Annotated in this window: 28 protein-coding genes; 6 read left to right on the top strand and 22 right to left on the bottom strand. The window is 70.8% G+C overall.

The window, feature by feature from the left end; all coding sequences use genetic code 11:
• Positions 1 to 52 precede the first annotated feature (52 nt).
• The 3 genes from pyk to pta form a co-directional block, all read right to left on the bottom strand.
• Positions 53 to 1,480, bottom strand: a complete 1,428-nt coding sequence (gene pyk, locus ACWGI6_RS34390) for a pyruvate kinase (RefSeq protein ID WP_453271135.1) — start codon at positions 1,478 to 1,480, stop codon at positions 53 to 55.
• Between the two features lie 61 nt (positions 1,481 to 1,541).
• Positions 1,542 to 2,753, bottom strand: coding sequence for an acetate kinase (locus ACWGI6_RS34385; protein WP_453271134.1), 1,212 nt, complete (start codon positions 2,751 to 2,753; stop codon positions 1,542 to 1,544).
• 43 nt (positions 2,754 to 2,796) lie between these two features.
• Complete coding sequence (gene pta / locus ACWGI6_RS34380; protein ID WP_453271133.1) at positions 2,797 to 4,893, bottom strand: phosphate acetyltransferase; 2,097 nt, start codon at positions 4,891 to 4,893, stop codon at positions 2,797 to 2,799.
• Positions 4,894 to 5,125: 232 nt separating this feature from the next.
• Here pta and ACWGI6_RS34375 point away from each other — a divergent pair, with 232 nt between their 5' ends.
• Entirely contained in the window at positions 5,126 to 6,151 is a 1,026-nt protein-coding gene (locus ACWGI6_RS34375; protein ID WP_453271132.1) for an ATP-dependent 6-phosphofructokinase, read from the top strand.
• Positions 6,152 to 6,243: 92 nt separating this feature from the next.
• Here the strand turns inward: ACWGI6_RS34375 and ACWGI6_RS34370 are convergent, their stop codons facing one another.
• The 8 genes from ACWGI6_RS34370 to ACWGI6_RS34335 form a co-directional block, all read right to left on the bottom strand.
• The gene (locus ACWGI6_RS34370) at positions 6,244 to 8,796 is read right to left on the bottom strand and encodes an ABC transporter permease (RefSeq protein ID WP_453271131.1); all 2,553 of its coding nucleotides are present in this window, start codon (positions 8,794 to 8,796) and stop codon (positions 6,244 to 6,246) included.
• A gap of 73 nt (positions 8,797 to 8,869) precedes the next feature.
• Positions 8,870 to 9,664 (bottom strand): ABC transporter ATP-binding protein, encoded by a 795-nt coding sequence (locus tag ACWGI6_RS34365; RefSeq protein ID WP_393910228.1) that lies wholly within the window; start codon positions 9,662 to 9,664, stop codon positions 8,870 to 8,872.
• A 193-nt stretch (positions 9,665 to 9,857) separates the two neighbouring features.
• Positions 9,858 to 10,568, bottom strand: a complete 711-nt coding sequence (locus ACWGI6_RS34360) for a helix-turn-helix domain-containing protein (protein ID WP_453271130.1) — start codon at positions 10,566 to 10,568, stop codon at positions 9,858 to 9,860.
• A gap of 122 nt (positions 10,569 to 10,690) precedes the next feature.
• Entirely contained in the window at positions 10,691 to 11,491 is an 801-nt protein-coding gene (locus ACWGI6_RS34355) for a carbohydrate ABC transporter permease (RefSeq protein WP_453271129.1), read from the bottom strand.
• Between the two features lie 72 nt (positions 11,492 to 11,563).
• On the bottom strand, positions 11,564 to 12,481 hold the full coding sequence (locus ACWGI6_RS34350; protein WP_453271128.1) for a carbohydrate ABC transporter permease: 918 nt from the start codon (positions 12,479 to 12,481) through the stop codon (positions 11,564 to 11,566).
• A complete protein-coding gene (locus ACWGI6_RS34345) occupies positions 12,478 to 13,842 on the bottom strand; it encodes an extracellular solute-binding protein (RefSeq protein ID WP_453271127.1) in 1,365 nt (454 codons plus the stop codon). Before ACWGI6_RS34345 ends, ACWGI6_RS34350 begins: the two co-directional genes overlap by 4 nt.
• A 63-nt stretch (positions 13,843 to 13,905) precedes the next feature.
• Positions 13,906 to 14,595 carry a response regulator gene (locus ACWGI6_RS34340; protein WP_453271126.1) on the bottom strand — a complete coding sequence of 230 codons (690 nt, stop codon included), beginning with the start codon at positions 14,593 to 14,595 and terminating at the stop codon, positions 13,906 to 13,908.
• A gap of 37 nt (positions 14,596 to 14,632) precedes the next feature.
• Positions 14,633 to 16,294: a sensor histidine kinase gene (locus ACWGI6_RS34335; RefSeq protein WP_453271125.1), complete on the bottom strand. Its 1,662-nt coding sequence runs from the start codon at positions 16,292 to 16,294 to the stop codon at positions 14,633 to 14,635.
• Between the two features lie 166 nt (positions 16,295 to 16,460).
• On the opposite strand from ACWGI6_RS34335, the gene ACWGI6_RS34330 reads away from it, so the two are divergent.
• A complete protein-coding gene (locus ACWGI6_RS34330; protein ID WP_453271124.1) occupies positions 16,461 to 17,867 on the top strand; it encodes a cation:dicarboxylate symporter family transporter in 1,407 nt (468 codons plus the stop codon).
• A gap of 320 nt (positions 17,868 to 18,187) precedes the next feature.
• Here the strand turns inward: ACWGI6_RS34330 and glgB are convergent, their stop codons facing one another.
• From glgB to ACWGI6_RS34290, 8 genes are all read right to left on the bottom strand, one after another.
• Positions 18,188 to 20,656, bottom strand: a complete 2,469-nt coding sequence (gene glgB, locus ACWGI6_RS34325) for a 1,4-alpha-glucan branching enzyme (RefSeq protein WP_453271123.1) — start codon at positions 20,654 to 20,656, stop codon at positions 18,188 to 18,190.
• Between the two features lie 81 nt (positions 20,657 to 20,737).
• Positions 20,738 to 22,246 (bottom strand): maltokinase N-terminal cap-like domain-containing protein, encoded by a 1,509-nt coding sequence (locus ACWGI6_RS34320; RefSeq protein ID WP_453271122.1) that lies wholly within the window; start codon positions 22,244 to 22,246, stop codon positions 20,738 to 20,740.
• A 355-nt stretch (positions 22,247 to 22,601) separates the two neighbouring features.
• Entirely contained in the window at positions 22,602 to 24,320 is a 1,719-nt protein-coding gene (gene treS, locus ACWGI6_RS34315) for a maltose alpha-D-glucosyltransferase (RefSeq protein WP_453271121.1), read from the bottom strand.
• Positions 24,317 to 26,320: a maltotransferase domain-containing protein gene (locus ACWGI6_RS34310; RefSeq protein WP_453271120.1), complete on the bottom strand. Its 2,004-nt coding sequence runs from the start codon at positions 26,318 to 26,320 to the stop codon at positions 24,317 to 24,319. The genes treS and ACWGI6_RS34310 overlap by 4 nt, the downstream gene beginning before the upstream one ends.
• Before the next feature lie 784 nt (positions 26,321 to 27,104).
• On the bottom strand, positions 27,105 to 28,736 hold the full coding sequence (locus ACWGI6_RS34305) for a M4 family metallopeptidase (protein ID WP_453271119.1): 1,632 nt from the start codon (positions 28,734 to 28,736) through the stop codon (positions 27,105 to 27,107).
• 288 nt (positions 28,737 to 29,024) lie between these two features.
• Positions 29,025 to 31,304 carry a M4 family metallopeptidase gene (locus ACWGI6_RS34300; protein ID WP_453271118.1) on the bottom strand — a complete coding sequence of 760 codons (2,280 nt, stop codon included), beginning with the start codon at positions 31,302 to 31,304 and terminating at the stop codon, positions 29,025 to 29,027.
• A 512-nt stretch (positions 31,305 to 31,816) separates the two neighbouring features.
• On the bottom strand, positions 31,817 to 33,697 hold the full coding sequence (locus tag ACWGI6_RS34295; protein WP_453271117.1) for an ABC transporter ATP-binding protein: 1,881 nt from the start codon (positions 33,695 to 33,697) through the stop codon (positions 31,817 to 31,819).
• The gene (locus ACWGI6_RS34290; RefSeq protein ID WP_453271116.1) at positions 33,694 to 35,628 is read right to left on the bottom strand and encodes an ABC transporter transmembrane domain-containing protein; all 1,935 of its coding nucleotides are present in this window, start codon (positions 35,626 to 35,628) and stop codon (positions 33,694 to 33,696) included. The genes ACWGI6_RS34295 and ACWGI6_RS34290 overlap by 4 nt, the downstream gene beginning before the upstream one ends.
• A gap of 398 nt (positions 35,629 to 36,026) precedes the next feature.
• Here ACWGI6_RS34290 and ACWGI6_RS34285 point away from each other — a divergent pair, with 398 nt between their 5' ends.
• The 3 genes from ACWGI6_RS34285 (at position 36,027) to ACWGI6_RS34275 (ending at position 39,163) form a co-directional block, all read left to right on the top strand.
• The gene (locus ACWGI6_RS34285) at positions 36,027 to 36,197 is read left to right on the top strand and encodes a hypothetical protein (RefSeq protein ID WP_453271115.1); all 171 of its coding nucleotides are present in this window, start codon (positions 36,027 to 36,029) and stop codon (positions 36,195 to 36,197) included.
• Positions 36,181 to 38,607, top strand: a complete 2,427-nt coding sequence (locus ACWGI6_RS34280; protein ID WP_453271114.1) for an NACHT domain-containing protein — start codon at positions 36,181 to 36,183, stop codon at positions 38,605 to 38,607. The genes ACWGI6_RS34285 and ACWGI6_RS34280 overlap by 17 nt, the downstream gene beginning before the upstream one ends.
• Positions 38,608 to 38,764: 157 nt before the next feature.
• A complete protein-coding gene (locus ACWGI6_RS34275) occupies positions 38,765 to 39,163 on the top strand; it encodes a VOC family protein (protein ID WP_453271113.1) in 399 nt (132 codons plus the stop codon).
• Between the two features lie 206 nt (positions 39,164 to 39,369).
• On the opposite strand, the gene ACWGI6_RS34270 is transcribed toward ACWGI6_RS34275, so the two are convergent.
• The 3 genes from ACWGI6_RS34270 to glgX form a co-directional block, all read right to left on the bottom strand.
• Positions 39,370 to 41,271 (bottom strand): ABC transporter ATP-binding protein, encoded by a 1,902-nt coding sequence (locus ACWGI6_RS34270; RefSeq protein ID WP_453271112.1) that lies wholly within the window; start codon positions 41,269 to 41,271, stop codon positions 39,370 to 39,372.
• Entirely contained in the window at positions 41,268 to 43,250 is a 1,983-nt protein-coding gene (locus ACWGI6_RS34265) for an ABC transporter ATP-binding protein (protein ID WP_453271111.1), read from the bottom strand. The genes ACWGI6_RS34270 and ACWGI6_RS34265 overlap by 4 nt, the downstream gene beginning before the upstream one ends.
• Before the next feature lie 187 nt (positions 43,251 to 43,437).
• The gene (gene glgX, locus ACWGI6_RS34260; RefSeq protein WP_453271110.1) at positions 43,438 to 45,693 is read right to left on the bottom strand and encodes a glycogen debranching protein GlgX; all 2,256 of its coding nucleotides are present in this window, start codon (positions 45,691 to 45,693) and stop codon (positions 43,438 to 43,440) included.
• Between the two features lie 305 nt (positions 45,694 to 45,998).
• Here glgX and ACWGI6_RS34255 point away from each other — a divergent pair.
• The coding region (locus ACWGI6_RS34255; RefSeq protein WP_453271109.1) for an Ig-like domain-containing protein at positions 45,999 to 46,659 on the top strand (661 nt) is incomplete at its 3' end.

Raw genomic sequence — 46,659 nt, 5'->3', positions numbered from 1 at the left:
GCCGTCCCCCTTCCGGGGGGCGGCCCACCGCCGTTTTCGGGTGCCCGGGGCGTCAGGCCTGCTCGCCGCCGAGGTGGTGCACGCGGACCATGTTGGTGGTGCCGGGGACGCCGGGGGGCGAACCGGCGGTGATGAGCATGGTGTCGCCCTCGCTGTAGCGCTTGAGCTTGAGCAGCTCGGCGTCCACCAGGTCGACCATCGCGTCGGTGTTGTCGACGTGCTCCACGACGAAGCTGTCCACGCCCCAGCTCAGCGTGAGCTGGTTGCGGGTGGCGGCTTCGGTGGTGAAGGCCAGGATCGGCTGGGCCGCGCGGTAGCGGGAGAGCCGGCGGGCGGTGTCACCGGACTTGGTGAAGGCCACCAGCGCCTTGCCGTCCAGGAAGTCGGCCATCTCGCAGGCCGCGCGGGCCACCGCGCCGCCCTGCGTACGCGGCTTCTTGCCGGGCACCAGCGGCTGCAGACCCTTGGAGAGCAGCTCCTCCTCGGCCGCCTCGACGATCTTCGACATCGTCTTGACGGTCTCGATCGGATAGGCGCCGACGGACGACTCGGCGGAGAGCATGACCGCGTCGGCGCCGTCGAGGATGGCGTTGGCGACGTCGGACGCCTCGGCGCGGGTCGGCCGGGAGTTGGTGATCATGGACTCCATCATCTGGGTCGCGACGATCACCGGCTTGGCGTTCCGGCGGCACAGCTCCACCAGGCGCTTCTGCACCATCGGGACCTTCTCCAGCGGGTACTCCACCGCCAGGTCACCACGGGCGACCATGACGGCGTCGAAGGCCATCACGACCTCCTGCATGTTGGCGACCGCCTGCGGCTTCTCGACCTTGGCGATGACCGGGACCCGGCGGCCGACCTGGTCCATGACGCGGTGCACGTCCTGGACGTCCTTGGCGTCCCGTACGAAGGACAGCGCGACCATGTCGCAGCCCATCTTCAGGGCGAACTTGAGGTCCTCGATGTCCTTCTCGGACAGCGCGGGGACGTTCACCGCGGCGCCGGGAAGGTTGATGCCCTTGTGGTCGGAGATGACCCCGCCCTCGATGACGATGGTGCGCACCCGCGGGCCGTCGATCTCGACGACCTGGAGCGCGACGTTGCCGTCGTTGATCAGGATCGGGTCGCCCTTGAAGACATCGCCGGGCAGGCCCTTGTAGGTCGTGCCGCAGATGGTGCGGTCACCGGGGACGTCCTCGGTGGTGATGACGAACTCGTCGCCGCGCACCAGCTCCACCGGGCCGTCGGCGAAGGTCTCCAGGCGGATCTTGGGGCCCTGAAGGTCGGCCAGCACGCCGACGGCGCGGCCGGTCTCCTCGGAGGCCTTGCGGAGGCGGTGATACCGCTCCTCGTGCTCCGGCTGTGTCCCGTGGCTCATGTTGAATCGGGCCACGTTCATGCCGGCCTCGATCAGCGTCTTCAGCTGGTCGTAGGAGTCGACGGCGGGGCCCAGGGTGCAGACGATTTTGGAACGGCGCATGGGCGGAATCCTATCGGTTTGTTTCGGAGCGGAATATTTCGGTAGGCGGAAACACCGAGTACTAGCCGCTGACCAGGGCGTATGTCTGCTGGGCGATCTCCAGCTCCTCATCCGTCGGCACGACGGCGACCGCGACCCGGGAGTGCTCCGGGGAGATCAGCCGGGGCTCGTCGGACCGTACGGCGTTGCGTGCGGCGTCCACGGCCATCCCCATCTCCTCCAGACCCGCGAGGGCGGCCTCGCGGACCGGGGCGGCGTTCTCGCCGACGCCCGCGGTGAACGTCACCGCGTCGACCCGGCCGAGCACCGCGCTGTAGGCGCCGATGTACTTCTTCAGCCGGTGGATGTAGATGTCGAAGGCGAGCTCGGCGCGCTCGTCACCCTCGTCGATCCGGCGCCGGATCTCCCGCATGTCGTTGTCGCCGCACAGCCCGATCAGACCGCTCTTCTTGTTGAGCAGGCCGTCGATCTCGTCCGTCGACATCCCCGCCACCCGCTTGAGGTGGAAGGTGACCGCCGGGTCGATATCGCCGGAGCGGGTGCCCATGACCAGGCCCTCCAGCGGGGTCAGTCCCATCGAGGTGTCCACACAGCGGCCGCCGGCCACCGCCGAGGCGGAGGCGCCGTTGCCCAGGTGGAGCACGATGACATTGACCTCGGAGGGGTCCTTGCCCAGCAGCGCCGCCGTCTTGCGGGAGACATAGGCGTGCGAGGTGCCGTGGAAGCCGTAGCGGCGGATGCGGTGCGCGTCGGCGGTCGCCACGTCGATGGCGTAGCGGGCCGCGTACTCCGGCATCGTGGTGTGGAAGGCGGTGTCGAAGACCGCGACCTGCGGCAGGTCGGGGCGCAGCGCCCGGGCGGTGCGGATGCCGGTGATGTTGGCCGGGTTGTGCAGCGGGGCGACCGGCACCAGCCGCTCGATCTCCTTGAGCACCGCGTCGTCGATCACGGTCGGATCGGTGAACTTCAGCCCGCCGTGCACCACCCGGTGCCCGATCGCGGCCAGCTCCGGGGAGTCGAGGCCGAGCCCGTCGGCGGCCAGCTCCGCGGCGACGGCCTTCAGCGCGGCCTCGTGATCGGCTATCGCGTCCTCGGTCTCGCGCTTGCCGCCCCCGGAGGCCAGCGGGGTGTGGACCAGGCGCGAGCTCTCTTCGCCGATCCGCTCGACCAGGCCGGTGGCCAGCCGGGTGCCGTCGTGCATGTCGAGCAGCTGGTACTTCACCGACGAGGAGCCGGAATTGAGGACGAGGACGCGGGTGGCGGTGGCAGTCATGTAGCGCTTTCCGATGAGGTGCGGGGACGGGGGAGCGGCCGGGTCAGACGGTGTGGCCGGCGCCGGGCCGGGCGCCCTGCGCCTGGATGGCGGTGATGGCCACGGTGTTGACGATGTCCTGGACCAGGGCGCCGCGCGAGAGGTCGTTGACCGGCTTGCGCAGGCCCTGGAGGACCGGGCCGACGGCGACCGCACCGGCCGAGCGCTGCACGGCCTTGTAGGTGTTGTTGCCGGTGTTGAGGTCGGGGAAGATCAGCACGGTGGCCTTGCCGGCCACGTCGGACTCGGGGAGCTTGGTCTGCGCGACCGCCGCGTCCACCGCCGCGTCGTACTGGATCGGGCCCTCGACCAGCAGATCGGGGCGCAGCTCGCGGACGATCTCGGTGGCCTTGCGGACCTTGTCGACGTCCGCGCCGGAGCCGGAGGTGCCCGTGGAGTACGACAGCATCGCGATCCGTGGCTCGACGCCGAACTGGGCGGCGGTGGCGGCCGCCTGGATGGCGATGTCCGCCAGCTGTTCGGCGTTCGGGTCCGGGTTGACCGCGCAGTCGCCGTAGACCAGGACACGGTCGGCCAGGCACATGAAGAACACCGAGGACACGATCTGGGCGCCCGGCTTGGTCTTGATGATCTCGAAGGCGGGCCGGATGGTGGCCGCGGTGGAGTGCACCGCGCCGGAGACCATGCCGTCGGCCAGACCCTCCTGGACCATCAGGGTGCCGAAGTAGGAGACGTCCGCGACCACGTCGAAGGCCAGCTCGATGCTGACGCCCTTGTGGGCGCGCAGCTCGGCGTACCGCTCGGCGAACCGCTCGCGCAGCTCGGAGGTCTGCGGGTCGATGATCTGGGCGCCCGCCAAGTCGATGGCCAGGTCGGCGGCGCGCTTGCGGATCGCCTCCTCCTCGCCCAGCAGCGTCAGATCGCAGACATCGCGGCGCAGCAGCACATCGGCGGCCCGCAGCACCCGCTCCTCGCTCCCCTCGGGGAGGACGACCCGGCGGCGGCCGGAGCGGGAGCGCTCGATCAGCTCGTGCTCGAACATCATCGGCGTGACCCGGCCGGAGCGGGCGACGGAGATGCGGTTCGTCAGCTCCACGGTGTCCACATGCCGCTCGAACAGGCCGAGCGCGGTCTCCGCCTTCCGCGGCGAGGCGGCGTTGAGCTTGCCCTCGACCGCGAACAGCTCGGCCGCGGTCGGGAAGGAGCCGCCGGGTACGGAGACCACCGGGGTGCCGGGCGCGAGCCGGGCGGCCAGCGCCATGATGTCGGGGCCGGGCCGCTCGTCGAGGGTGAGCAGCACACCGGCGATCGGCGGGGCGCCGGCGCTGTGTGCGGCGAGCGAGCCGATGACCAGGTCCGCCCGGTCGCCGGGGGTCACCACGAGAGCGCCGGGGGTCAGCGCCTTGAGGAAGGTCGGCAGCATGGCGCCGCCGAAGACGAAGTCCCGGGCGTCCCTGGCCAGCCCCGACTCGTCGCCGAGCAGTACCTCGGCGCCCAGGGTGTGCACGATCTGGCCGACGGTCGGCGCGGAGAGCGAGCCGTCCTCGGGGAGCGCGTAGCAGGGCACGGGGAGCCGGGCGGCGAGCCGCTCGACGACCGCCTCGCGATGCTCGGGCGCCACCCGGTTGACGACCATGGCCACGACATCGCAGCCCAGCGAGTGGTAGGCGCGGTAGGCGTTGCGGGCCTCGGCGCGTACGGACTCGGCCTCCTGGCCCTGGCCGCCGACGACGGCGAGCACGGCGGCGCCGCATTCATTGGCGAGCCGGGCGTTGAGGTTCAGCTCGTCCGGGAGGTTGGTGCCCGCGAAGTCCGAGCCGAGGATCAGGACGAACTCATAGTTCCTGGCCACGGCGTGAAAGCGGTCGACGAGCCGGGAGACCAGCTCGTCGGTGCCGCGTTCGGCCTGGAGGGCGGCGGCCTCCTCGTAGCTGAGGCCGTACACCGCGTCGGGGGACTGGGTGAGCCGGTAGCGTGCCCGCAGCAGGTCGAAGAGCCGGTCGGGGCCGTCGCTGTGGGTCAGTGGGCGGAATACCCCCACCCGGTCGACATGGCGGGTCAGCAGCTCCATGACCCCCAGCTCGACGACCTGGCGGCCGTCGCCGCGGTCGATACCGGTCACGTACACGCTGCGCGTCACGCGTGCTCTCCGATCCGTTCGGTGGCCGCAAGGTCGAAATCAGCCGATAAGGTGGGCTTGCCCCTCTTGACAATACCTGCGTGTGTGGCTACGTCGCTCTCCCAGTTTCCCTTGCCCGGCCCGTGCGAGGACAGTAGGGGTGGGGTCTGTGTATGAGGGGAGGGCCGGTCGGCCCGTGAAACAATCGGACCGGCTCACACGAACCAACAGCGAGCACAGGAGACACAGCACGATGCGTATCGGAGTCCTCACCGCAGGCGGCGACTGTCCCGGCCTGAATGCTGTGATCCGGTCTGTTGTCCACCGCGCCCTCACCGGGCACGACGACGAGGTCATAGGTTTCGAGGACGGCTTCAAGGGACTGCTCGAAGGACGCTTCCGCAAGCTCGACCTCGACGCGGTCAGCGGCATCCTCGCCCGTGGCGGCACCATCCTCGGATCGTCCCGGCTGGAGCGCAACCGGCTCCGCGAGGCCTGCGACAAGTCCAAGGACCTCTCCAAGGACTACGGCATCGACGTCCTGATCCCGATCGGCGGCGAGGGCACCCTCACCGCCGCCCGGATGCTGGCGGACGCCGGGATGCCGGTCGTCGGCGTCCCCAAGACCATCGACAACGACATCTCCTCCACCGACCGCACCTTCGGCTTCGACACCGCCGTCGGCGTCGCGACGGAGGCGATCGACCGCCTCAAGACCACCGCGGAGTCGCACCAGCGGGTCATGGTCGTCGAGGTGATGGGACGGCACGCGGGCTGGATCGCGCTGGAGTCCGGGATGGCCGGCGGCGCCCACGGCATCTGTCTTCCCGAGCGCCCCTTCGATGTGAACGACCTGGTCAAGATGGTCGAGGAGCGATTCGCCCGGGGCAAGAAGTTCGCGGTCGTCTGTGTCGCCGAGGGAGCCCACCCGGCCGAGGAGACCATGGACTACAAGAAGGGCGCGATCGACCAGTTCGGCCATGAGCGGTTCACCGGCATCGGCAACCACCTCGCCGTCGAGCTGGAGAAGCGCCTCGGCAAGGAGGCCCGCCCGGTCATCCTCGGCCATGTCCAGCGCGGCGGCACCCCCACCGCGTACGACCGGGTGCTCGCCACCCGCTTCGGCTGGCACGCCGTCGAGGCCGCGCACCGCGGCGACTTCGGCAGGATGACCGCGCTGCGCGGCACCGACATCACGATGGTGCCGCTGCACGAGGCGGTCACCGAGCTCAAGACGGTGCCCGCGTGGCGGATGGACGAGGCCGAGTCGGTCTTCTGAGCCCCGGCACTTCCCCGCACCACCAACGGCGGCGCGCCTCCCCTCGGTTGAGGGCAGGCGCGCCGCCTTTGTGGGGGGTGGCTGTCAGACGGTCACTGGGCGCCGATGGCCTCCAGCATGTTCAGCCGGGCCGCCCGGCGGGCCGGCCACAGCGCGGCCAGCACCCCGACGACGAGCGCGATCAGCAGGAACAGCCCGAGCCTGCCCCAGGGCAGCAGCAGTTCGTACGTCGGGAGCCCCTGGCTGACCAGGTTGCCGCCGGCCCAGGAGAGGAAGATCCCCACGCCGATCCCCAGGACCGCGCCGAACAGTGAGATGACCACCGACTCCAGCCGGACCATCTGCTTGATGCCGCTGCGGGCCAGTCCGATCGCCCGCAGCATCCCGATCTCGCGGGTCCGCTCGAAGACCGACATGGCGAGGGTGTTGACGACGCCCACCACCGCGATGATGACGGCCATGCCCAGCAGTCCGTAGACGATGTAGAGCACGGTCTCGATCTGCCCGGCGGTCTCCTTGCGCAGGTCGGCGTGGTCCTGGACCGTCAGCAGCGGGCTGTCGCCGAGAGCGTGCCGGATCTGCTTCTCCAGCTCGTCCGTCGGGCCGTTCTCGGTCTTCACCAGCAGCTGTTCGTTCTTCAGCTCGGACATGTGCGGATCGACCAGGGAGGTGGCGCCGATCGCGTTGCCGATCACCGGGTTGTCCGCGTAGACGCCGGTGATCTTCAGCTTCGCCTTCTTCTTGTCGCCGAACGTCGCGTCAAGGGTGTCGCCGGTGTGCCAGCCCTTCTCCTTGGCCGAGGACTGGGAGATCGCGATGCCGTCGGCTCCGGCGTCCGCCAAGGAGCCGCTCTTGAAGTCCAGTTGGGCGACCTTGCCGACCGCCGAGAGGTCGGTGCCGGTGAGGTCCGCATAGTGCCCACCGGCCTCGAAGCCCGAGTTGCGCAGCGGGGCCGCCGTCTCGACGCCCGGGAGGTCCGCCACCTTCTTCGACAGCTCGGTGTCCAGGCCGATGAACGTCGAGGTCGCGACCTTGTAGTCGGCCTTCAGCCCGTTGGCCGTCATCTTGTCCATGGCCTGCTGTGCCGAGTTCCCGACGACCGTCATTCCGGTGATCAGGGTGAGACCGATCATCAGCGCAGAAGCGGTCGCCGCCGTACGGCGCGGGTTGCGCAGCGCGTTCTGCTTGGCGAGCTTGCCGCCGATGCCGAAGAGCCGGGTGGTGAGGAGGCCCGCCAGCGAGACCAGGGGCCGCGACAGCAGCGGCGCGAGGATGATGACGCCGGTCAGCGTCAGCATCGACCCCGCCATCGCGATCGGCATGTCGTCGGAGGACTTCAGCGTGGAGACGTAGAACATGACCGCCACACCGAGGCCGGTGATGACCGCGCCGAGGGAGTTGCGGATCACCAGGCTGCGCAGCGCCGGCGGCGCCTCGACGGTGTTGAGCGCCTCGACCGGGGCGATCTTCGCCGCCTTGCGGGACGGCAGCCAGGCCGCCAGTACGGTCACCACGACACCCACCGCGAGCGAGGAGAGCACCGCGGCCGGGCTGATGATGACCGGTCCGTCCGGGAAGCCCGCGCCATTGGCGTCGAGCACCGCCCGCAGGCCCACCGCGATCCCGGCGCCCAGCCCGAACCCGATGACGGACGAGAGCAGGCCCAGCAGGCCCGCCTCGGCGAGTACCGAGCGGACCACCTGCCGGCGGGAGGCGCCGACCGCGCGCATCAGGGCGATCTCCCGGCTGCGCTGGGAGATCAGCATGGTGAAGGTGTTGGCGATGATGAAGATGCCGACGAACAGCGCGATACCGGCGAAGACCAGCAGCGTCTGGCTCAGGGACTTGTTCTCGGCGGCGATCATCCGGGACTGCTCGGCGGCGAGTTCGGCGCCGCTGGCCGCCTCGGCCCGGTTCTTGGGCAGGACCTCGCGGACCTTGCCGGTCAGCGCCTGCTGATCGGTGCCGGGAGCGGCGCCCACCACCAGCTCGTCGAACTGACCGGGGTGCAGATACATCTTCTGTGCGGTGGCGGTGTCGAAGAGCGCGAGGCTGCCGCCCGCGGTCACCTGCGGGTCCTCGGTGGTGACGATGCCGACCAGCTTCTTCGTCAGCACCGGGCCGTCGGTGGCGAACCGCACGGCGTCGCCGATCTTGTGGCCGGCCGCCTCCGCGGTGGCCTCGTCCAGCGCGATCTCGTCCCCGGCGGCCGGTCCGCGGCCCTGCATCAGCGGGTAGCGGGCGTCATAGCCGTCCTTGTCCGGCTGGAAGTTGGCGGCGATGTTCTGCCAGCCGTTGCCGATCGGGATGCCGTCCGGGCCGGCGAGGGTCGCCGTGCCGGTGACGTTGCGCCGGACGGACTGCACGCCGGGCAGCGCGCGGACGGTGTCCACCAGCTTGTCGTCGAGGACGGTGGTGCGCTTGCCGTCCTTGCCGGTCTCCGGGGTGTTGTCGTCGGCGACGGCCTTGACGGAGACGGCCACCCCCGAGAGGTTCCTGGCGGAGGCCTTCTTGATGGCCTCGCCGACGGTGTCACTGAAGATGAGGGTGCCGGCGACGAAGGCGACGCCGAGCAGCACCGCGAGCGCGGTCATCATCAATCGGGCTTTGTGCGCAAGGACATTGCGCAGGGCAGTACGCAGCATGGTGGTGTCAGTCCTGGGTCCGGTGGCTCGGGAGAGGGGCAGTGCCCCGGGGGCGGCGCGTGGTGCGCCGGCGTCAGCGCGTACGGCCCTTGGCGTCGAACAGCCGCATCCGGTCCAGGACGGTGTCCGCGGTCGGGTCGTGGAGCTCCTCGACGATCCGGCCGTCCGCGAGGAAGACCACCCGGTCCGCATAGCCCGCGGCGACCGGGTCATGGGTGACCATCACGACCGTCTGCTCCATCGCCCGCACCGACTCCCGCAGGAAGCCCAGTACTTCGGCGCCCGAGCGGGAGTCGAGGTTGCCGGTCGGCTCGTCCGCGAAGATGATCTCCGGCTGGGCGGCCAGCGCCCGAGCGACCGCGACCCGCTGCTGCTGGCCGCCGGAGAGCTGGGCCGGCCGGTGCGCGAGCCGCCCGGACAGGCCGACGGTCTCGATGACGGCGTTGAGCCACTCCCGGTCGGGCTTACGGCCGGCGATGTCCATCGGCAGCGTGATGTTCTCCAGCGCGGTCAGCGTCGGCAGCAGGTTGAACGCCTGGAAGATGAAGCCGATCTTGTCCCGGCGCAGCCGCGTCAGCTGCTTGTCGTTCAGCGACGCCAGCTCCACGTCGCCGATCCGGGCCGAGCCGGCGGAGATCGCGTCCAGGCCCGCCATGCAGTGCATCAGCGTGGACTTGCCGGAGCCGGACGGGCCCATGATCGCGGTGAACCGGGCCTTGCCGAACTCGACCGACACGGAGTCCAGCGCGACCACACGGGTCTCCCCCTGGCCGTAGACCTTGCTCAGATCCGTGGCGCGGGCGGCGACGGCGGCGCGAGTGGGGGCGGGGGAACCGGGAAAACCCGGAAGGGCAGCCGCGTGGGACACGGGGGACTCCTGGAGAGGGGACGGAAGATTTCGACATCCCCATTCTTGAATGCGCAGGTCGGCGCGGACCTCAGCCGCAAGGACCGAAAGCCGCACCGGCCGGAAGTGCCACCACGGCGCCCGGCGTCATTCTCTGGACGGACGGCCGTCCGACCTGCGGCCGACGGGGCGTCTCAGGGGTGCGGGAGGGTTCTCAGGGCTGCTGCGCGCCGACCCTCGTCCAGAATTCCGCCAGGATGCCGTCGAGAAAGGCCCGTCCCGCCCTGCCGGACGCCTCGGCGCTGTCCGAGCCGCCCCAGTTGAGCGTAGCGGTCATGGTCGCCTGATACTCGCCGTGCAGCTCCTGCAGGACGTGCTGGAGCTGCTGCTTGGACAGCGGTACGACCTTGCCGACCGGCCGGACGTAGGCCTGCCAGCGGGTGGTGGCGGCGCTGGTCAGCAGGTCGGTCAGCTTCTCGTCCCGGCCGGTGAAGCGGATCAGGGCGGGCAGCGGCAGATCCATCACCTCGGCGAGCGCCGCGGCCTGCCGGTCGTTGCCGCTCCACTTCCCGCCGTCCTCCAGACGTTCGTACGCGGCCCGGTCCATGCCGATGCGCAGCGCGAGGTCCGCCGGGGCGAGGCCGAGCGTCAGACGGTATTCGCGCAGGGTGCCCGGTGCGTCGAGCAGCTCGCCCGGTGCGCACCACAGGGCGCCGGCCAGCGCGGTCAGTTCGGCCTCCGAGGGGACGCTCTCCCCCCATTCCCAGGACACCACCGTCCCCGGCGCCAGCTGTATTCCGAAGGCGGACCACATTCCGTAGGCGACATGCGCAGGGGTCATCCCGAGGGCCTCGCGGAGCCGGCGGGCGGCCTCGGCGTTGAAAGGGGGTCTACGGGGCTCCCCGGCTTGCGTATTCACCGGCACACGGTAAGTGACGGCCGGGCTTCGCAACTATCGTGTGGATACCCAAGCCGGAAAGTCGTAGGAAGCTACTAGTCGGCCGGTTTTCCGGTGCGACCTTGCAGTTTTCCGGACATGAGCCTCGCTCAGCCCTTCACCGCACCGCCGAGCGCAAAGCCGCCGCCGAGCCGTCGGGAGATAAGGATGTACAACACGAGGACCGGTGTCGAGTACAGGATCGAGAATGCCGCCAGTTCACCGAAGGCAATGGCGCCGTAATTGCCGAAGAAATTGAAAATGCTGACCGAAGCGGGCAGTTGCTCCGGTGAGAGCAGCAGCATGAAGGGCACGAAGAAATTGCCCCACATCATGATGAAGGTGTAGATCGCGACGACGGCGACGCCGGGGCCCATCAGCGGCAGAATCACCCGCAGCAGCGTCTGCGGCCAGGAGGCGCCGTCCGTCCAGGCCGCCTCCTCCAGCACCTTCGGCACCCCGTCCATGAAGTTCTTCATCAGCCAGATGGCGAACGGGAGTTGGGCGGCGGCCAGGAACAGCGCGGTGCCGTACCGGGTGTCGATCAGATTGACCTGCACGAACAGCCCGTAGACCGGGACCATGACCGCGGTGATCGGCAGACAGGTGGAGAACAGGATCGTCAGCAGGTACGGGCGGGAGAAGCGCGAGCGGAAGCGGGACAGCGGGTAGGCGGCGAGCGCCGCGCAGACGACCGTGAGCACGGTCGCGCCACCACAGATCAGCAGGCTGTTGAGCATCGGGGTGAAGGTGATCTCGTCGGTCAGCACCGCCGAGAAGTTGTGCAGCGACGGGGACTTCGGCAGCCGCACCCGCAGCGTCGCCTCCGTGTCCAGCGACGACAGCACCAGCCAGACCAGCGGAATCGCGAACGCCACCGCGACGGCCAGCAGCCCGGCGTCGGCGGCCAACCGATGGCGGCTCTCCCTGCCCGGAGTGTGTCGGAGCGCGTGGGGGAGACGGCGGCGGAGCTGCGGCACGGCTCAGACCTCCTCGCGCATCAGGCGCAGATAGACCGCCGAGAACAGCGCGCCCACCAGCAGCAACAGCAGCGCCACCGCGGTGCCGTAGCCGATCAGGGACTTCAGGAACGCCTGGTCGTACATGAACACCGGCAGGGTCTGGCTGCGATTGCCCGGACCGCCCCGCGTCATCGCCCAGATCAGCCCGAAGACGGAGAGGGTCTGCAGGGTGTTGAGCATCAGGTTGGTGCCGATGGAGCGGCGGATCATCGGCAGCGTGATGTGCCACAGCCGCCGCAGCACGCCCGCCCCGTCGACCTCCGCCGACTCGGTGACCTCCTGGGGGATCTCGGAGAGCGCCGCCGAGTAGATGAGCATCGAGAACGCCGTACCGCGCCAGACGTTGGCGAACGACACGGCCAGGATGGGGAGGGTGAACAGCCAGTTCTGGGCGGGCAGACGGAGCCACTCCAGGAGGGCGTTGAGGGTGCCGCGCCGCTCGAAGAAGGTGTAGAGCAGAAAGCCCGCGACGATCTCCGGGAGCACCCAGGCGCAGATCACCGTCGCGCCGGTCAGCGACCGTACGGGCCGCGAGGCGCGGCGCATCAGGACGGCCAGCGCAAGGCCCAGGGTGTTCTGCCCGAGGATCGAGGAGATCACGGTGAACACCAGGGTCAGCACCACGGCGTTGCGGAAGGCCGGATCGCCGAAGGCGTGCCGGAAGTTGGCCAGGCCGACGAAGGACGCGGACTCCTGGCCGGTGAGCTGGGTGTCGGTGAAGGCGATGAAGACGCAGTAGCCGATGGGGCCGACGAGAAAGAGCAGCAGCAGGACGGTGGCCGGGACGAGCGGGGACCAGCGCAGCAGACGGGTGCGGACGCGGCCGGCCGCGGCGGCGCCGGGCCTTTGGACCCGGGCCGCGGTTCCGGCGACGGTCATGGCTTGGCGACGGTCCGGCCGCCGACGAGGGACGTCAGCGCCGTGTCGTAGTCCTTGGCCGCGTCGGCCGGTGCGGAGTCACCGGAGGTGACCGCCTCCATCGCCTCGCCGATCGCCGAGGCGACCCTGGGGTATTCGGGCAGTGCGGGCCGGTACTGGCTGATCTTGACCAGCCCGGTGAAGAAGCCGATGCCGGGCACCGAGGTCCGGTAGCGCGGGTCGGCCGCGACGTCCTTGCGCACCGCGATCTGGGCGCCCCGTACGCACCATTCCAGGGCGTTCGGCTTCGACTGGAAGGTCTTGATCAGCTTCCAGGCCAGCTCGGGCTGCTGGGCCCGCTGCGGTACCGACCAGGTCCAGCCGCCGGCCAGGCTGACCCTGCCGGGCGGGGTGCCGTGCTGAGTGGGGAACGGTGCCTGGCCGAGCGTGGTCGACCAGGCGGGCCAGGGGTTGCCGCCGCCCGTCTTCTGCCACTGCTGGCCCAGCCACGAGCCGTCGAGGTCGATGGCGAGCTTCTCCTCGGGCAGCAGCTCGGCGGCCACATTGGTCTGGATGTTGGGGCTGAGCGCATCGGAGACGTCGGGCCCGAGCTTCTCCTTGTAGACCGTGTCGAGGAAGCTCAGGCTGTCCTTGAAGCCCTTGGTGCCGGTGACCCACTTCTTGGCCGACGGGTCGTAGAGCTGGTGCGCGCCGGTGCCGTACAACAGCATCTCGAAGCCCTGCATCACGGCGGCCTCGCCCGCTCCCTTGCCGGTGAAGACATTCAGCGGGATGACGCCGGGGACCTTGCGCTTGACGGTCCGGGCCGCGTCCAGCACCTCGGCCCAGTTCTTCGGCCGCCAGTCGGCCGGCAGCCCGGCCTTCTTGAAGATCTTCTTGTTGAACCACAGCCCGCGGGTGTCCGTGCCGTCCGGGACGCCGTAGGTCTTGCCGTCCTGCCCCTTGGCCGCGGTCTTCGCGGCCGGCTCGAACTGCCGCCAGTCGTCCCAGGTGCCGAGGTAGGCATCCAGCGGACGCAACAGGCCCGCCTTGATGTCGGAGTTGACCAGGAAGGTGTCCTCGTAGACCACGTCCGGTGCGGTCCGCGGGGAGCGCATCATCTGCTGGATCTTGGTGTAGTAGTCGTTCTCCGACGCCTGGATCGGGATCAGCCGGACCTTCTTGCCGGGATGGCTCTTCTCGAACTGCCGGGCCACCAGGCGGACATAGTCGTCCCGGACGGTGACCTTGCCGTTGGTGTCCTTGATGAAGGCGACCTTGACGGTGTTCTTGTCGCTGCCGGACCCGCTGCCGCAGGCGGTGAGCGTGCCGGCGGCCACGACGGCGGCGGCGAGAAGGATCAGCGGGGCGGTGGGGCGCACGGCACGACCTCCAACTAACCACGGCGGGCTGCCCGCTGAAAGTAGGTCACCGATCACCACCGGTCAATGGCCCGACCATCGATAACGCAATTCGGGGCGGCCGACCTGGCCGTACTGGGGGGCGCGGGCGGCCCGGCCGCTCTCCACGAGATGTTCGAGGTAGCGGCGGGCGGTGATCCGGGAGATGCCCACGTCGGCGGCCGCCTCGGCCGCCGTCAGCCCGCTCCCGGCGGACCGCAGCACATCGGTCACCGCCCGCAGGGTGGCCGCGGTCAGCCCCTTGGGCAGCGCGGCCGGACGGGGTGCGCGCAGTGCGGCGATCGCCCGGTCCACCTCGTCCTGCCCGCTGGCCTCGCCCGTGGTGGCGCGGAACTCCGCATAGCGGGTGAGCCGGTCGCGCAGGGTGGCGAAGGTGAACGGCTTCAGCACGTACTGCACCACGCCGAGCGAGACACCCTCGCGCACCATCGCGAGATCCCGGGCGGAGGTGACCGCGATGATGTCGGCGGTGTGGCCGGCCGCGCGCAGCGTCCGCACCAGCTGCAGCCCGTGGCCGTCGGGCAGATAGAGATCGAGCAGCAGCAGATCGACGGCGTGCGTTTCGAGATGGCGGCGGGCGTCGCCGCCGGAGTGCACGGTGCCGGAGACCGTGAAGCCGGGCACCCGCCCCACGTACAGGGCGTGTGCGTCGGCGGCGACCGGATCGTCCTCGACGACGAGGACCCGGATGTCGGAGGGGGTCACCGGGCGCATCCTCTCGTGCCCGGCCGGGCCGCGCCGGTCGCCCCGCTCATCTCCTGGCCTCCGTCCGCAGCGGCAGCCGTACGGTGAACTGCGCGCCGCCGCCGGGCGCCCGGTCCAGGGTGACGGCGCCGCCGTTGCGGCGTACCGCCTGCTGGACCAGGGCCAGGCCCAGACCGCGCCCCGGGGCGGGCGCGGTCGCGCTCCGCTTGGTGCTCCAGCCCCGCCGGAAGATCTCCTCGGCGGCGTCCGCGGACACCCCGGGGCCGTTGTCCGCCACCCGCAACAGCAGCTCGTCGCCGTCCGCCCGCGCGGTGACGTGCACCCGTGGCGGCTCGGCGGCGGTGTGCTCCTGGGTGGGTGCGGCGGCGTCGAGGGCGTTGTCGAGGAGATTGCCCAGCACCGTCACCAGGTCGCGGGGCGCCAGACCGGGCGGCAGCAGCCCGTCGTCGATCCGGCTGTCGGGGGTCAGGGTCAGTTCGACGCCGCGCTCATTGGCCTGCGCGGCCTTGCCGAGCAGCAGCGCGGCGAGCACCGGCTCGGCAACCGCGCCGACCACCTGATCGGTCAGCGCCTGGGCCAGCTCCAGCTCCGCGGTCGCGAACTCCACGGCCTCCTCGGCCCGGCCCAGCTCGATCAGCGAGACCACGGTGTGCAGCCGGTTGGCGGCCTCGTGGGCCTGGGAGCGCAGCGCCTCGGTGAAGCCGCGTACCGAGTCCAACTCCCCTGAGAGCGCCTGGAGTTCGGTGTGGTCGCGAAGGGTGACGACACTGCCGCGCTGCTCCCCGCCGGAGACCGGCGCGGAGTTGACGACCAGCACCCGCTCACGGGTCAGCTGCAGCTCGTCGACCCGTGGGCCGGGCGCCAGCAGCACCTCGGTCAGCGGCTCCGGCAGCCCCAGCTCCGTGACGAGGCGGCCCACCGCGTCCTCCGACAGCCCCAGCAGCTCCCGCCCGCCGTCGTTGATCAGGGCGACCCGGCGCTGCCCGTCGAGCATCAGGAGCCCCTCGCGTACGGCATGCAGTGCGGCCTGGTGGTACTCGTGCATCCGGCCGAGCTCCGCCGCGTTCATCCCGTGGGTGTGCCGCCGCAGCCGGGCGTTGATCACATACGTCCCCAGGCCGCCGAGCGCCAGCGCCGCAGCGGCCACGCCGAGCAGCGCGAGGACCTGGTCACGCAGCTGCTCACTGATCGTCTCGATGGTGATCCCGGAGCTGACCAGTGCCGTGATCCGGCCGCCGCGCTGCGGATCACGGACCGGTGCGACGACCCGAACGGACGGCCCGAGCACGCCCAGGTGCGTCTCGGGGAAGACCTTGCCGTGCAGCGCCGGGCCGATGTGCCCCAGGTACTTCTTGCCGATCGCGGACGGCTCGGGGTGCGTCCAGCGGGTCCCGTCCGGGGCCATCACCACCACGAAGTCGACACCGGCATCGCGCCGCAGCCGCTCGCTGTACGGCTGGAGCGTGGCCGTCGGGTCCTTGGTGCGCGCCGCCGCCACCACCGCCGGGGAGTCGGCAACGGCGGTGGCCGCCGCGGTCGCCTGCCGCCGTGCGGTCTTCTCCGCCTGCCGGCCGGCGCTGGCGTACGCGAAGAGCGCGCAGCCCACGACGACCACGGCCACCAGCACGACCTGCATGGCGAAGAGCTGCCCGGCGAGGCTGCGGGGACCGCGCAGCCGCCGGGACGGCCGGGGTCGGGGGAGTCGCATACAGAACAGTCTGCACGGTCACTTTCGGAACCGTCCCTGCGGTCACTTTTACGTGAACGAAATGTACGTAAGGGTGACGGGCGCCACAGCGGCGTGCATAGTCGCCGGGACTTGTTGTGTGACAGAGCCGCAGATCAGCGCACAGCCGTAGACCGAGGAGACAGCCGTGGCTGCACAGACCCCGCCGTCCGGGGGCACCACCCAGGAGACCGCGCCGGTGAAGCGGGACCGGACGCACTTCCTCTACATCGCCGTGATCGGGGCGGTGCTGCTCGGCATCATCGTGGGCTTCGCCGCCCCCGGTGTCGCCGTCCAGCTCAAGCCGCTCGGCACCGGGTTCGTGAACCTGATCAAGATGATGATTTCGCCGGTCATCTTCTGCACCATCGTGCTGGGCGTCGGCTCGGTGCGGAAGGCCGCCAAGGTCGGCGCGGTCGGCGGGCTGGCCCTCGGCTACTTCATGGTGATGTCCACCGTCGCGCTGGCCATCGGCCTGGTCGTCGGCAACCTGCTGGACCCCGGGTCCGGCCTCCATCTGACCGAGACCGTCCGGCAGGCGGGCCATGCCCAGACCGCGGGCGGCGGGGAGTCGCTGCCCGACTTCCTGCTCGGCATGATCCCCACCACGCTGGTCTCCGCCTTCACCCAGGGTGAGGTGCTCCAGACGCTGCTGGTGGCGCTGCTGGTCGGCTTCGGGCTGCAGGCGCTGGGCTCGGCGGGCGAGCCGGTGCTGCGCGGTGTCGGGCACCTCCAGAAGCTGGTCTTCCGGGTGCTGTCCATGATCATGTGGGCGGCGCCGGTGGGTGCGTTCGGCGCCATCGCGGCGGTGGTCGGCGAGACCGGCCTGGACGCGCTGAAGTCGCTGGCCGTCATCATGGTCGGCTTCTACACCACCTGTCTGCTGTTCGTGCTCGTGGTGCTCGGCGCGCTGCTCCGGCTGGTCGCCGGGGTCAACATCTTCCAGCTGCTGAAGTACCTCGCCCGCGAACTCCTGCTGATCCTGTCCACCTCCTCCTCCGAGTCGGCGCTGCCCCGGCTGATCGCGAAGATGGAGCACCTGGGCGTCAGCAGGCCGGTGGTCGGCATCACCGTCCCCACCGGCTACAGCTTCAACCTCGACGGCACCGCCATCTATCTGACGATGTCCTCGCTGTTCGTGGCCGAGGCGATGGGCAAGCCGCTGCCGCTCGGCCAGCAGATCTCGCTGCTGGTGTTCATGGTCATCGCGTCGAAGGGCGCGGCGGGCGTCACCGGCGCCGGCCTGGCGACATTGGCCGGCGGCCTGCAGTCGCACCGTCCCGAACTGGTCGACGGCGTCGGCCTGATCGTCGGCATCGACCGCTTCATGAGCGAGGCGCGGGCCCTGACCAACTTCGCCGGCAACGCGGTGGCCACCGTCCTGATCGGCACCTGGACCAAGGAGATCGATAAGGCCCGGGCGACGGAGGTGCTGGCCGGCCGGTTGCCGTTCGACGAGAAGACGCTGGTCGACGACGCCTCAGCGGAGCCGGTCGCCGCGACGGTCATCGAGCCGCGGGACGGCGAGGCGGAGAAGACGTCCGCCAAGGTCTGATCCCGGACCGTAGGAGGAGAGAAGGGGCGGGTGCCGGATGCGGCACCCGCCCCTTCGGCGTGACCGCGCGGCGGGCTACCGCGCGACCGGCGCCGCACGTCCCTCCCAGACCCTTCTGACCTGCGGTTTTCTTGGACCGGACCGATTGTCAGTGCCTCCTGACACCATGTGAGGGACAGGGAGAACGCGGTCGGCCGCGGCCGGTTGCGTGGGGGCACGAACAAGGAGGAACCGGCCATAGCGACGTGGGGGACGGGTCTGTTCGGCGGGGGTGCCGCAGTTGCGGGAGAAGGGTCCGACAACCATCAGCCGTGAGGTGGTCAGGACGGTCGTAGCCAGAGGGTGGCCAGCGGGGGGAGGACGGGGGAGACGGAAGCGGAGCGGCCGTTCCAGGGGGTCGGTTCGGCCTTGAGCGGGTCGGGGTTGCTGATGCCGCTGCCGCCGTAGCGCGGGTCGTCGGTGTTCAGGACCTCCCGCCAGGCGGGGACCGTGTCGGGGACACCGAGCCGGTAGGCATGGCGGACGACGGGGGAGAAGTTGGTGACCGAGATCAGCGGAGAGCCGTCGGCGGCGAAGCGCAGGAAGGAGAAGACGTTGTCCTCGCTCGCGTCGCCGTCGATCCAGGAGAAGCCGGCCGGGTCGGTGTCGCGCTCCCACAGCGCGGGTGTGGCGGCGTACCGGCGGTTCAGTTCGCGGACGAGATCGCGTACGCCCCGGTGGTCCGGCTCGGCCTCGTACGACGGGTCGAGCAGCCACCAGTCCGGGCCATGACTCTCCGCCCACTCCGCGCCCTGGGCGAACTCCTGCCCCATGAAGAGGAGTTGCTTGCCCGGGTGGGCCCACATGAACCCGAGGTAGGCCCGGTGGTTGGCGCGCTGCTGCCACCAGTCACCGGGCATCTTCGACACCAGTGCGCGCTTGCCGTGCACCACCTCGTCGTGGGAGATCGGCAGCACATAGTTCTCGGAGTAGGCGTAGATCATGGAGAAGGTCATCTCGCCGTGGTGGTACTTGCGGTGCACCGGCTCCTTGGAGACATAGCCGAGGGAGTCGTGCATCCAGCCCATGTTCCACTTCAGCCCGAAGCCCAGACCGCCGAAGCCGCCGGGGCCGATGTGGTGTGTGGCGCGGGTGACGCCGTCCCAGGCCGTGGACTCCTCGGCGATGGTGACGACGCCGGGGCAGCGGCGGTAGACCGTCGCATTCATCTCCTGGAGGAAGGCGACCGCATCGAGGTTCTCCCGGCCGCCGTGGATGTTCGGGGTCCAGCCGCCGTCCTCGCGCGAGTAGTCGAGGTAGAGCATCGAGGCGACGGCGTCCACACGCAGGCCGTCGATATGGAACTCCTCGCACCAGTAGACGGCGTTGGCGACCAGGAAGTTACGGACCTCGGTGCGGCCGTAGTCGAATTCCAGGGTGCCCCAGTCCGGGTGCGCGGCCCGTGCCGGGTCCTGCGGCTCGTAGAGCGGCCGGCCGTCGAACTCCGCCAGCGCCCAGTCGTCCCGCGGGAAGTGCGCCGGCACCCAGTCCATCAGCACGCCGATCCCGGCCCGGTGCAGTGCGTCGATCAGGAACTTGAAGTCGTCCGGGGTGCCCATCCTGGCGGTGGGCGCATAGAACCCGGTCACCTGGTAGCCCCAGGAGCCGCCGAAGGGGTGCTCGGGGACCGGCATGAACTCGACGTGGGTGAAGCCCAGGTCCTTGACGTATGCGGGGAGTTGGACCGCGAGCTGGCGGTAGGTGAGGCCGGGGCGCCAGGAGGCGAGGTGCATCTCGTAGACGGAGAGCGGCGCCTCGTGCACGGGCCGTTCGCCGCGCCGGGCCATCCAGTCGGCGTCCGTCCAGCGGTGGTGCGAGGCGTCCACGACCGAGGCATTGGCAGGCGGGCACTCGGTCCGCCGGGCCATCGGGTCGGCGCGCAGGGTCCGCGAGCCGTCCGGCCGGGTGATCTCGAACTTGTAGAGCTCGCCCTCGCCGATGCCCGGGACGAAGAGCTCCCAGACGCCCGAGGAGCCCAGCGAGCGCATCGGGTGGCCGGTGCCGTCCCAGTAGTTGAAGTCGCCGACGACCCGGACGCCCTGGGCGTTGGGCGCCCAGACCGTGAAGCGGGTGCCGGTCACGCCCTGGTGGTCCATGATCCGCGCACCGAGCGCCTGCCACAGCTGCTCGTGCCGGCCCTCGCCGAGCAGATGCAGATCCAGCTCGCCGAGCGCGGGCAGAAAGCGGTAGGGGTCCTGCACGGTCCAGGCGTTGTCGCCGTAGTCGACGAGCAGCTCGTAGTCCGGGACGGTGCGCAGCGGCAGCACCCCGGCGAACAGCCCGTCGCCCTCGCAGGGCAGGTCGGCGCGCAGCCCCTTCGCCAGGACGGTGACTCCCTTGGCGTACGGCCGCAGGACCCGGATGAGCAGCCCGCTGCGCACGGGGTGGGCGCCGAGCAGCCCGTGCGGGTCGTGATGGGTGCCGTCCAGGAGCCGGCCGCGGTCCTCGTCGGACAGCGGGGCGGCGGACCGGACCCCATGGCTGCCGGCCCCCGACTGCGTTGCCCGCGCCGGGCCCGCGGGCGCGGCGGCCCGGCCGGGCGCCGCCACCTCCCGGGGGGCGGACGGCCGGATGGGGGAGGCGCCGGCCGTGGGGCCGGCGAAGGTGCCCCTCGCGGCCACCGCGGATTCGCCGGCCGGCGGCCGGGGCGTCGCCGGGTGGCCGGACCGCCCCGCCGCGCTGTCGCCGGTCGCGCCCGGAGCGGGTGCGGTGTCGGGAGTGGTGGGACGGGACGGCGGGCGGGCGGTCACGAGAAGGCCTCCTCGGGGCGGGGCGTCGGTCGGACATCAGAGGGCGTACGGGCGGCGGATCGGCGGTTCGTCTGCGGCCCCTCACCCCCGGCCGTTGTCGGACCCGGCGGAGCCGGACGGGCCGGTCCCGTCCGCCCCCACGGCCGGTTCCCCGCAGGCCGCCAGCCGCCGGATGGCGGCCATCGGGACGGACAGCCAGTCGGGCCGGTGCCGGGCCTCGTAGAGCACCTCGTAGACCGCCTTGTCGGTCTCGTAGGCGCGCATCAGTTCGGGTGCCGAGCGCGGATCGAGCCCGCCCGCCTCCGCGTAGCCCAGGCAGTAGGCGTCACGGGTCCGCCGCGCCCACTCCAGCGACCAGGGGTCCCCGCCCGCCGGGCCGCTGCGCGCGGCGTAGTCGAAGGACCGCAGCATGGCCGCGATATCACGCACCGCCGGCTGCGGCCGGCGCCGCTCGGCCAGCGGGCGGGCCGGTTCGCCCTCGAAGTCGATCAGCGACCAGCGGCCCTCGTCGGCGGAGCGCAGCGTCTGGCCCAGGTGCAGATCGCCGTGGATGCGCTGGGCCGCCCAGCTGCGGCCGTCGTGGCCGATCGTGGTCAGCGCGTCGAAGGCGGTGCGCAGCCGGGCACGGTAGGGCTGCAGTACGGGCACGGCGCGGGCGGTGGCCTCCAGCCGTTCGTTCATCTGGGCGGCGATCACAGCGAGCTGCGCGCGGCGCAGCTCGGTGGTCGGCAGCGTCTGGGCGAGCGCGGTGTGCACCTCTGCGGTGGCGTGGCCGAGGGCACGCGCCGAGCCGGTGAAGTCGGCGCGGACGGCCAGCGCATGGAGCGCCAGCTGCCAGCCGTCCGCCGAGCCGGGCAGGAACGGCTGCAGCACGCCCAGCGTCGTCGCCTCGCCGCCCTCCTCGGCGGCCGCCGACTCGTACCATGCGGCGGGCGCGGGCACCCGCGCGCACTTGGCGTCGGCCAGCGCCCGCGGCAGCTCCAGATCCGGATTGATGCCCGGCTCGATCCGCCGGAAGACCTTCAGGATGAAGGAATCCCCGTAGACGATCGAGGAGTTGGACTGTTCGACGGCGATCGGCCGGCCCGCCAGCCCGGAGGGGATGTCGGCATCGGGCTCCCGGCAGAAGCGCAGCGCACCGAGCCGGCCCGGCACCCGCAGCCGTTCCAGCAGCAGCCCGCACAGCCGGTTGTCGAGCAGCGCGTCATAGACCGTGCGACCGCGCAGCGGGCCGCCGCCCGGACGGCCGATCACCGCGGGCGCCAGCTGCGGCGGCAGCGCCGGATGCACCCCCAGCAGGAGTTGGTAGCAGTCGTCGCCGGCCGGCGTACGGCTCGGTGGTGCGGCTTGCTGGGCGCGGACGAGCAGGAGCAGCAGGCCGGGTGCGCTGCCGTCGGTGCACGGCAGCAGCTCGGTCGCCGAGAGCAGCGTGAAGCCGGTGATCAGCCGTCCCTTGCCGGCGAACCAGCGCTGGCGTGGTACCCATTCGGCGAGCAGGGGCGCCAGCGAGGAGAGCAGATCGGGTGCGGCGACGAGCGGGCGGTGATCAGGGGTGTTTCGGGTGGCACGGGTCGAGGCGGTGTCCGACATGGCGTCGCGTCCTTTCCCCGGGCACACGACATATAGGGCAAAGTGTCCCGGAATACGGCCTTGACTGTGCGATGGCGCGGTGGGGGTACCCCCAGACGGAGGCTGGCGGTGGTGCCCCCGGACGGAGTACGGGAGCGGGCACCGGGCGAGCTCGTCCGTACGGCAGCGGCGAATCCGGCGTGCCTGTCCGCTGCGCGGCGGTGCCTCTCCCGAACCGGGGGACCGACGGTGGCTCACCCGGCCCGAGCGGTAATAGGGAGGCTGCCCGAGCGAAAGGTCAAAAAACGCCCGTACGCGCCATGCGGCCGCGTACGGGCGTGTTTCCGGCACCCGTGCCCGGTCAGGGCGCCGGACGCTAGCCGGAGTTTCTGCGCAGCCGGAACCAGTAGAAGCCGTGGCCCGCGAGGGTCAGCAGATACGGCAGCTCCCCGATGGCCGGGAAGCGGACGCCGCCGATGAGTTCCACCGGATGGCGCCCGCTGAACGACCGCAGGTCCAGCTCCGTGGGCTGGGCGAAGCGCGAGAAGTTGTGCACGCACAGCACCAGGTCGTCGTCCGCTGCACCGGCGCCCGGCGACTCCCGCAGGAAGGCCAGCACCGCCGGGTTGGTGGAGGACAGCTCGGTATAGCTGCCGAGCCCGAACGCCGGGTTCTGCTTCCGGATCTCGATCATCCGGCGGGTCCAGTGCAGCAGCGAGGAGGGCGAACTCATCGCCGCCTCGACATTGGTGACCTGGTATCCGTAGACCGGGTCCATGATCGTCGGCAGGGAGAGCCGGCCCGGGTCGCAGGAGGAGAATCCGGCGTTGCGGTCCGGTGTCCACTGCATCGGGGTACGCACCGCGTCGCGGTCCCCGAGCCAGATGTTGTCGCCCATGCCGATCTCGTCGCCGTAATAGAGAATCGGCGAACCCGGCAGCGACAGCAGCAGGGCCGTGAAGAGCTCGATCTGATTGCGGTCGTTGTCGAGCAGCGGGGCCAGCCGCCGGCGAATGCCGATATTGGCGCGCATCCGCGGGTCCTTGGCGTACTCCGCGTACATGTAGTCGCGCTCTTCGTCCGTGACCATTTCGAGGGTGAGCTCGTCGTGGTTACGCAGGAAAACGCCCCATTGGCAGCCGGACGGAATCGCCGGGGTCTTGGCGAGAATTTCCGAGACCGGATAGCGCGATTCGCGCCGCACCGCCATGAAGATGCGCGGCATGACCGGGAAGTGGAAGGCCATATGGCATTCGTCGCCGCCGACCCCGTAATCGCCGAAGTAGTCGACGACGTCCTCCGGCCATTGATTGGCCTCGGCCAGCAGCACGGTGTCCGGATAGTGCGCATCGATCTCCGCGCGGACCCGCTTGAGGAAGGCGTGCGAGGCGGGCAGATTCTCGCAGTTGGTGCCCTCCTCGGCGTAGAGATACGGCACCGCGTCCAGCCGGAAGCCGTCGATCCCCAGGTCGAGCCAGAACCGCAGGGAGGAGATCATCTCCTCCTGGACCGCCGGGTTCTCGTAGTTGAGGTCCGGCTGGTGGGAGAAGAAGCGGTGCCAGAAGTACTGCTTGCGGACCGGGTCGAAGGTCCAGTTGGAGGCCTCGGTGTCGACGAAGATGATGCGGGCGTCCGCGTACTGCTTGTCGTCGTCGGCCCAGACGTAGTAGTCGCCGTACGGGCCCTCGGGGTCGGTGCGCGACTCCTGGAACCACGGGTGCTGGTCGCTGGTGTGGTTCATCACCATGTCGATGATCACCCGCATACCGCGATGGTGTGCGGCGTCCACGAATTCCACGAAGTCGGCCAGATCGCCGAATTCGGGAAGTACCGCGGTGTAGTCGGCGACATCGTAACCGCCGTCCCGCAGGGGAGATTTGAAGAACGGCGGCAGCCAGAGACAGTCCACCCCCAGCCATTGCAGATAATCGAGCTTCGCCGTGATGCCCTTGAGGTCGCCGATGCCATCGCCATTGCTGTCCTGGAAGGAACGCACCAGGACTTCGTAGAAGACGGCCCGTTTGAACCAGTCGGGATCGCGGTCCTTTGCCGGGGTGTCCTCGAAAGTGTCGGGGACAGGCTCATTGACGATCAATTGGGTGACCCTCCGATCGGTGAGGACGGTCGCAGCGACAGCACATGGGCGGGCGCCAGTGAGCGGCCCGGCTCCAGGCGCACATAGTTGTCCCTGCCCCAGTGGTAGGTGTCGCCGGTGAGCTCATCGCGCACCGGAATGGACTCGTGCCGGCCGAGGCCGAGTTCCGGCATGTCCAACGACACCGTCGCCTCGTGGGTGTGGTGCGGGTCGAGGTTGACCACCGTGAGCACCGTGTCGGCACGGTCGCCGTGCCCGTCGTGCTTGGAGAAGGCGAGGACGGCGTCGTTGTCGACGTGGTGGAAGCGCAGATTGCGCAGTTGCTGCAGGGCAGGGTGGCGGCGGCGGATGCGGTTGAGCGTCGTGATCAGGGGGGCGATGCTGCGCCCCTCTCTGGTCGCCGCATCCCAGTCGCGCGGCCTCAGTTGGTACTTCTCCGAGTCGACGTACTCCTCGCTGCCGCGGCGTACCGGCGTCGACTCGCAGAGCTCGTATCCCGCATAGACGCCCCAGGTGGGGGAGAGGGTGGCGGCCAGGACGGCGCGCACCTCGAAGGCGGGGCGGCCGCCCTCCTGGAGGTAGGCGTGCAGGATGTCCGGCGTGTTCACGAAGAAGTTGGGCCGCAGATAGCTGGCGCTGTCGTCGCACAGCTCGGTCAGGTAGGCGGTCAGCTCCTGCTTGGTGTTACGCCAGGTGAAGTAGGTGTACGACTGGTGGAAGCCGATCCGGGCGAGGGCGTGCAGCATGGCGGGGCGGGTGAAGGCCTCGGCCAGGAAGAGCACGTCCGGGTCGGTGCGGTTGATCTCGCCGATCACCTTCTCCCAGAAGGCCAGCGGCTTGGTGTGGGGGTTGTCCACCCGGAAGATCCGTACGCCCTTGGCCATCCAGAAGCGCAGCAGGCGTTCGGTCTCGCGGACCAGCCCGCGGAAGTCGGCGTCGAAGGCGAGCGGGTAGATGTCCTGGTACTTCTTCGGCGGGTTCTCGGCGTAGGCGACCGAGCCGTCCGCGCGGCGGTGGAACCACTGGGGGTGCAGGGTGACCCACGGGTGGTCGGGGGAGCACTGCAGCGCGAAGTCCAGGGCCACCTCCATCCGCAGATCGCGGGCGGTGCGGACGAAGTGGTCGAAGTCCTCGAAGGTGCCCAGGTCCGGGTGGAGGGCGTCATGGCCGCCGGCCGGTGAGCCGATGGCCCAGGGGGAGCCGACATCGTCCGGGCCGGCCGACAGCGCATTGTTGGGGCCCTTGCGGAAAGAGGTGCCGATGGGGTGGACCGGCGGCAGGTAGACCACGTCGAAGCCCATCGCGGCGACGGCCGGCAGCCGGTCGGCGGCGGTGCGCAGGGTCCCGCTGACGGCGGTGCCGTCCGGGGTGACGGTGGCGCCCTCGGAGCGGGGGAAGAGCTCGTACCACGAGCCGTACAGGGCCCGCCGGCGCTCGACGACCAGCGGCATCGGGCGCGAGACGGTGAGCAGCTCGCGCAGTGGATGGCGGTCCAGCGCCGCGGTGACCTGGGGGGAGAGCGCCGCGGCGAGCCGGGTCGCGGCGGGCAGCTCGGGGTTGCGCAGCGTATCCACGGCGCTGAGCACCGATTCCCGGCCGTCGCTCTTGGGGACCTCCGAGGCCGCCCGCTCATGGAGCTCGGCACCCTCGGCGAGCACCAGCTCGGTGTCGATGCCCGCCGGGATCTTCACGGCGGCGTGGTGCCGCCAGGTGGCGACCGGATCGGACCAGGCCTCGACGGTGAACGACCAGCGGCCCTCGATGCCGGGGGTGACCTCGGCGCTCCACCGGTCGGTGCCGGGTGCCCGTTCCCGCATCGGGGTCCAGGGGCCGCAGCGGCCGGCCGGATTACGCAGCACCACATTGGCCGCGACGGCGTCATGCCCTTCGCGGAAGACGGTGGCCGAGACCTCGAAGGTCTCACCCACCACCGCCTTCGCCGGGCGGCGGCCGCAATCGATCTGCGGGCGGATGTCCAGAACAGGAATGCGACCGATCATGGGCTCACCTGGGCTTGTGACGCTTTGCGGGGTTTTGTCCTTTGTATCCGCTCCACGGCTACGGGACCGGGTGCGGGCATGGGCGCTCCTGTCCGCTTTCACTCGGTTGGCGGTGGCGCGGCGGGGCGGGTCGGCGCTCCCCCGGCCTCCGGTCGGTGGTTCCCCCGGTGGATCCGGTGCAGGTGTGCGACGCGGGTGAGGAAGGGCGTACCCGGTGAGCCTTCCCGCGGGCGGCGGCCGGGCAGTCCGGCGGAAGGTGAACTACTGGTGCGTAGTCACGGACCCGCCGTGACCCGGCGGACACACTGCCGCCCCCTCGCGGGAGGCTGCGGCACTGCGCTGACACGGTCGGCGTTCGCCTCCTCAACTCGGTGTGATCACAGCGGAGTTGCGGTGTGCGGATGTCCGGTGCCGCGCCGGGGTCCCATTGGCGCCACACGCAGCCTCCCCCCAGGAGGGAGTCCGTACAAGAGTGCATGAGGGGGTGGAATCGGCCATATCGGTGGACGCGGGGGGCGGGAGGGGTGCCGGTTGCGGAGAGTCGGCGAACTGCGCTGTCGGGCACGACGCCGACGACCCGGGTACTGCCCGCACACCCAGCAGCCGGCCGCGGTCAATGCGGCGCCGCGGGAGCTGTGGGCCCGGGCCGGCGCCGGGCATCCGGCGGGGCCCCGTCCGCCCTCCCCGTGACACGCGAAAGCGGTGTCCGGAGAAACTCTCTCCGGACACCGCCCGCTCCGGGGTGGTTCACCCCGGGACGTTCAGCACGTTCCCGCTCGGTGCGTCACTTGACGGCGACACCGGTCCAGGCGGCCTCGACGCCCTTGACCTCGGGGCTGCCGGCCTTGTACAGGTCGGTGGCTGCCTTGATGGTCGCCTCACGGGCGGCCTTGTAGTCGGTGTTCGAGGTCATGTACTCGGTCAGGGCCTTGAACCAGATCTTCTCGGCCTTGTCCCGGCCGATGCCCTCGACCTTGGAGTTGTCCGCCGTCGGGCTGTCGTACTTGACCCCACCGATCTCCTTCGGGCCGCTGCCCTCGGACAGCAGGTAGAAGAAGTGGTTGGCGACACCCGAGGAGTAGTGCGGGTCGAGGCCACCGGTGCTGGAGTCCCAGAAGTCCTTCGACTGACCGTCCTTGGACGGCTTGTCCATGTAGCGCAGCGGCGTGCCGTCACCGTTGATGTCGATCTTCTCGCCGATGAGGTAGTCGCCCGGGTCCTTGTCGTTCTTGGCGTAGAACTCGACCGAGGTACCGAAGATGTCCGAGGTGCCCTCGTTCAGGCCGCCGGACTCACCGCTGTAGGTGAGGTTGGCGGTGGCCGAGGTGACACCGTGCGACATCTCGTGCGCCGCGACGTCGATGGCGGTGAGCGGGGCCTTGTTGCCCTCGCCGTCGCCGTACGTCATGCAGAAGCAGCTGTCGTCCCAGAAGGCGTTGACGTAGTTGTTGCCGTAGTGGACGCGCGAGGAGGCACCCTTGCCGTCGCCCTTGATGCCGCTGCGGCCGTGGACGGTCTTGTAGTAGTCCCAGGTCTCGGCGGCACCGTAGTGCGCGTCGACGGCCGCGGTCTGCGGGTTGTCGGGCTTGCCGGTGCCCCAGTTGTCGTCCTCGTCCGTGAAGGCCTTGCCGTCACCGGACTCGCTGTTGCCCAGGTCGGTGGTCTTGTGACCGCCGCGCTCCTTGTCGGTCAGCGTGAAGCCGCTGCCCTCCTTGGTGGTGCCCAGCTCGACGCTGCCGCTGAACTCGCTCTCGCCCTTGCCGGTACGGATCTCGTCGTACTGGAACAGCTTCTTGCCGCTGTCGGCGTCGGTGATGATGTGCATCCGGCTGGGGGTGCCGTCCTTCTTGACGCCCTTGACGATGGTGTCGTAGGCGAGGACGGGCGTGCCGGAGGCGGCCCAGACGACCTTCTTGGGCGTCTGCGCGTCGGCCTTCTTCGCGCTGAGCGACTTCGCGGCGGTGCCCTGCGCCGACTGCGCGGCGGCGGTCGGGGCTATCTTCGCCGTGGTGGAGGCCACCTTGACCGACTTGCCGGTCGACTTGGTGGTGCTCTTGATCGCGCCGCCCTTGGCGGTGTGCACGACCAGGTCGCCGCCGAGGACCGGAAGTCCGGCGTAGGTGCGGTCGTAGCGGGTGTGCGTGGTGCCGTCGGCGTCCTTGATGACGTCCTTGACGACCAGCTTCTCCTGGGCGCCCAGACCGAGTTCCTTGGCGGTCTGCGCCTTGGTGGTGCTCGCGTCGCGCAGCAGTTCCGCGCGGTGCGAGGCGCTCAGCTTGAGCGGGGAACCGTCCGCGGTGGGGGCCTGGACGGAGGAGGCGCCGGCGGTACCTGCGGTGATGCCGGCGGCCAGGAGGGCCGCCGCCGCGATTGCGGTACCGGCGACACGGGTCTTACGGGACATGTGGGGGGTCACGCGTGCTCCTTCAACTTTGCCAAGAGGTGGGGGTGCAAAGCGATGCGGGTGTGACGTGCGTTCGGGAAGACTGCCATTCGAACGCGTGCATGTCAGGAGGGTGTTCGGAGTTTGGCTGAAAATTGTCCGTAGAGAGGTGATCGCTGTTCGTATAACGGAGCTGGGCGCCACCCCCGGAGATCCGGGAGTGACGCCCAACGGGTTTGCCCAGCAGGTCAGTTGCCGAGTGCGGTGATCCGCCGACCCGCCTATGTCACACGAGGGTGACGGCTGCGTGCCGAGGACCGATCAGAACGTCAGCTTCCAGCCGTTGATGTAGCCGGAGTCCTGAGAGTAGACGTCCTGAACCCGCAGCTTCCAGGTCCCGCTCGCCTTCTCCGAGGAGGCGTTGACGGTGTAGGTCGTCTTCACGTTGGCCGCCGAGTCGAACGCGCTGGAGTTCTTCAGCCGGTAGGCCGTACCGTCCGGGGCGATCAGGTCCACGACCAGGTCACCGCGGTAGGTGTGCACGATGTCCACCGCGACCTTGAGGGTGCTCGGCGCGTCACCGGTGCGGCCCACATTGATCGGTGAGGTGACCGCGGCGCCCGCGTCCGGAATCGCCACGTCGTCGGTGTTCTCGAAGACGCTGCCGCCGCCGGAGGTGCTGACCGTCCAGGTGAAGGCGGCCGTACCCGTCTTCTTCGCGGCGTCGGTGACCGTGACCGTCACATTGCTGGTGCCGGCCGTGGTCGGCGTACCGGAGATCAGACCGGACGTCGCGTTGAGCGACAGCCCGGCGGGCAGGCCGGTCGCCGCGTACGAGAGTGCGCCCGCGGTGCCGCTGGTCGCCTTGATCTGCAGGCTGGCCGGCTGGCCCACGGTGCTGCTCTGGTTGCCCGGGTTGGTGACGGTGACCCCGCCGCCGTCCGGGACGCGGGAGCCGACGTTGACCGCCGCCCAGGTGTTGGCGACCGTGTTGTACGACGCGCTGCCCTGGCCGAACAGGTCCGCCGCGGCCTGCAGGGTCGCGGTACGGGCGCCGGCGTAGTTGGTGTTGGCGCTCATGTACTGGCTGAGTGCCTTGAACCAGACCTTCTCGGCGTTGGCCCGGCCGATGCCCGGGACCGGCAGACCGTCGGAGGTCGGGCTGTCGTAGTGGACGCCGCCGATGTCCTTCGGGCCGCTGCCCTCGGACAGCAGGTAGAAGTAGTGGTTGGCGACACCGGACGAGTAGTGCACGTCCTTGTTGCCGACGTTGCTCGACCAGTAGTCGGCCGACGCACCGTCCTTGGACGGCTTGTCCATGTAGCGCAGCGGAGTGCCGTCGCCATTGATGTCGATCTTCTCGCCGATGAGGTAGTCACCGGGGTCGGCGGCGTTGTTGGCGTAGAACTCGACGGACGTGCCGAAGATGTCCGAGGTCGCCTCGTTGAGACCGCCGGACTCACCGCTGTAGGTGAGGTTGGCGGTGGCCGCGGTGACACCGTGCGACATCTCGTGGCCGGCCACGTCGATGGCGGTCAGCGGGTCGGCGTTGCCGCTGCCGTCGCCGTACGTCATGCAGAAGCAGCCGTCGTCCCAGAAGGCGTTGACGTAGCTGTTGCCGTAGTGCACGCGGGAGTAGGCGCCCACGCCGTCACCGCGGATGCCGCTGCGGCCGTGCACGTTCTTGTAGTAGTCCCAGGTCTCCTGCGCGCCGTAGGCCGCGTCGACGCCGGCCGTCTGCGCGTTCTGCGTCGTGCCGTCACCCCAGGTGTCGTCCGCGTCGGTGAACAGCGTGCCGGTCCCGGACGACCCGTGCTTGAGGTCGTAGGTCTTGTGGTTGCCGCGAGTGGCGTCGGTCATCGAGAAGTTCGGGGCCGAGCCCGAGGTCCCGATGGTGACCTTGCCGCTGTACTCGCTGTTGCCGACGCCCTTCTCGATCCCCTGGTACTCGAAGATCTTGGCGCCGGTCGTGGCATCCGTGATGACGTGCAGCTGGTTGGGGGTGCCGTCGTCCTGCAGCCCGCCGACCACCGTCTCGTACGCCAGCAGCGGCTTGCCGTCGGCGACCCAGACCACCTTGCGCGGTGCCTTCGCGGCCTCGGTCTTCTTCGACCCGAGCGCCTGCGCCGACTTGACGGCCTTCGCCTCGGCCGCGGCCGGCTTCACCTTCGCGGTGGTGCCGGCGACCTTGAGCTGGGAGCGTACGGCCTTGGTGACGCCCTTGAGGGTGCCGCCCTTGCTCTCGTGCACCACGAGGTCGCCGCCGAGGACGGGCAGCCCGTCGTAGGTGCGCTCGTAGCGCGTGTGGACGGTGCCGTCGACGTCCTTCGAGACGTCCTTGACGACCAGCCTCTCCTTCGCGCCGAGCTTCAGCTGCCGCGCGGTCTCGGCGGTGGTGGCGCCGGCTGCCCGTATCAGCTCCGCACGCTGGGACGGGGACAGCTTGGCGGGCAGTGCGCCGGGATCGGGGGTGGCATGTGTGGTGCCCGGCCGCGGGGCGGCCGCCGTGCCGGTACCGGCCTGAACGCCGACTGCCAGCATCGCCGTGACGGCGACGAGTGCGCCGGTCGCAACGGCGCGTCCATGGGGGGTGCGTCTCACACTGACTCCTTCTGCGGTGGCCGCTGTGGAGCGGTGCGGCCGAGGGGGACCGGGCGGCGAAGCGGCCGTCCGGGCAGAGCGAGGCAGAACTCTGGAGCGTGTGGGGGGAGACGTACGGAGGTGCTGGACGTACGGGTGGTACGGGTGGAGCAGGTGGAACCTGCGGCCGCGGGATGGGGTGCTGTGGGGATCCGTGCGGCGGTTGCGGGGAAGAGTCCCACCGCAAGTGGCTTGTTGTCAGGCACCGTTCAATGAATTGGCCGGAAACCGTCCGTTGCGCGAAATCGGTGTCCGGAAGGCGGACGGCCCGTGATCGGCCGCGCGATCCCGTCCCGCCCTTTCAAACCTCCGAAAACCGCGGGAACAGCAGCTCATAGCCGTCCGGATCCCGTCCCAGGAAGATCCGCCTCCACGCCCCTCCGCGGGCTCCGGGGCATACCGGCGCCCGCACCGCCCGCTCCGCCCGGAGCGCATGCCACCGCGGGCCGCCGTCCGCGGTGGCGTCGGGCCGGTCAGCCGGACACCCCCTGGCCGTGCCAGGAGTGCCACAGGGCGGCATACGCGCCGTTCGCCGCCACCAGCTCGTCGTGCGTGCCGAGTTCGGACAGCCGGCCGGCCTCCATGACGGCCACCCGGTCCGCGTCGTGAGCGGTGTGCAGACGGTGCGCGATGGCGATGACCGTACGGCCCTTCAGGACGGCGGCCAGGGCGCGCTCCGTGTGCCGCGCCGTACGGGGGTCGAGCAGCGCCGTCGCCTCGTCCAGGATCAGGGTGTGCGGACCCGCCAGCACCACACGGGCCAGGGCCAGTTGCTGGGACTGCGCGCCGTCGGGGCGGTGGCCGCCGGCGCCCAGTTCGGTGTCCAGGCCGGCCGGCAGCTCCTCGGCCCAGTCGGCCCCGACGGCGGCCAGCGCGGCGCGCAGCGTGACGTCGTCCGCGTCGGGCGCGGCGATCTGCAGATTGTCCCGGACGGTGCCGAGGAAGACGTGGTGCTCCTGTGTCACGAGGACGACCTGCCGGCGCAGCGTCTCCGGATCCAGCGCGGCGATGGGCACCCGGCCGACCGTCACCGAGCCGCTGCGCGGCGCGTCGATACCGGCCAGCAGCCGCCCCAGGGTGGATTTGCCGGCTCCCGAGGGGCCGACCACGGCGAGGCGTTCGCCGGGGCGGACGGTCAGGTCCACGCCGTGCAGGACGTCGCGAGGTGCGGCGCCGCGCGGGCCGTCGTCCCCGGTGTCGTAGGCGTAGTGGACGGCGCTGACGTCGATGCGGTCGTCGGCGGGTGCGGCAGGTGTGGCGGGTGCCGCGAGGGATGGCTCCGGGGAAGGGTGGGGCAGGAGGGCCGCAGGGGCGGCGCCGGTGGTCCGGGGTGCCGCGCCCAGGCCCTCGACGCGGGCGAACGCGGCGCCGCTGCTCTGCAGTTGCTCGATCCAGAGCATGATCGTCTCCAGCGGCCCGGACAGCTGCCGCAGATACAGCGCCGCGGAAACCACCACGCCCAGGCTGATCCCGCCCTGCCCCTGCAGCGCCCCGCCGACCAGCAGCACGCCGACCACCGGGAGGACGTACGAGGCATCCACGGCGGGCAGCAGCACGCTGCGCAGGAAGAGCGTGCGGGTACGGGTGCGGCGGCACCGCTCGATGGCCTGCTCGCTCGCAGCCGTCCGGCGCTCCTCGAGCCCCAGGGCCTCGACGGTCCGGGCGCCCGCCGCGGTGGCCGCCAGCAGCTCGGCGAGCGCCGAGGTCGCCGCCCCCTCCGCCAGATACGCGGTGTGTGCCCGGCGCAGATACCACCGGACCGCGGCCAGGCCGCACAGCATCCCCAGCCCGCAGGCGCCGAGCAGCGGATCGAGCACCACCACCGCGGCCAGCAGGAACAGGGCCTGCGACACGGCGATGAACACCTCCGGCGCGGCGTCCCGCAGCGTCTGCGCGACCGAGGTGACGTCCGACGTGCCACGGGCCGTCAGATCGCCGGTACCCGCCCGCTCCACCGTCGCGGCGGGCAGCGCCAGCGCCCGGTCGACGAACTCCTCGCGGATCCGCGCCACGGTCCGCTCCCCGAAGCGGTGCCCGACGAACCGGGCGTACCGCGCCAGCAGCAGCTGTGCCGCCGCGCACACCAGGAGGATCAGCGCCAGCCGGTCCACCGTGTGCACCCCGCCGCCGTCCCGCACCGCGTCCACGATCCGGCCGAGCAGCCAGGGGCCGGCCAGTCCGGCGCCGGCGGCCAGTGCGTTGAGCGCGAGCATCAGGGCGAAGGCCCGGCCGTCCCGCCGGATCAGCCGGAGCGCCGCCCGCCGGGTGGTGGACCGATCGGCCACCGGCAGCGCCGCGCCGTCCGGCAGCCCGTCGTCGTCGGTCCGTCCGGGCCGGGTGGTGGTCGCCGTCATCGCACGCCCTCCTCTGCCACGGACACCTCGGGAGTCCTCACGGTGTGGGTGCCGTCGCCTTCCCCATCCCCGTCCCCATCCCCGTCCCTGTTCCCGTTCCTGTCCCTGTCCCCGTTCCTGTCCCCGTTCCCGTCCCCGTCCCTGTCCCCGTCACCGTCCCTGTCATCGCGCGCGCTCTCGCCCCCGTCTTCCTCGTCCTCGCCCCGGGAGACCAGGCGGCGGTATCCGGGCTGCCCGTCGAGGAGTTCACGATGACTGCCGACGGCCGCGACCGTGCCGTCGACGAGGAAGTACACCCGGTCGGCCCGGTCGAGCAGCAGGGGCGAGGTGCTGGTGACCACCGTGGTACGGCCCGCGCGGGCGGTGTGCAGCCGGGTCGCGATACCCGCCTCGGTGTGCGCGTCGACCGCCGAGGTCGGTTCGACGGCGAGCAGCACCTCGGGGTCGGCCAGCAGCGCCCGCACCAGGCGCAGCCGCTGCCGCTGCCCGCCGGAGAGATTGCGGCCCTGCGCCTCGACCGGTGCGTCGAGCCCGTCCGGCAGACCACGGACGATGTCCTCGGCCATGGCCGTACGGACGGCGCGGTCGATCGCCTCCTCGGCCCGGTCCCGTCGCCCGCCGACCACCTCGCGCAGCGTCCCGGCGAACAGATCCGCTTCGTTGTCCGCCACCAGGATCCGGTCGCGGAGCTGCCGTGGCGCCATCTCGTCGAGACGTACCGTGCCCCAGGTCGCGGCCGAACCCGCGAACCGGCCGAGGCGGTCGACCACCGCCGCCGACTCGGCCGGGCGGGCGGCGGCCACCGCGGTCAGCAGTCCGGGAACCACCTCGACGCCCGACGCCGGATCACGCAGCGCGGATGCGACGGCGGGAGCGTCCTGCGCCGCGCCGGTGTCCCCCGTGCGGTCCGCGGGGTCGTTGCGGTCCGCGGGGTACGCGCGGTCCGGCTCCAGCGCCAGGAACCGTACGACACGACGGGCGGCCACCAGCCCCCGGGTGAGGTCGTAGCCGCCCTCGACGAAGAACGACACCGGCACCACCAGCGCCGCCGCATAGCCGTATACCGCCACCAACTCGCCCACGGTGAGGGTGCCTTGGGCCGCCATCCGCGCCGCCGGCCAGGTCACCGCGGCCAGGAACAGCGTCGGCAGGCCGATCCCGAGGGCCTGCACCCAGCTCGTCACCGCACCGACGCGGTACCCCTCGCCGCGCAGCGCCTGCGACGCGCGCCGGTAGCGGCCGGCGAACACCTCTTTCCCGCCCAGGCCGTTGAGCACCCGCAGCCCGCCGACCAGGTCCGTCAGCCGCGTCGCCAGCCCGCTCTGCCGCTCGCGATACCGCGTCTCCGCGCCCTGCAGCCGCCCCAGCAGCGGTCCGACCAGCACCGCGAGCAGCGGCACACCCAGCAGCACCACCACGGCCAGCAGCGGCGAGACGGCCAGCAGCAGTACGGCGACGACCGCATACGCCAGCACCCCGCCGACGCCGGGCCCGGTCATCGTCAGCGTCCGGCTGATCACCGCCACATCGCCGATCCCGATCGTGACGACCTCCCCGGCCGTCACCTTGTGGGGCAGCGCCGCCCCCAGCCGCAGCGTCTGCGCCACAACGGCGCGCACCGTACGGAAGGTGGCGTCCATCCGGATGCGGGTCATCGTGCGATGCCGCATGACCGCCAGCGAGGCGTTCAGCGCCCCGACCCCGAGCAGCACCGCCACCCAGCCGAGCAGCACCGGCATCCGGCCCGGGACCAGCCCGTCGTCGATGGCCCGTGACAGTACATACGGCGGCAGCATCAGCCCCACCATCCACAGGCTCCCGTACGAGGCGCCCGCCGCCACCCGCCCCCGCTGGCCGGCCACCAGCCACCACAGATACCGACCGGCAGTGCGATGGCCGGGAATCCCCTGGCCGCTCGTGGTGTCCGTCATATGCCGTCCGCCCCCTCATCTGGTCTTCGCCATCATGCCGTCCGCTGCCTCATGCGTCCGCCCCTTCGTACGGCCCTGCCGTCCTGTAGGGCCGCATCCGTGAGCACCGCGTCCTGCGGAAACGTCTCGGTGAACTCCGGTTTCGCTGACCGGGGTTCACCGGCCATGGATAGCCCCCGGCGGCCGGACGGCCATGGCCGTTCCGGGCGTACGGCCTGTGCCTCCGAGACACCGGGCGCGGTCTGCTCGATGAGGGCAGGAGCAGCTGCGGCTGACGTTGCCGTCAACGGTCCTTTGCTGCCGGGATCCCCAGCAAAGATCCGCCGGCCCAGCGGTCAGGGATGCGTCAGAGGTCTACAGTCCTGGGTGACCGGTGAGCTCGGCAAAGGGGGCGTGGCGTGATCGAGTTAGCCAGTGTGATCCGGGATCTGCGGGTGGTGGAGTCCGGTGCGGACGCGGCGGTGGGCACCACCTCGACCCAGCGCATCAAGTCGGCGTTGCACCCGACCCTGACCGGGTCGAGCAACCCGCTGTTCGCTTCCGGGCCCGCCGATGCGCACGAGCGATGAGCGCCGCAGCCGGTGGGGTGTTCGAGCCGGACCGGGAGAGGCGGCCGAGCGACTCGCCCGCGATGTGTACGGGCAATGGCGTCGCGAGGGGCAGTGGCGGCGCGTCGGGGACCCGTTCCCGCTCGCCGTGCGCTTCGGGTGCACCGGCCGGGATGTGTTCGATCACTGGGCCAATATCCGTCAACTTCCGTCCGGGACGCACTCGGCGCCCCTCCCGCTGGATGGTCAGCTCGACCGGATCGTGGGGGTGTACGGGTCCATTCCGTCCCGTCGGCTGGTGGTGCTGGGGGAGGCCGGGTCCGGCAAGACGATCCTGACCCTGTACTTCGTCCTCGACTGGCTGAGGGCCCGTGCCGCCGGCGACCGGGTACCGGTGATCTTCGGTCTGGGTTCCTGGGATCCGGCCACCACCTCACTCGATGACTGGCTGTGCAGCCAACTGGTGCGCGACCACCCCTTCCTGGCAGCTCCCGCCGGGAACGGAGGAAATCTGGCCGCTCTTCTGCTCGGTGAGGACAAGATCCTTCCTGTTCTCGACGGCTTCGACGAGATCGCAAGCGGCCTGCACGGTGCGGCGCTGCGAGCGCTCAACCGCACCACCACGCCGCTGCTGCTCACCAGCCGCCCCACGGAGTACAGCCGGGCCGTGGAGGAGAACGGCGTGCTCACCGAGGCCGCCGTCATTGAGCTGGAAGACCTCACCGTGGACGACTACGCCGACTACCTGCACCGGGGCAGCCGACCGGTCAGGGACAGCGGCGAGGACAGTAGCGGGTGGGAACCTGTCCTGGCCCGGCTGCGCGAAGAGCCGTGCAGTCCGGGCGCGGCGAACGTCGCCAAGGTGCTCGCCACCCCACTGATGGTCGGCCTGGCCCGCACTGTCTTCAGCGACGCTCCCGGGCACGCCCCCGCAGGTCTTCTGGACACCGAGAAGTTCGCCTCCCCCGAAGCCCTGCAGGACCATCTCCTGGCAGCCTTCCTCCCCGCCGTCTACGACCCCACACCGACCGGCCGCGGCACCGGCCGTCGCCCTCAGTGGCACCCCGAACGTGCCCAGCGCTATCTCGGCTACCTCGCCGTGCACCTGCGTGAGCTCGACACCCGCGACCTGGCCTGGTGGGAACTGGGCACCACCATGCGTCGTTCTTCGCGCATGCTCGTGGTCGGGTTCCTGGCCGCACTGGCCTTCGGGGTGACGACCGGCATCGGAAACCTGCCCGTGGACCTGGTCGCGACCGAGCAGGGGCTCGGGTTCGCGCTCGGCCGGGGGCTCCTGGTCGGGCTCCTGCACGGGCTCGTCGTCGGGCTGGTCTTCGGATGCGTGTACGGGTTCGTGTCCGGGGGCGCGCCCCGTGAGCCGTCGCGCGTACGCATACAGATCTTCGGCGCGACCAGGCAGAGGCGTGCCAAGGTCGTCCCCAGGTTCCTGCTGGGGCTCGGCTTCGGGCTCCCGGTCGCGCTCGTGCTGGTGCTCGTGGACAGGTGCGTGGTCGCTCCGCTGGGGTTCGACGACGGACTGGACGCCGGGCTCATGGGCGCGCTCCTGTTCCCGCTCGAGGTCGGGCTCGGGGCCGGGCTCGCGTTCGGCATCATGGCCTGGCTGGAAGTTCCCATGGACATCAGCTCCGCGGTCAGCGCCGCGGACCTGTTGAGCACGAACCGCAAGAACGCGGCCTTCCAGATGCTCGTGTGGATGCTCGTGATCGGGCTCCCGGCCGGGCTCGGCCTCGGGCTGATGTCCGGGCCCGTTCGCGGACTCTTGGCCGGGCTCGTTTTCGGGATCGGTGGTGGGCTCGGGTGCGGGCTCAGTTTGACCGCTTGGGGCCAGTGGGTGGCCCTCTCGCGAATGTGGTTGCCACTGACCGGCCGGCTGCCCTGGGCAGTGATCGCTTTCCTGGACGACGCTCACCAGCGAGGTGTGTTGCGCCAGGCCGGCGCGGTCTACCAATTCCGCCACGCTCAACTTCAAGACCACTTTTCAGCTCAATACCAAGTGCGTCAAAATGAGGAAGAGGTGACGAAAAGCAGGATGGCCTTCCTTAAAAGGACGCCCCCCTGGGTAATTCTGTCCACTGTAGTGGCACTACTCCTGCTCCTCTCCTGGGCAGGCACTCGCGACATACTTGAAAAACTCCAAAATTACGGCAGTCTGGGGCCCTCTGATGCGCCTGTCGTCGTCACCACAATCGTCTCTATGGCTACGGCTATCGGCGCCTTGGTAGGGGGGACGCTTACGGGACTCTCGAAATACGTGCAGGCTCGGGGGCAGGCTGATGCGGAGCGGACGCGGGCAAATGCGGACATGATCCGTGCGGAAGCCGATATGGTGCGAGCCAGAAAAGACTTGCCTACGCTGGAAACTCCTCCGGCTGGAGATGCTCTGCCACTCCAGCCCGATCCCGCAGAGTGAAGAGACCGCGGCGGGCTTCATATGAGCCGGCCGTGATCGAAAGGGGATCGGAGGTGCCGGCCATGGCGATCAAGCGATGAGGTCGTATTCGTCCAGCCCGCAGGCCTCGTCCTCCAAGCACTGACGCCAGCACCCGGAAGGCGGCACCATGGCCTCGATGCCACAGAAGATCACCACTTTCCTCATGTTCGAGGGCAGGGCGGAGGAGGCACTGACTTTCTACACGTCGCTGTTCGAGGACGCCGAGGTCGTCGACATCTCCCGCTACGGCGCCGACGGCCCCGGCGAGGAGGGCGCTGTCCAGCGCGCCACGTTCTCACTCGCCGGACAGCGGTTCATGTGCTTCGACAGCCACGTCAAGCACAATTTCGGGTTCACTCCGGCGGTATCCCTGTTCGTCGAGTGCGATACCGAGGCCGAGCTCGATCGCCTCTACGGCGCCCTCGCCGAACAGGGCACGGAGCTCATGCCGCTGGGCTCGTACGGCTTCAGCGCCAAGTTCGGCTGGGTGAACGACCGCTTCGGCGTCTCCTGGCAACTGAACCTGCCCGAGTGACGGTGGAGCGACGCAGAATCCAAAGCAATGGCTCATGTCCCGTCCGGGCGGGACGGAGCCGGTGATATGAGCGGTGGGCGGGACGCCCTGCGGAGGACCGTGGTTACTGAGAGCGGTCAGTGACCACGGAACCGTGAAATTGCTCATCCATTGCCCACTTCATGGGTCTGTTGTCCATCGAAACGCGGAACCTACACCGTCCGCCGCTACCCCACACTGTCCCGCCAGGCCTGATGCAGCTCGGCGAACCGGCCCCGGCCGGCGATGAGTTGCTTGGGCGGGCCGTCCTCGATGATCCGGCCGTCGGCCATGACCAGGACCCGGTCGGCGATCTCGACGGTCGAGAGGCGATGCGCGATCACCAGGGCCGTACGGCCCTGCAGCACCGTGGCCATGGCGCGCTGCACCGCGCGTTCGCCGGGGATGTCCAGCGAACTGGTGGCCTCGTCGAGGATGAGGACGGCGGGGTCGGCGAGCAGGGCGCGGGCGAAGCCGACCAGTTGGCGCTGACCGGCGGAGATACGGCCGCCGCGCTTGCGGACGTCGGTGTCGTAGGCGTCCGGCAGGGCCGTGATGAAGTCATGGGCGCCGATGGCCTTCGCGGCGCGCTCGATCTCCTCGCGGGTGGCGTCCGGGCGGCCGAGGGCGATGTTGTCGGCGACGGTGCCGGAGAACAGGAACGCCTCCTGGGTGACCATGACGACACCGCGGCGCAGGGTGGTGGTGGACAGCGCCCGCAGATCGACGCCGTCGAGCAGCACCCGGCCCTCGGTGGGGTCGTAGAAGCGGGCCAGCAGCTTGGCGAGGGTGGACTTGCCGGCGCCGGTCGAGCCCACCACGGCGACGGTCGTGCCCGCCGCGAGGGTCAGATCGAAGCGGGGCAGCACCTCGCCGCCCGTGCGGTAGGCGAAGCGGACGTCGCGGAAGGTGACCTCGCGGCCCGGCCGGGCGGCCGCGACGGCCGGCAGCGTGGCGGGTACGTCCGGCTCCGGGACACCGGGGCGCCGGGCGAGCAGTCCGGCGATCTTCTGGAGCGAAGCGGCCGCGGACTCATAGGAGTTGAGGAACATTCCGAGCCGGTCGATGGGGTCGTACAGCCGCCGCAGATAGAGCACCCCGGCGGCCAGCACGCCGAGCGCCAGGCCTCCCGTGGCCACGCGGTAGGCGCCCCACAGGACGATCGCGGCGACCGCGGTATTGGCCACCAGCCGGGAGAGGACGACATAGCGCGCCATCTCCAGGAAGGTGTCGCCGTTGATCCGGGCGTGGTCGTGGTTCAGCCGTGAGAACGCGGCGTCGTTCTGCCGCTCGCGGCGGAACGCCTGCACCGGGCGGATGCCGTTGAGGGTCTCGGTGAACTTCACGATGACGCCCGCCATCGCCGTGGACTTCGCGCTGTAGATCCGGTGCGAACGGTGCCGGAAGGAGCGGACGAGGAGGGCGAGCGGCCCGGCGGAGGCGAGGGTGGCCGCGCCGAAGCCCCAGTCCAGACAGACCAGGGTGGCGGTGATGTAGACCGTCGAGAGAACGATCGTGATCAGCTCCTGGAACCCCTCCTCCAGGAGTTCGCGCAGCGACTCCACATCCGTGGTGGCGCGGGAGATCAGCCGGCCGGACGTATAGCGCTCGTGGAAGTCCAGGCTCAGCGCCTGTGCATGCCGGAAGATCCGGCCGCGGAGGTCGAGCAGCACATCCTGGCTGACCCGCGCGGAGAGCTGGATGAAGCCGAACTGCAGCCCGCCGGACGCCACCGCGCACACCACCGCCGCCACCGCCACGGCGATCAGCGGCCCGTGATCGCCCGTCCGCAGCGCCGGCACCGCGCGGTCGAGCGCGTAGGCGACCAGCAGCGGACCGGCCTGCACCGCGGCCTGCTGGAGCAGCAGCGAAAGGGCCACCGCCCAGACCCGGCGCCGGTGCGGCGCCAGCAGGGAGGCCAGCAGGGCGCGCGAGGCGCCCTTGGGGGTGGGGAGCGCATCGTGAGCGAAGGCGTCGGTGGCGGGGGAGCCCTCGGCCTTCGGGGGGTGCGGTGGGGAAGGTGGCCGGTGCTGCGGGCCGGGGCGGTCCTCGGGGTCGTCGGACGGGAGGCCGGTTGCGGTGGTGGTCATCGGGCGCCCTCTCCCTCGCCGGACATCAGGGTGACGTACTCGGGGTTGTCCCGGAGCAGTTGGTGGTGGGTGCCGACGGCGGCGATCCGGCCGCCGGACAGCAGCGCCACCCGGTCGGCGAGCAGGACCGTGGACGGCCGGTGGGCGACGACCAGGGCGGTGGTGGTCGCCAGGACCCGCCGCAGCGCCGCCTCCACCAGCGCCTCGGTGTGCACATCGAGTGCGGAGAGCGGGTCGTCGAGAATCAGGAAGCGCGGCCGGGCGACGACGGCACGGGCCAGGGCGAGCCGCTGTCGCTGCCCGCCGGACAGACTCAGCCCCTGCTCCCCGACCTGGGTCGCGCTGCCCTCGGGGAGGGCGCCGACGAATCCCTCGGCCTGAGCCACCGCCAACGCCCGCCGGAGGTCGCTCTCTTGGGCGCCTTCTCCGCCCATCAGCACATTCTCCGCGGCGGTCGCCGAGAAGAGCGTCGGCTCCTCGAAGGCCACCGCGACCAGCGCACGGGCCTCGTCCCGGCTGAGGGTCGCCAGATCGCGTCCGTCGAGGCTGATCCGGCCGGCGGTCGGGTCGTACAGCCGCGGCACCAGCGCCGTGAGGGTGGTCTTCCCGCTGCCTGTCGCCCCGACCAGCGCCATCGTCTCGCCGGGCCGGATGTGCAGGGTGATGTCCTTGAGGAGGGGCGGGGCGTCCGGCGGCGCATCGGGGTAGCGGAACTCGACGCCGGAGAAGACCAGCCCGCCGGTCCCGGGCGGCGCCGGTATCTCCCGGGCCGCGTCCTGTGTGGCGCTTTTCCGCGCGGCGGGCTCATGTCGGACGGGCTCATGCCGGACCGGTTCATGTCGGGCGGGTGCGTCCGGCGCCGGTGCGTCCGGCGCCGGTGTGTGCCGGGACGGCACATCGGCGGCTCGTGCGTCCGTCGCCGGTTCGTCGGCGACCACCCGTGCGTCCGTCCCCGGTTCGTCCACCGCCGGCTCGTCCATGACCTCGAAGTACCGGTCGGTGGCCGCCGCGGCCTCGTTGCTCATGGCCAGCAGGAAGCCCATCGACTCCACCGGCCAGCGCAGCGCCAGCGCGGCCGACAGGAAGGCGACGAGGGTGCCCGCGGACAGCACGCCGTCGGCCACCTGGAGCGTGCCGAGCACCAGCGCGCCGCCGATCGCGATCTCCGGCAGCGTGGTGTTGAAGCCCAGGATCCAGGCCAGCAGCCGTGCCTTGCGGAGTTCGGACGTACGCAGCGCGTGCGTCAGCTGCCGGAAGGCCCGCGCCTGGCTGCGATGGCGACCGAAGCCCTTGATGATGCGGATGCCGAGCACCGACTCCTCGACCACCGTCGTCAGATCGCCGAGCTGGTCCTGGGTCCGGCGCGCGGCGCGCCCGTACTTCGCCTCGAAGACCGAGCACAGCACCATCAGCGGCAGCACCGGTGCCAGCAGCACCAGCCCCAGCGACCAGCGCTGGACCAGCAGGAGCACCGCGCCCACCAGGATGGTCGTGGCGTTGACCAGCAGAAAGGTCAGGGGGAAGGCAAGAAACAGGCGCAGCAGCTGAAGGTCGGTCGTGCCGCGCGACAACAACTGGCCGGATGACCAGCGATCGTGGAAGGCGACCGGGAGCCGCTGCAGATGGTGGTACAGCGCCTCGCGCATCGCCGCCTCCACCCCGGCCAGCGGACGCGCCACCAGCCGCCGCCGCAGCCCGAACAGCAAGGCCTCCGCGACCCCGAGCAGCAGGAGGCAGGCGCCACCGAGCCACACCCCGCCCGGGTCGCGCTCGGCCACCGGCCCGTCCACCAGCCACTTGAGCACCAGCGGAATGACCAGGCTGATGCACGAGGCGAGCACGGCGACGAACGCGGCGGTGAACAAGCGCGCCCGCACGGGCCGGGCGAACGGCCACAGGCGCAACAGCGAGCGCACTGCGGAGTGTTGAGGTAAGGCGGTCCGGTCGGTCGGGGGCGAGGTGTGCGCGGTATCGGCCATCACTCGCGAGCGTAAGGCGCGTCACTGACAACGCTCATGCGGTTTTCCCGGCCGGCCGCCCCGGCCCGCTGTTCCGAGCCGCACACCGATGGCCCGCCGGGCCCGCCGTCCCGCCGCCGACGGGCCCGTGCCGCCGCCCGGCCGTCCCGCCGGCCGAGGTGCGCCCGCCACCGTCCCGCCGCCTCCCTCAGCCCGGAACGGCCCGGAACAGCAGCACCGACCGCCCGGCCAGCGTGAGCGAGCCGCCCGCCGCGTACGGGGGTTCCGCCGCCCCCGGCTGGTCCTCCCGCGCCGTGTCGACGAGGAGTTCGTAGGCGCGGGCCCAGGGCGGTCCGGGGAGGGTGAACGGGCGGGGCCGGTCGGCGGCGTGGAGCACGGCCAGGAAGCTGTCGTCGACGATGTGGATGCCCCGGGCGTCGCGTTGCGAGATGTCGTTCCCGGAGAGGTACATGCCCAGCGTGGCTCCCGGGGTGTACCAGTCCTGTTCGGTCATCTCCGTACCGTCCGTGGTGAACCAGGCGAGATCGCGCAGACCGCCCTGCTGATGCGGCCGCCCGGAGAAGAACGCCCGGCGCCGGAGCACGGGGTGCGCGCGGCGCAGGGCGATGAGGCGGGCGGCGAGGTCGGCCAGCGGGCGCCACCGCGGGTCCTCCAGCAGTGACCAGTCGAGCCAACTGGTCGCGTTGTCCTGGCAGTAGGCGTTGTTGTTGCCGTGCTGGGTGCGGCCCATCTCGTCGCCGGCGACCAGCATCGGCACGCCCGTCGACAGCAGCAGGGTGGTCAGCAGATTGCGCAGCTGGCGGCGGCGCAGCGCGGCCACCTCCTGGTCGTCGGTCTCGCCCTCGGCACCGCAGTTCCAGGACCGGTTGTCGTGGGTGCCGTCGCGGTTGCCCTCCCCGTTGTCCGCATTGCGTTTGTGCTCGTAGCTGACCAGGTCGCGGAGGGTGAAACCGTCGTGCGCGGTGATGAAATTGACCGAGGCGTAGGGGCGGCGCCCGCCCCAGGCGTAGAGGTCGCTCGATCCGGAGAGCCGGTAGCCCAGGTCGCGTACATCGTGCTGGGCGCCGCGCCAGAAGTCGCGGACGGTGTCGCGGTAGCGGTCGTTCCACTCCGTCCACAACGGCGGGAAGGCGCCGACCTGATAGCCGCCGGAGCCCACGTCCCAGGGCTCGGCGATCAGCTTGACCCGGCGCAGCACCGGGTCCTGGGCGATCACCGCGAGGAACGGGGAGAGCATGTCGACGTCGTGCATGGAACGGGCCAGCGCGGCCGCCAGATCGAAGCGGAAGCCGTCCACGCCCATCTCGGTGACCCAGTAGCGCAGCGAATCGGTGATCAGCCGCAGCACATGGGGCTGGACGACATGCAGGGTGTTGCCGCAGCCGGTGTAGTCGGCGTAGCGGCGGGACTCGCCCGCCAGGCGGTAGTAGCCGCGGTTGTCGATGCCCCGCAGGGAGAGCGTCGGGCCCAGCTCGCCGGCCTCCGCGGTGTGGTTGTAGACGACGTCGAGGATCACCTCGATGCCGGCGTCGTGCAGCGCCCGCACCATCCGCTTGAACTCGCCGACCTGCTGCCCCCGGGTACCGGTGGCGGCATATCCGGCATGTGGCGCGAAGTAGCCGATGGAGTTGTAGCCCCAGTAGTTGCGCAGCCCCCGGCGCACCAAATGGTCCTCGTGCGCGAACTGGTGGACGGGCAGCAGCTCGACGGCGGTGACGCCGAGCCGGACGAGGTGCTCCAGCGCGGCGGGGTGCGCGAGCCCCGCATAGGTGCCGCGCAGCCGCTCCGGGATACCGGGATGACGCATCGTGAAGCCGCGCACATGCAGTTCGTAGAGAACGGAATCCGGCCAGGGTGTCTTGGGCCGGCGGTCGTCCTGCCATTCGTCGACGCCGCCCTCGTCCCCGGTGTCCTCGCCGACCACGACGCCCTTGGGGACGTACGGCGCCGAGTCCCGGTCGTCGCGCACGGTGTCGGCGGCCTGCTGCTGCGGCCAGTCACGGACATGGCCGTAGAGCTGGGCCGGCAGCGCGAGCCCCGCGCCGGACGGCTCCGTACGGGTGCCGAAGTCGCCGTCCACGGCCCTGGCGTACGGGTCGAGCAGCAGCTTCGCCGGATTCCAGCGGGCGCCGGTCCAGGGGTCCCAGCGGCCGTGCACCCGGTAGCCGTAGCGCTGGCCGGGGTGGACACCGGGCAGAAAGCCGTGCCAGATCTCATGGGTGAGCTCGGTCAGCGCATGGCGCGTCTCGCGCTCCGCGTCGTCGAAGAGACACAGTTCCACGGCCTCGGCGCCGCCCGCCCACAGGGCGAAGTTGGTGCCGGCGATGCCATCGGGTCCGGTGCGGTATCGGGCCCCCAGTGGTGTGGGGCTGCCGGGGCGGATGTCCGCGGGTGGGGCGAGTGGTTCATCCGCCACCGCCTCCTGCTCGGGTGCGCTCGACACGTGCCGGCCTCCTGCGGCTCATGGCTCGGTCGGGCGGCGTCCCTGGCATGGGGGTACCTCCCAGCGTCAGCTGGAGGGAGTCCCGGCCGTGCAGGTGTCCCCGCCCTCCCTGTTGTTCTTCCCGCAACCAGGCGTTGCCTCACGCTTCCCGCGGTGAGGGCTCATAGTTCTGCCCTGCAGTGTCCGTGACATTCCGTTACGCGGCATACCTCCCCATGCAGGCATCATCCGTCACAATTAGGTATATGACCGCCCATCAGCAGGACCGAGCAGGGTACCGAGCGAAGAGCCGTGGGGGAGTCCGTGTGCGGGGCCGGGTGCCGGACCGGGCGCGGAGCCGGGCGGGCCGTGGGGCGGCGGTGCGGGCGGCCCGCCGTACCCGTGTCGTCCTCGCCGCAGTGGCCGGGCTCGCCGGGGCGGTGGCGCTGGCCGGCTGCGGGGAGGCGGAGGGGTTCGTCGCCGGTAAACCGCACTCCCCGGAGGAGACGATCAGGGTCGCCCCGCACAACGGCGCGCACGGTGTACGGGCCGACGGGCGGTTCGAGGTCCGGGTGCCCGAAGGGCGGCTGGAGCGGGTCGAGGTCAGCCGGACCGGGGACGCCGGCCGGCATCCCGTCGCCGGGCGGCTCTCCCCGGACGGCATGACCTGGCGGCCGGTGCCCGCGCGCCTCCAACTCGGCGCGAAGTACACCGTCGACGCGGTGGCGCTGGACGGCGCGGGCCATCGCTCGGCCCGCCACACCACCTTCACCACCTCCGTGCCCACCCGCCGCTTCACCGGCCACTTCTCGCCGCAGGGCGATGCCACGGTCGGCACCGGCCTGATCTTCTCGCTGGCCTTCAACCGGCCGATCGCCGACCGCGCGGCCGTCGAACGCGCCGTCAAGGTCAGCGCCCGCCCCGCCGTCGAGATCGCCGCCCACTGGTTCGGCCACCGCCGGCTGGACTTCCGGCCCCGTGAGCGCT

This window comes from Streptomyces sp. NPDC054786 (assembly GCF_053611685.1).
The sequence above is the reverse complement of the archived record's forward strand: the minus strand, read 5'-3'. Positions and strand labels throughout refer to the sequence as shown.

What these genes read in the sequence shown, in the direction of transcription:
- pyk (WP_453271135.1), bottom strand. Translation starts at nt 1,480, where the DNA reads ATGCGCCGTTCCAAAATCGTCTGCACCCTGGGCCCCGCCGTCGACTCC.
- ACWGI6_RS34385 (WP_453271134.1), bottom strand. Translation starts at nt 2,753, where the DNA reads ATGACTGCCACCGCCACCCGCGTCCTCGTCCTCAATTCCGGCTCCTCG.
- ACWGI6_RS34375 (WP_453271132.1), top strand. Translation starts at nt 5,126, where the DNA reads ATGCGTATCGGAGTCCTCACCGCAGGCGGCGACTGTCCCGGCCTGAAT.
- ACWGI6_RS34370 (WP_453271131.1), bottom strand. Translation starts at nt 8,796, where the DNA reads ATGCTGCGTACTGCCCTGCGCAATGTCCTTGCGCACAAAGCCCGATTG.
- ACWGI6_RS34350 (WP_453271128.1), bottom strand. Translation starts at nt 12,481, where the DNA reads ATGACCGTCGCCGGAACCGCGGCCCGGGTCCAAAGGCCCGGCGCCGCC.
- ACWGI6_RS34340 (WP_453271126.1), bottom strand. Translation starts at nt 14,595, where the DNA reads ATGCGCCCGGTGACCCCCTCCGACATCCGGGTCCTCGTCGTCGAGGAC.
- ACWGI6_RS34335 (WP_453271125.1), bottom strand. Translation starts at nt 16,294, where the DNA reads ATGCGACTCCCCCGACCCCGGCCGTCCCGGCGGCTGCGCGGTCCCCGC.
- ACWGI6_RS34320 (WP_453271122.1), bottom strand. Translation starts at nt 22,246, where the DNA reads ATGTCGGACACCGCCTCGACCCGTGCCACCCGAAACACCCCTGATCAC.
- ACWGI6_RS34310 (WP_453271120.1), bottom strand. Translation starts at nt 26,320, where the DNA reads ATGATCGGTCGCATTCCTGTTCTGGACATCCGCCCGCAGATCGATTGC.
- ACWGI6_RS34295 (WP_453271117.1), bottom strand. Translation starts at nt 33,697, where the DNA reads ATGACGGCGACCACCACCCGGCCCGGACGGACCGACGACGACGGGCTG.
- ACWGI6_RS34290 (WP_453271116.1), bottom strand. Translation starts at nt 35,628, where the DNA reads ATGACGGACACCACGAGCGGCCAGGGGATTCCCGGCCATCGCACTGCC.
- ACWGI6_RS34280 (WP_453271114.1), top strand. Translation starts at nt 36,181, where the DNA reads ATGCGCACGAGCGATGAGCGCCGCAGCCGGTGGGGTGTTCGAGCCGGA.
- ACWGI6_RS34275 (WP_453271113.1), top strand. Translation starts at nt 38,765, where the DNA reads ATGCCACAGAAGATCACCACTTTCCTCATGTTCGAGGGCAGGGCGGAG.
- ACWGI6_RS34270 (WP_453271112.1), bottom strand. Translation starts at nt 41,271, where the DNA reads ATGACCACCACCGCAACCGGCCTCCCGTCCGACGACCCCGAGGACCGC.
- ACWGI6_RS34265 (WP_453271111.1), bottom strand. Translation starts at nt 43,250, where the DNA reads ATGGCCGATACCGCGCACACCTCGCCCCCGACCGACCGGACCGCCTTA.